Below are 43732 nucleotides of genomic sequence, written 5' to 3'. Positions count from 1 at the left end.
GCTGGGGTGATCGGGGCCATAGGCGGCCTCGGTGATGGCCAGCGCCCGCTGCTCCAGCGGCACCGCCTCACCCGGCCGACCCAGAGCATGAAAGCTGCTCGCGAGGTTACCCAGCCCGATGGCGACGGCGGGGTGGTCGGGGTCGTGGGCGGCCTCGGTGATGGCCAGCGCCCGCTCCAACAGCGGCACCGCCTCACCCGGCCGACCCAGAGCATGGAAGCTGCTCGCGAGGTTACCCAACAAGGTGGCGACGCTGGGGTGATCAGGGCCATAGGCGGCCTCGGTGATGGCCAGCGCCCGCTCCAACAGCGGCACCGCCTCACCCGGCCGACCCAGATCCCGGAAGCTGTTCGCGAGGTTACCCAACAAGGTGGCGACGGTGGGGTGATCGGGGCCGTGGGCGGCCTCGGTGATGGCCAGCGCCCGCTCAAACAGCGGCACCGCCTCACCCGGCCGCCCCAGATCCCAGAAGCTGACCGCGAGGTTACCCAACAAGGTGGCGACGATGGGGTGGTCGGGGCCGTGGGCGGCTTTGGCGATGGCCAGTGCCCGCTGGGCGAGATCATGGGCTCGTTGATGCTGACCTTGCACTCGGGTGAAGAGGGTGGCCTGGTTGAGGACGAGGCTGAGTTCGACAGGTTCGCTTCCGTGCCGGTGGCAGGAAACTAAAGCGTCGATGTGGGGCATCAGATCGCGCCAGATCGGCCAGCCACTGACGTTGGAGTCCGGATCGGTCGGTAGCGCCTGATTCACCCAGGTCAGGGCGGTGCGGCGGGCGATGTGCTGGCGAGGATCGTCGTAGTCGAGGCCGTGGTGGATCACGGATTGGAACAGCCGGTGCATGCTGATCGTTTCGGCCTCATCCACTCCGGTCCGGGTGATCATGCTGTAGGAGGCCAGCACCCCCAACGCCTCATCCCACTCTTTCTCTCCGCTTTCCATGGCCTCGTCCTGGTGATCGCCGGGCGGGAGGGCTCCGAGCAGCAGGCGGGGGATGTCGTCGGGGGCATAACAGGCCAGCACCCGCAGGAGGTGTTCGGTGGCCAGGCCGATACGTCGGTCGTGGTCTTGCAGGGCTGTCAGGTGGTGGTGCCACAGCCGGGCCATGATTCGCTCGGCCTCGCCGCCATGCGGGAACCGTGCGTGCGTCCGCGCGGGTTCCTCACGCAGCTGCCGCAGGTAGTGGGTAGGGCTGCGGCGTTGCTGGTGCATGTAGGCCGCCGCCTGCTCCAGCGCCAGCGGCAGATACCCCAGCTCGGCCGCAATGGCCTCCAGGTCAGCCACCTGATCAGGACCGAGCAGCTGGGACTGCTCGATGATCGCGCGCATCAACTCCAGTGCCGGCACGCTGTCCAGCACGGGCAACGCCAGGGGGGTCAGGCCCTGCCAGTAGATATCTCGCCGGGTGGTGATCACCAGGTGGCCGGCTGACAGGCGGTTCAGGTGCGGGCGGATGTCGTCGGGATCTTCGACGTTGTCCAGCACTACCAGCCAGCCGGGATGGGTCTGGAGCCAGTCCATCGCCCAGGTGGCGGCTTGCTCAACGTCGCCGATCAAACCGACCGGTGGGTGAAGCGCCGCGGCTAAAGCGGCCAAGCCCTGGTTCAGGTTGCGTGGGGAGTCAGCGGTGATCCACCACGCCACCGGGTAGCGATCCTGGTAGGTGTGGGCGTACTGGCGGACCAACTCGGACTTGCCTACCCCGCCCATGCCGTACAGCACCTGGCGCACCACCACCGGCGCCCCCTCACCGGTCAGCATCTCCCGCAGTTTTTCCAGCTCCTGGCTGCGGCCGACGAACTGCCAGGCGCGTGGCGCCTCCATGTGGCGTACCGGCTCGTGGGGCCGGACATGGACCTGCCGGGCGGGAAGCAAGCTGCCCGGCTCCAGACGGGGCGCATAGATCGGCGAGTGATCCCCGGTAGTGGCTTGGCCGATGTCACCTCCTGCGGCTACCGCTTTTGCACCTGATGCGGTGACCACCGCTTCCGGTGAGGTCTGCGGCATATCAGGCAGGAGTGATAGGAGACTGATCGCCTGTGGTGACCGAGCCGGTGATGTCGCGTCCGGCTGCTACCGCTCCCTTTCCCGATGCGGTGACCGTGGTGGTGACGGTGCGGCCGGTGGCCGCATCAGCCTGCTCCAGCATGGCCCGCACCTGAGCGGCCAACTCCGGATCAGCCGTCAGGAGTTTTTTGATCTGTACCCGCAAGACCGCTTGAAGATCCTCGTTGTCCGGATCGGCGGCCAGCTCCGCCACCGCCTCGGGCACCTCCGCCTCGGAGGTCACGCCGAAGATGCGTTGCAGCAGCGCACGTCCCCATCCGACCGTGGCGTCCGCAGCCTCCTCGTTGGCCCTGGCCAGCACCGCACCGCCGTAGGCGCCGACCGCCGCCGTGACGTACGGCGACACCTCCTGGGCCAGGGTCACCAGATCCCCGCTCATGCTTTCCAGTCCTCCCCATGCGTCATGACGACCCCTGACGGCATGCTCATGGCACCCCTCACACCATGAACGACTCTAATCACCAAACCCCAACCAACACTGGCAAAGCGTCAACTTCGATCCACTCTGCGTTATCCGTTGGCAAGGCTCGACGAAGGAGAGCCGCGGCAGCCGATCGCCCCAACCGGCTACGGCCAGCGCCGAAGTGAGCGATCGTCACGGCCGCCACCACGACGACATCGGCAAAGAGCTTCCTCATCTCGCAAGTTCTGGGTCACGTCCAGCGAAGTGGTGTATGAGTTGACCTTCGCGTGATCCTGTTTCCGCAGGTTAAGCGGTAAGTGTCTGCGGGATGGGATTGTGCTGCGGTGTGTCGCCCACGATGACGCGCATCCGGGTCTTGGCGAGAACGTCCAGGCCCATGTAGCGGCGGGCCTCGGTCCACTCATCGCTTTGTTCGGCCAAAACCGCACCAACGAGACGGACGATCGAGGGCCGGTCGGGGAAGATTCCGACCACGTCGGTGCGGCGGCGGATCTCCTTGTTCAACCGCTCCTGCGGATTGTTCGACCAGATCTGCCGCCAGACCTCTCGCGGGAAGGCGGCGAAGGCAAGGAGCTCGTCGCGGGCGGCGTCCAGGTGCTCGCACGCGGCCGGATACTTGGCCTCCAGCGCGTCGATCACCCAGGTGTGCTGGGTGCGCACCGCTTCGCTGGTGGGCTGGTCGAAGATGGTGCGCACCAAGGTCGCCACCCACGGTTGCGCCGACTTGGGCACCGTGGTCAGCAGGTTGCGCAGGTAGTGGGTGCGACAGCGCTGCCAGGACGCGCCCGGCAACGTCGCGCCGATCGCCGCCACCAACCCGGTGTGAGCATCGGAGATGACCAGCTGCACCCCGCTCAGGCCGCGGCTCACCAGGCCGCGCAGGAACGCCAGCCAGCCCGCGCCGTCCTCGGCCGAGGTGACCTCCAGGCCCAAGATCTCCCGGGTGCCGTTGGCGTTGACGGCGGTGGCCACCAGGACGTGCACGTTGATGATCCGCCCGCCCTCGCGGACCTTCTGCGTCAGCGCGTCCAGCCACACGAACGCATACGGACCCCCATCCAGCGCCCGGCTGCGAAAGGCCTCGACCTGAGCGTCGAGGACCTTGGCCATCTCGCTGACCTGGCTTTTGGAGATGTGCTTGATGCCCAGCTGCTCGACCAGCTTGTCCACCCTGCGCGTCGAGACCCCCAGCAGGTAGGAGGTGGCCACCACGCTGATCAGTGCCTGTTCGGCCCGCCGCCGGCGCTCCAGCAGCCACTCGGGGAAGTAGGAGCCCGAGCGCAGCTTGGGAATCGCGAGCTCGACGGTTCCGGCGCGGGTGTCCCACTCGCGGGAGCGGTATCCGTTGCGCCGGTTGGTGCGCTCCTGGCTGCGGACGCCGTACTCGGCGCCGCACACCCCGTCGGCCTCGGCCGACATCAACGTCTCGGCCATGGTCTTCACCATGGATCGCAACAGATCCGGGTCGCTCTGCTGGATCTGTTCCGCCAGCCAGGTCGCAGGGTCCACACTGTTGTTTGCGGCCATCGCTTTCTTCTCCTTCGATCTTGTAGTTCGCACTCGAAGGATCACGCGATGGCCGTCCTCATTTCACGGCGCCACGCCCACTACCTGGGGAAACTCGTACACCACCTCCGTGGACGCAACCCCGGGGAACACGGTTCCCTGCTCGTGTGCCCAGAGGGTTTGGAAGTTGGCGGCCGGGACGCTCAGGCCGTGTCGGCCGGCCGCCTGGCGCAGTCGCTCCCCTGCGGCTTCGAGGGTGAGGCCGTGTGCGTCGCGGTGTTCGCGCAGGCGGGAGGGTATCCAGCCGGGTCGCTGGGTCGTCTTCGATTGCATACTTTCGCCTTCACGCTTCGGGGACGGTGCGCGGCGTGCGGTCGTGCATGTGAAAACGCATGTGTAAATGGTCGTTGAGGAGAACTGAAGAAGCTTAACTAGATCGGCGTGATACCGGAAACCCCCAGCTCACGGTGAACTTAGGGCATCGCGAAACGCGAAACACACCGCAGAGCAAGGGAGGAACCGATGAACGCCGACCCCCAGCGGATCATCTGGGAATTGACCGCGATTCGGGCAGAGCTGGACGAGTTGGCCTGCCGGATCGGTGAGATCACTTTGGCTCTGCGAAGACTGCCGCCTCCAGAGCGGCGAGTCGATCCCCCAGCTCTCTGATGCTCTGGCGCGTCTGGGCGAGCTGCTCCAGGATCTCGGCGTTCACGTCCAGCGTCTCGGGCTTGGAGGTCTCGGCGGGGACCTGGCGGACGAACACGCCCTTGCCCTGCTGGCCGATCACCAGTCCCTCGGTGCGGAGCACGCTGATCGCGGCCTTGACCACGCTGGCGGAGACGTCGAAGCGCTCGCCGAGCTGGGCGATGGAGGGCAGGGCCATGCCGGGGGCGAGTGAGCCGGCGCGGATCTGGCCGCGCAGCTCGTCGACGATCTGCAAGTAGGCCGGCTGGCCGGTCTTCTCCGCCATCTATGTCTCGTCTCGTCGCATCTGCCGCACCCGCTGCGTCGTGATGCACCGTCCTGCACCACGACTCCAGTTCAGCACACCCCGGTAAAGAAACCAACCAAGCCGTCAAGGAACTCATTGACAACATAGAATTCCAAGTGTTCTATGTGTTCCAAGAATCCCAGCCAGCAAAGGAACGATCATGCGCGCCATCCCCATCCCCGTCGACGTCACCAAGCTCCAGATCACCTGCGTCAAGGCCGCCAAGCCCCGCCTCGTCAACAAGGACACCGGCGAGATCAAGCGCGACAAGGACGGCAACGTCATGTACGAACTCACCTTCCTGTTCGAGGACGACCTCGGCCGGATGGAGCTCGTCAAGGTCAACACCACCCCCGAACCGCAGATCACCCCCGGCGAGGAGGTCGTCCCCGTCGACCTGGTCGGCTACGTCTGGGAGCAGGGCGGGCGCTGGGGCATCTCCTACCGCGCCTCCGCCTTCCACCCCGCCGGCGCTTCCCTCACCTCCGGAGCGGGGGCGAACCTGTGATCACCCTCGACCACCCCCTGTTCAAACTACTCGCCATCCTGCTCACGCTCATCGCCTGGCGCCGCTGGGCCCCGGCCTCCTACTGGTACGCCCTCGTCTTCCCCCGTAAGGCCATCTGGCTGCGCTGGACCTGGCGGCACGTCGCCTCCGGCTGCGGGCTGACCAAGAAGCGGCACCGCTGGTGGTTCACCACCGTCCCCGGCCTGGTCGCCTCCACCGGCGTCGTACGCGTCAAGCGACGCTTCCAGCGGGTCGCCGTCGACACCAAACCCTGGATGGGCCTACCTCGGCCCGTACGGCACGGCTTCCGCATCACCTTTCACCTCCTCGACGGCCAGGTGCCCGACGACTACGCCAAGGTCTGTGAACGACTCGCGCACGCCTGGCGCATCGAGGCGGTTCGCGTCGTCGGCTCCCGCCCCGGCCGCGTCACCCTCCAAGGAATCACCCAAGACCCTCTCACTCACGTCGCCCCCGCCTGCCCGCCGGCCGAACCACGCGACGGCTGGCGGGCCGAGGACCTGCTCCGGCCCATCGTCGGAGTCCTGGAGACCGGCGCGGCCTGGCGAATGGACCTGCGGCTCATCCCGCACTGGATGAACGCTGGCGCCACCCAGTCGGGAAAGTCCAACCTGATCAACGCCCTCATCGTCGGCCTGGCCCCACAACCGGTCGCCCTGGTCGGCTTCGACCTCAAAGGCGGCGTCGAACTGTCGGCCTACGCCGCCCGGCTCACCGCGCTGGCCACCACCCGCACCGAGTGCCTCGACCTGCTCAGCGACCTGATCGCCGTCATGGGCGCCCGGATGCTGGCCTGCCGCCGCTACGGAGTACGCGACATCTGGCAACTCCCCGACGCCGCTCGCCCCATCCCCGTCGTGGTCCTGGTCGACGAACTGGCAGAGCTGTACCTGACCGCCGACAAAGCCGAAAAGGACCAGGTCACCCGTACGGCCACCGCACTGCTCCGCATCGCCCAGCTCGGCCGCGCCTTCGGCATTCACCTGATCCTGTCCGGCCAACGCATCGGCTCCGACCTCGGCCCCGGCGTGACAGCGCTGCGCGCCCAGATCGGCGGACGGGTCTGCCACCGCGTCAACGACCCCGAAACCGCCGTGATGACCCTCGGCGACCTCGACCCCGACGCCCTCGTAGCCGCACGCTCCATCGCCCCCGAACTGCCCGGAGTGGCCGTGATCACCGGCTCCGACGGCCGCTGGTACCGCGCCCGATCCGGCTACGTCTCCACCACCGCCGCCGAACAAGCCGCGGACGCCTACGCCCATATGGCTCCCTCGTGGAACCAGGTCGCCGCCTCCGGCCTCGGCCACGAGCTGCCCAGCGCCGACACCGTCGAACTCACCGCCTGACCTCTCAGACCTGGAAGGAGAACCACCGTGACCGCGACCGCGCCTCGCCTGGCCGTACGGCTGGCCGACTCCGCACCGGTACTGATCCTCGCGGCGATCGCCGGCGCGGCCAGCTTCACCCACATCCGCGACACCGCCACCGAACACGGACAGTCCGGCCCAATGGCCTGGGCCGTGGCCGTCTGCGTCGACCTCACCTGTGTCATGGCCGCCCGGGAACGGCAACGCGACAAGAAGAACGGACGGGAACGAGACGGCTGGATCTCCTGGCCGACCCTCGTCCTCATCGGCGGGATCGTCCTGTCCCTGGCCGCCAACCTCGCCCAGGCCGAACCCTCGCCCTGGGGATGGATCACCGCCGCAACCCCGGCCGGCGCCTTCCTGATCGCGGTCTCCATGCTGGAGCGCCGCGCCTCCGAACCCCGTCCCGAACCGTCCCCGGCACTCGTTCCCGTTCCGAACCCCGTACCGCAGACCCCGGCCAGACCCGCCGCACTCGTTCCCTCGCCCGCTCCCGCCGTACCGGATCAGAACGACACCGAGAACGGCCAGAACGGCACCGAACCGACGGGCGAACTCCTCGACTACGCGCGCCGCGTCGCCGACGAACACCACGCCCGACACGGCAGACCCATCACCCGCGACACCCTGCGCACCCGCCTCGGGGTGTCCAGTCAGCTCGCCTCCGACCTGCTGCGCACCCTGCGCGACAGCCCCGAACCCGCATGACAGCGAAAGGACACCCCATGAACACCACCGACCACCGCGCCGCGATCATCGCCGGACTCCGCGACCTGGCCGTCTTCCTGGAAGCCAACCCCGCCGTCCCCGTCCCGGTCTTCCCCAAGCTCCTCTACTTCGCCGCGGGAACCGACCCCGACATGTGCGCCGAGATCGACGCCATCGCCGAAGTCCTCGGAACCGGCATCGACCCCGGCGACATCGACTACGGCCACTACCGGACCGTCCGCGCCTTCGGGCCGGTGCAGTACTCGGCCGTGGGCGTCCTCGCCCTCGCCAAGGCACGCCACGACGCCAACAGCTCGTACATGGGCTGCGTCACCCCCGACCCCGTCCCCTCGTCCCGTACCGCCTGACCAGGAAAGAGCCCCCCATGCGCATCCGCCTCGACGGCACCTACGCCGAAATCGTCCACGCCGCCAACAAGATCCGCACGATCCTCCCGATCGGTTCGATCTCGCCGATCATCCCGCTCCACGAGCGGCCACACACCTGGCGCGTGTTCCTCGATACCGCGCCCAAGCGCACCGGAAGCAGGTGGATCACATGACCGACACCCCCGACTCCTCGCCCCTCGACATCACGCCCAAGCGCTGGCGGTGCTGCCACTGCGGCGGGACCGGAGTCGACAGCCACGGCCAGACCTGCGAGCACTGCGAGGGCCTCGGCTTCAGCTGAGAGTCCTCGGCGCCCCCGGCGTGACCACACATCCGCCAAGACGTCCGCCACGTCGGGGGCCATCCCACACCGAACATCCACAGCCCGGAAGGGACACCCCATCATGCCAAACCCCCACGCGGTAGCCGGGATGATCACCCGGCTCCACGACCCCCAATACGCCCGCTGGGCCTCCCAGATCCGCCGAACCGGCGGCTGCCGACAGCCCATCCACCTGCGCGGCCACGTCCACCACCTCGACCCCGCCACCGGCAAGCGCCTGCACAGCTACACCACCACGACCGAACCTGACGGCATCCTTCGCGTCCCCTGCAAGACCCGCCGCGCCTCCCGCTGCCCGGCCTGCGCCGAGACCTACCGGGCCGACACCTACCAACTCATCCGCGCCGGCCTGACCGGCGGCAAAGGCGTCCCGGCCTCGGTCACCGCGCACCCCTGCCTGTTCCTCACCCTCACCGCCCCCTCCTTCGGCGTCGTCCACACCCGGCGAGAGAAGAACGGCACCGTCCTGCCGTGCCACGCCCGCCGCGACGCGACCACCTGCCCACACGGACGCTTCATGTCCTGCACCGCCCGGCACGGCACCGACGACAGTCGCCTCGGCGAACCGCTCTGCCCCGACTGCTACGACTACACAGGCTCGGTGCTGTTCAACGCCACCTCCCCGGAGTTGTGGCGGCGCTTCACCGAAGCTCTTCGCCGACGCGCCGCCAAGAACGCAGGGCTGACGCAGCGAGAGCTACGGCAACAGGCCGTCATCTCCTTCGCCAAGGTCGCCGAGTACCAGCGGCGCGGCGTCGTCCACTTCCACGCGGTCATCCGCGTCGACGGCCCCGAAGGACCGGCCACGACTCCACCGGCCTGGGCGACGGCCGACCTGCTGACCGACGCCGTACAACACGCCGCCTCCGCCGTCGCGGTCACCGTCCCCGCGATACCCGGCGAACCCACGCGAACCTTCCAGTGGGGCACCCAACTCGACGTCCGCGAGATCACCATGACCGGCGACCTCACCGACCAGGCCGTAGCCGCCTACATCGCCAAGTACGCCACCAAAGCCGCCGAGTGTGTTGGCACTCTGGATCGGCGCATCAACCCCCTCGACGACCTGACCGCCCTGCCGATCCGCGACCACGCCCGGCGCCTCATCGCCGAGTGCCTGCGCCTGGGCGCCCTCGACGAACTGACCGAACTCCGGCTCATCAAATGGGCGAACATGCTGGGCTTCCGCGGTCACTTCTCCACCAAGAGCCGCCGCTACTCCACCACCCTCGGCGACATCCGCGCCGCCCGCACTGAGTACATGCGCGGGGAAGCCATCACCACCGGCCGCCTGCCGCTCTTCGACGAAGACACCGTGCTCGTCGTCTCGCACTGGGAGTACGCCGGACAGGGCCACTCGGCCGGTGACGCCCTTTTGGTAAGCGCTCTTACCGGAAACCGCCTCGCTGCTTTGGGAGGCGTCCGTGAGTAGTCCCGCGTTGCTCACCGTCCCGCAAGCCATGACCGCTCTCCAGGTCAGCCGGTGGACGCTCTACCAGCTCATCCGCTCCGGCGAACTCGATTCGATCGTGGTCGGCGTGCGCTGTCGCCGTATCCCGGAATCCGCCCTGAACGACTACGTGAACCGACTCTGTGGAAAGGCCGCCTGATGGGCAAGCGCTCGAACGGTGAGGGTTCGGTCTTCCCGTACAAGGATGGTTGGGCCGGCTACGTCTGGATCGTCACGCCAGAGGGCAAGAAGACTCGCAAATGGGCCTACGGAAAGACCCGCGAGGAGACCCACGAGAAGTGGCTCAAACTCCACGACCTCGCGAGCAAGGGACCGGTACCGACCAAGCACCCCACCCTCGCCGCGTACCTGACACGCTGGCTCGCCGAGGTGATCGAACCCAACCGGGAGCCGACCACCTACGCCGGTTACGAACCGCTGGTCCGGCTCTACCTAATCCCCGGTCTCGGCAAGAAGCGGCTTGACAAGCTCACGGTTCGCGAGGTTCAGACATGGCTGAACACGCTGGTCACGCTCTGCACCTGCTGCGACCAGAAGAAGGATCACCAGCGGCCGGAAGCCAAGCGTCGGTGCTGCTCCAAGGGAGAGTGCTGCAAGGGGTATCCGTCCCGGAGCACGATCGCGAGCATCCGCCGCATCCTGCGATCGGCTCTCAGCAACGCCGTCCGCGAGGAACTGATCGCCAAGAACGTCGCCGCACTGACCGTCCTGCCCAACGCGAGCAAGACCAAGAAGACCAAGAACCACGGCGTGTGGAACGTCGACGAGGCGCGGAGGTTCCTTGAACACCTGCGCTCGGTGGACGAACCGCTCTACGCCGCGTACGTGCTGATCCTGATTCTCGGCCTGCGGCGAGGCGAGGTACTCGGACTCGCCTGGGACTGCGTCGACCTCGACGGGGAACAGCTCTGGATCTCCCGCCAGCTCAACCGAGTCCGCGGTGAGCTCCTCCACCGGGAGACGACCAAGACTGAGGACTCGACGGCCTCTCTACCTCTGTTCGGGCTGTGCATAGCCGCTCTCCGGGATCGTCAGCGAATCCAAGAGCAAGCCCGCCAGGATGCCGGGGAGAGGTGGAAGGGGTCCGACCTCGTGTTCACCACGAAGAACGGAACCCCCATCGAGCCGCGCAACTTCTACCGGTCCTTTGAGCGCTACTGCGAGAGGGCCGGTGTCCCTCGTATCCGCGTCCACGACACCCGGCACACCTGCGCCTCGCTCCTGGCCGCCCTCGATGTTCACCCTCGGGTCGCGATGCGCATCCTCCGACACTCGCAGATCTCGGTGACCATGAACGTTTACACGCAGGTCCCCTCCCCAGAGACCCGCAAGGCTCTTGACCTGCTAAATCAGAGTCTTAACGGTTGATTCCGCCATAGCCCGCTACTGCTCGAAAAGCGAAGGCCCCTCATGTTGAAAGGGCCTTCGCTTTGTAGTTGCGGCAGGAAACGCTCAGCTTCTAAGGCGGTGGGATCACTGGTTCTCATAGTGGCGCCGCCGTCACGATCCATACATCTTCGACTATATGTACCTTTTGTCGGAAAACAAGGCATGGATAGCGTAGTTGGTATACCCTTCACCGCTTGACAGGGCTACAGGTAGAACCTTTCCAGGGAGCCGCCCGGCTCTAGAGATCAGGAAGGATCCAAAAAATGCCTATCGAGTGTCCGGACTGCGGCAAGAGGTTCTATGCGCCCCAAGCCCACAGGCGGAAGCGTTCCACTGACCCGAGTGCACTCGTCGCACTCCCCCCGCTCGACGAAGGAGATGACTGGCTCACGACCGAACAGGTCGCAGCGAAGCTCGGGATTAAGCCGGCCAGCTTGCCCAGCATGGTCTTCCAGGGGAGGTTCCCGAAGGCAGATTGCAAGTGGCGGGGACGTAACTACTGGAAGCTCTCCACGCTGGAGTACCCGCAGGCCGAGATGATGCCGCCCGAGGGGTGGCCTGAGATCGAGCCTTCAGACTTGCCGCCGCGGGGAGGCAAGGGACAGTTCATCAAGATCGAAAAGGTTGAGATCAACTTCCACCCCTGAGAAGGGCAAGGAACAGCCTCGGACGAACGGGCAACCTAGTGAAACGTCCGGAACATCGCAGAGCAACGCGACAGGGCAGGCACCGCAGGTCGTGAAACTGAGGCTCCTTGACCAGCTAAACCACAGTCTCGACGACGCTACCTGAGGTCGTTGCTGTATTTCGCTGCTGTACGGACACGAAAAAGGCCCTCCGGGATCTTCCGGAGGGCCTCTGACCTGGAGCCGCCTTGGGGAATCGAACCCCAGACCCCTTCATTACGAGTGAAGTGCTCTGGCCGACTGAGCTAAGGCGGCGTGCCGTGTCTTTCGACATGACCTACGGCAGTCTACAGGCTTCCAGGGGCTCTCCGCGCCCCGGAATCAACCGATCTTGGGGCAGCGGATGCCGTCCCGGGGGACGGCCAGATCGATCAGGTAGTCGTCCACGAGGCGGTCCACGCACGCCGAGCCGCTCAGGTAGGCGGTGTGCCCGTCGCCGTCGAAACCGACCAGGACGCCCGAGGAGAGCTGGGACGCCAGCGCCTCGGCCCACTCGTACGGCGTGGCCGGGTCCCGTTCGGTGCCGACGACCATGATGGGCGGGGCGCCGGGGGCGTCGATCCTCCCCCGCTCCTCCCCCTTGGCCGGCCAGTACGCGCAGGGCAGCGCGCTCCACACGACGTACGCCCCGAACAGGGGTGACCTTTTCACGGATTCACGGGCCGCGGCCGCGTAGGCGGCCGGGTCGCCGGGATAGGGGGCGTCGACACAGTTGACGGCGAGGTTCGCCTCGGTCTGGTTGGCGTACTCCCCGTCCTCCCTGCGGTCCATCAGCCAGTCGGCCAGGCGCAGCAGGGGGGTGCCGTCGCCCCGGAGCGCCCGGTCGAGCGCCTGGCGCAGGGTCGGCCAGGCCTGCCGGTCGTAGAGGGGAGCGATCATGCCGAGGACGGTCCAGGCCTGGGTCACGGTACGGCCGTCGCCGGTCGAGTTGGCCAGGGGGGCGGCGTCCGCGCGGCGGAGCAGGCCGGCGACCTCCGCGCGGGCGGAGGCGACGGACCCGGTGAAGGGACAGTCCGTGACCCGCAGGCAGTCGCTCAGGAAGGAGTCCAGGGCGACCTCGAACCCGTGCGCCTGGGAGGCGCCCACCTCCAGCGGGCCGAGCGAGACGTCCACGGCGCCGTCCAGGACGAGGGCACGGACCCTGTCGGGGAAGAGGTCGGCGTAGAACGCCCCCAGTTGCGTGCCGTACGACTTGCCCAGGTAGGTGAGGCGGGAGTCGCCGACGGCGGCGCGCAGCATGTCCATGTCGCGGGCCACGTCGGCCGTGCCGACGTGCGGCAGGAGCCTGGCCGAACGGGACCGGCATCCGGCGGCGAAACGCCGCGAGCCCTCGACGAGCGCGGTGACCTCCTGCGGCGAGTCGGGCGAGCCGTCCAGGCCGACGTAGGCGTCCAGCTCGGACGAGGGCAGGCACCGGACCGGGACGGACTCGCCGACACCGCGCGGGTCGAAGCCCACGATGTCGAAACGTTCCCGCAGGGCCTCGCTCACCACGGTGCGGGCGGCGCGCGCGTACTGCACCCCGGAACCGCCGGGTCCTCCCGGGTTGATCAGGAGCGAGCCGATCCGCCGTCCCGAGGCGGGGAGCCGGACCACGCTGAGTTCGATCCGCTCGCCGTCCGGCCTGGCGTGGTCGAGCGGCACGGCGAGCCGGGCACACTCGAAATCGTCCCCGCACCCGTCCCAGTCGAGCGTGGCACCCGGACCGGCGGTACCGCGATCACCGCCGCCCGCGGAGCCGTCGTCGCCGCCGGTGCAGGCTCCCGCGAGCAGGGTCAGCGCCACCAGCACGGCGGCCGCACGCGATCTCACGCCTTGTCGCTCCGCTCACAGGTCGTCAGGTCGCGTATCGATCCGGCGTGGGGGACCGGTCGTGCGACGTCCGAGATGGCGAGTCCGGTTCTCCGGGACGCGCGTTCACTCCCATTCTCCCCGACGGAAACGCTCGTCCTCCCCGGCGGACGGGACGACGGTCAGCTCTCCGGCCTGCTCCGGGCGGGACGACGGTCAGCCCTCCGGGCCGCCCTCGGCGACCTTCACCGCGTCCCCGTACGCCGCGTCGTGCTGCTTGCGCGGGGAGCACACCGACGCCGACGGGCACGCGCAGCGCCGGCCGCCCTCCTCCAGGCGGACCACGACGGAGTCGGAGGGCACGTTGCGGCCCACGACCGTGCCGGCACCCTCCGGGGTCTCGACCTTGAGCCCGACGCGGGGCATCCTGCTGTGCGCGTCCAGGTAGAGGGGGTGCTCGTACTTCAGGCAGCACATCAGCCGCCCGCACGCCCCGGCGATGCGCAGCGGGTTGACCGGGAGGTCCTGGTCCTTGGCCATCCGTACGGAGACCGGCTCGAAGTCCTTGAGGAAGGTGGCGCAGCACAGGTCGCGCCCGCAGGGACCGATGCCCCCCTGGAGGCGGGCCTCGTCGCGGGGGCCGATCTGGCGCAGCTCGACCCTGGCGCGCAGGTTGCGGGCCAGGTCCCGGACCAGGGCCCGGAAGTCGACCCGCTGGGGGGCCGAGAAGTAGACCGTGTAGACGTTGTCGTCGTCCACGTAGTCGACGCCGACGACCTTCATGGGCAGCGTGTGCCTCTTGATCAGGCGCTTGGAGACGCTGCGCGCCTCGGCGCGCCGCCGTTTGTTGGTCTCGTCGCGGGCCAGGTGCTCCTCACCCGCGATGCCCGCGCACACCGGCAGACCGCCGACGTCCTCGCTCGTCCACTGGGGTGCCCAGACGCACTCGGCCACCTCCGCCCCGGCGTCGGTGGGGACCAGCACCTTGTCCCCGACCTTCGGGCTGTGCTCGCCGGGATCGAGGTAGTACAGCCTGCCGTAGCGGGTGAAGCTCACCGCCATGATCATGCTCATGAGGCTCCAAAGCTGGGGGGACGGCTCCCGCTCACCCTACGCTTCACACCGGGTGAAGTGGGGGTGTCCGCCCGGCCGGGAACGGGCGCCCCCACCGCGCGGGCACGGTGACCCGCGCCTTCGGCGAAGGAGACCGCACCGTCGAGCACGCCTTCGGTGCGGCAGGCCGCCCCCGCCGAGCGCGACGGACCGTCCGCCGTCGTGCTCAGCGGCCCAGTTCGGCGAAGGACTTCTCCCAGCGGTCGGCGATCGTGGAGATGTCGTAGTTCCTGGCCGCCCGCAGGGCGTTCTCCGCCATCCGGTGGCGGCCCTCCTCGTCGTCGATCATCCGGATCAGTCCCTCCGCGAGGGCGTCCACGTCGTCGGCCGGGACCAGCAGGCCGTTGACGCCCGAGGTGATGATCTCGCGGGGACCCCGGGGACAGTCGAAGCTGATCACGGGCACCCCGGAGGCGAACGCCTCGATGATGGTCATGCCGAAGCCCTCGAAGCGGGAGCTGACCGCGTGGATGGACGCCTTGGCGAGCTCGCCCTGGATGTCGCCGGTGGAGCCCATGAACGTGACGTTGTTGTGCAGGCGGAGCTTGACCGACAGCTTCACCAGCTTGTCGCCGACCCGGCCCTCGCCGTAGATCCGCAGCTTCCAGTCGGGACGCTCCTCGGCCACCCGGACGAACGCCTTCAGCAGCCGGTCGTACCCCTTGACCGGCACCAGCCGGCCCGCCGCCAGCACGATCCGGTTCTCCTGCCGGGAAAGGGGCCGCGGCCCGCTCGGCAGCCCGTTGCCGATGGTGAACACCCGGGTGGGCGCCCCGTCGAGCATGTTCCGGTAGTCGTGCTCGTCGGCCTCGGTCAGGGTGACGACCGCGTCCAGCTTCGGGTACCACGTCCGGATCTCCTCGAAGATCCCGGGCTGGTGCGCCTCGAAGTGCAGGTGCTCCTGCGCGATGGTGACGACCCGCTTGTGCGCGAACCTCGCGGCCATCAGGTTCAGCCCGGCGCGGGTGGTGATCAGCACGTCGCTGCGGAGCCTGCGGAGTTCGCGTACCAGCACCGCGTCGCTCCAGGCGCTGAAGGAGGCGTAGGCGCGCTCCTCGGGGTGGATCAGCGCGCTCTCCTGCGCGCTCAGGCGCTCGGCCTTCCTCCTGTACGGCCAGCGGACCCTGGCCCCCTCGCGCAGATCCACCAGCGAACGCAGCCTGACCCGGGGGCCCAGCGGCAGGAAGGGCCGGTCGGCGTGCTGGAAGACGCTGACGATCTCGACCTCGTGCCGTTCCGACATCGCGGTGGCCAGGTCGAAGGTGGCGCGGATGGTGCCGCCCATGCCGTAGGCGTTCAGGATGAGAAAGGAGATCCTCACGAGGTCGCCTCCTCGACGCTGACCGCGACGGCGAGGCTGTCGGTCTCGGTGTAGTACGGCCGGACCCGGATCTGCGCCACCCGCTGGGCGGGGAAGCGGACCTTGGTCTTCTTGTCGACGATGTCGTCGAGGCGGGTCGCCAGCGGCAGCCGGGTTCCGTCGATCTCCGCGTACAGGTCCCAGAAGACCCGGTTGCGCACCTGGTTCACGGTCATCGGCTCGATCTCCAGCGCTCCCTCGAACCACCGCCCCTGGAAGCTCGCAGGACCGCTCACCGGCTCCGGCCCCCGCCGGGCCACGGCCACCAGCCGGGCCTCGCCCCGGATCGGGTCGCCGTACGCGATGGCGCCCTCGGCCTGGATCACGCCGTCGTCCGCGGTCACGCGGATCACCTCGACGTACGGCTCCACCTCGCGTACCCGCAGGCCGAGCGTGCCGGCGGGGGTGCGGAAGGCTCTGATCTCCCGGCTTCGGCGGCTCTCGGCGTAGGCCCAGAGTCCGTCGAGGGAGAAGCCCGGGTCGTCGGTGGCGACGGGCTCACCCCCGCGGAAGGCCGTCCAGTCCCCGGGGGACAGGACCGTCAGATCCGCCGCCGGGCACTCCTCGCCGCTCTCCACGTGCCTCAGGACGATCTCCGCGTCGAGCGGCTGCGGCCACTCGATCCTCAGCGTGTCGTCGTCGTCCACGCGGCTCGTCACGGCCCTTCCACCGACGGGTGGAACCACCCCGTGACGCGCCTCGATGCTCACCAAGAAGTCCCCCGGTCCTCGCTGCCCGCCCCCGCGCAGCAAGATAGTTCCAATGATTCATAACGAAAGTGCTAATTTTCGTCCGTGGATCTTAACGACTCACATCTCCACTTTGAGTGGACTTAGCAGAGAATGGTTCCATCTAATCGGAAAAAAGCGGATAGTGACCACTCGGGTGGTGGTCCGTACTCCCTCAACGGCCGATATCGCACCCGCCTGACCTGGGCATGCCGGGGAATTCCACCTCAGCTCATCCGGACTCGGACGCCACCGGACCGGAGGGGCGCCCTCGGAACGGGCCGCGACCCGGAGCGCGGGCCGAGAACGGGATCACGACGAATCAGGGACGACCCCCGGACGGGCCGCGACACGAAATCAAGATCGAAACCGGCACGGCACCCACGGCACGACACCGTCCACACGCACGGCACGCACGGCACGCACGGCACGCACGGGGCTCGCACGGGGCTCGCACGGGGCACAACCCGGCGCGCACGGCCGTACGGGCCACGGTGCCGCGAATCACGACGGGCCCGCGGCCCTCGTCGATCACGGCGCCCCGGTCCCGCAGATCGCGACATGGAACGCCCCCCGCGGATCACGACGACGGGACGCCCCACCCCCGCGAGTCACGACACGGGACGGGTCAGAGCCGGGGCCGGTGCAGCGAGATGGTCATCGACTCGACCGCCATCTGCGGGCTGACGTTCGCCGACAGCCGCCTGCGGCAGCTCATGATCGCATCGATCCTGAGCAGGGTGTCCTCCGGCGTGGAGGCGCGGGCCAGGTCCTCCAGGTCGGCGCGCCGGTCCTCGCTCGCCAGCTCCACCTCGGCGCCGAACTGCACCGCCAGCACGTCGCGGTAGAACGCCACCAGGTCGAGCAGTGCCGCGTCGATGACGTCGCGCTTGGTACGGGTCGCCCGCGACTTCTGCCGGTCCTCGAGATCCTTGAGCGCGCCGGCGCCGCCACGGATCAGGCCCCGGTTCAGCCCCTTGCCGGTGGAGCCCTCGCCGTAGACCTGGCGCAGCTCGGTGATCTCCGACTCGTTCAGCGTCGAGGTGACCGCGGCGGCCTCGTCCTCGGCGGTCTTGACCAGCCGCTCGGCGGCCGTCACGCACTCCCCGATCCCGGTCAGCGAACGGGGGATGGACAGCACCGCCTCGCGCCGGTCCCGCGCGGGCTCGTCCAGGGCGAGACGGCGAGCGCGGTCGAGGTGTCCCTGCGCGGCCCTGGCGGCGAACTCCGCCATCGCCACGGGCACGTTCTCGCGCGTGGCCAGCACGTGGGCGACCGCCGCACTGGGCGGGGTGACCAGCGTGACGAGCCGGCAGCGCGACCTGATGGTGATCATCATGTCGTCCGGGGAGGGCGCGCAGAGCAGCCACACCGTCTTCGGCGGCGGCTCCTCGATGGCCTTGAGCAGCGCGTTGGACGCCCCCTCGGTCGCCCGGTCGGCGTCCTCGAACAGCACCACGCGCCAGCGGCCCAGCGTGGGCGCCCCGGCCGCGCGCAGGATGAGCCGGCGGGTGTCCTTGATGCCGTACGAGAGGCCCTGCGGGCGGACGATCTCCAGGTCCGGATGGGAGCCGACGGCCACCTGGTGGCACATGTCGCAGTGGCCGCACCCCTGGTCGGGGCAGAACAGCGCGGCGGCGAACGCCCGCGCGGCCTCCTCCCGGCCGGACCCGGGCGGGCCGGTGAAGAGCCAGGCGTGGGTCATCCCGGCGCCGCGCCCACCGGCCAGCAGGTCGGCCGCCGCCGCCGCGGCCCGGCTCAGCGTCACCGAGGCCCGCTCCTGCCCCACAAGGTCATCGAAGACTCCCACGTCCCCCAACCTACCGCCGGTACCGGTCGGCGGACCCGGCGTCGCCACGGACGACCGGTGACGCTTCTCGACCACCGACGACCGATGCCCCCTCAGCCGATGACGCCCGCCGCCCGGTGACGACCGCCGACCGGCGACGGTCCCGGCCTGTGACGACCGGCCGACGACGGTCCAGGCCGATGGCAGTCCCGACCGGTGACGGTTCAGACCGGTGACGGTTCAGACCGGTGACGGTCCACGCCGGTGACGGTCCCGGCCGACGACGGCCGTCAGTCGCGGATCGCGGGGATGGTCCCGGTGACGTCCTCGGTCTCCCGTGGCACCGGGTCCGGCAGGATCTCACGGACCCGGTCGTGGATGATCAAGGAGACCTGGTTCTGCGGCAGGGTCCCGTCGACCACCAGGTAACGCTCGGGCTCCGCGGCGGCCAGCGACCGGAACTCGCGGCGTACGCGCTCGTGGAACTCGCGGGGCTCGGACTCGATGCGGTCGGCGGCACCGCCCAGCCGGGTCAGCCCCACCGACGGCGGGACGTCGATGAGCACGGTGAGGTCGGGGGCGAGCCCGCCGGTCGCCCAGCGGTTGATCATGACGACGTCCGCGGGCTCCAGCTCGCGGCCCGCGCCCTGGTAGGCCAGCGACGAGTCGACGTACCGGTCGCAGACCACCATCGCCCCCCGGTGCAGTGCCGGAACGATGATCTTCTCCACGTGCTCGGCCCGGTCGGCCGCGTACATCAGCGCCTCCGACCTGGCCGACAGGCCCTGGTGCACGGCGTCGAGCAGGATCGCGCGCAGCCGCATGCCCACCTTGGTCGAGCCCGGCTCGCGGGTCTGCACGACGTCGAAGCCCTGGTCCCGCAGCCAGATCGCCAGCAGCCTGGACTGGGTGGTCTTGCCCGACCCCTCACCGCCCTCGAACGCGATGAACGTGCCGCGCGCCCGCTCGGCCGCCTCGGGGGCGTACCCCCTGCCGCGCACCGCGGCGATCAGGTCCGCGACGATCGAGACGCCCCCGCGGTCGTCCATCTGCCGCAGCGCGACGATCCCGACGACCGCGGCGAGCAGGCCCCCGATCAGCAGCACCAGGTTGGAGCCGTCGAAGGTGTAGACCGGGTCGGGGCCGACGAGGATCTCGCGCCTGCCGAACAGACCCGCCAGGGTCGGCGCGACCGCGACCACCACCAGCAGGGTCACCCGCGCCAGCGACTGCAGGAAGGAGAACGTCCGGCCCCGCAGGTTGTCGTCCACCTCCAGCCCGATCATGGTGTACCCGATGATCCAGGCGATCCCCGCGCACGCGCCGAGCAGCACGGTCAGCAGGACCACGATCACCAGGTTGTGCACGAGCGCGATCGCCACGAGGAGCAGCCCGGCCACGATGATCGACAGGCCGAACATTCTCCGCCGCGACAACTCCCTCAGCAGCCTGGGCCCGAAGAACATGCCGCACGCCATGCCGACGAAGACCGACCCGAAGACCACGCCGTACGCCGCGTCGCCGCCGCCCAACTGGCCCACGTAGAGCTTGGCCACCCCGACCACGGCGCCGCCGCCGGCGAAGGCGCCCAGCATGCCGATGATCAGGCCGCGGACCAGCCGGTTGCCGCCGACGAACCGCCAGCCCTCGACGATCTGCCGCAGCACCGACGGGGTTCCGGCCGCGTCCGGCGCGACGGTCCTCGGGATGTCCTTGAGCGAGAAGATGATGACGGCCGAGATCAGGTACGCGAGCGCGTTGACGAACAGCGCGAGGTACGTCTCACGCTGGGCCAGGAAGGGCACCACCCGGCCCAGCACGTCGTCGGCGAGCGAGAGCATCGCGAACAGCAGCGCGGCGACCGGGGCCGTCCCGTAGGTGACCAGCAGGTTGAGCTGGTTGGCCTCCTCCAGCCGCTCCCTGGGCACCAGGTTCGGCACCGTGGCGTCCTTGGCCGGCACCCAGAAGAGGTTGACGCACTCGACCAGGAAGGTGGCGACGATGATCCACTGATAGCTGCCGACCAGCGGGATGGACAGCACCAGCGCGAAACGCAGCAGGTCGCAGAAGAACATCGTCAGCCGCCGGTCGAACCGGTCGGCGAACACCCCCGCGAGCGGGCCCAGCACGATGGCCGGGAGCATCTTCGCCACGAAGACGCCCCCGATGGCCATGCTCTGGAACTGGTAGCCGGAACCCGCCGTGAGATTGCCCGCCAGGGCGGTCAGCGCCAGCAGGTTGAGCCAGTCCCCCAGGCTGCACACCGACATCGCCGTCCACAGCTTGCGGAACGGGGCGTTGGCCAGCACGTGGGGGGGTTTGCGGCGCGTGGTGCTCCGGCCGGGGATGGTCATGGTGTCAGCGTATCCAGGTGCTCGCCGGGCGGGGGAGGACAGGTGTCGGGCGTGAACGCACGGTCTGCCCGTTGGATGAGGGTAGTACCTCCCCCGTGCGCGTCGCAGGCGGCGTACGCGAAAAGAAGCACCGGGTGCCGGTGTTCCTAGAGTTTCTCGTTCCGGATCTCAAGAAGGGTTATTTCGGGCGGAGCTCCCACCCGGACCGGTGGCCCCCAGAAGCCCGCGCCCCGCGTCACGTAGACCCGGGTGCCGCCCACCTCGCCGAGACCGGAGACGACCGGCTGCTGCAGCGGGATGACCAGATTGAAGGGGACCATCTGCCCGCCGTGCGTGTGGCCGGACAGCTGGAGGTCCACGCCGTACCCGGACGCCTGGACGGCCTGGACCGGCTGGTGGGCGAGCAGGACGGTGGTCCGGGACCGGTCGCGCCCGCCCAGGGCCCGCTCGAAGTCCGGGCCGTCGCCCGAGGGCGTACCGCCGATGTCGTTGACCCCTGCCAGGTCGAGGACGGCCCCCGCGTGGGCGATCTCGACGCGCTCGTTGCCCAGCGGGCGCACGCCGAGCCCGCGCAGCTCCTCGACCCATTCGGCCGGGCCGTTGGCCGTGTAGTACTCGTGGTTGCCGGTGACGAAGTAGGCGCCGTAGCGCGATTCGAGGTCGCGCAGCGGCCTGGCCAGCGGGCCGAGCTCGGCCACCGTGCCGTCGACGAGGTCGCCGACGACCGCGACCACGTCCGCCTCCAACGAGTTGATCATACGGACGATCCGCCGGGTGTGCGCGACGCCGGTGAGCGGGCCCAGGTGGATGTCGCTGACCACCGCGAACCGCAGGCCGTTCAGGCGCGGGTCCAGCCGGGGCAGCACGACTCCCACCCGCTCGATCACCGGGTCGCCGAGGGCCGTACGGACCCCGTACCCGACCGCGCCCAGTGCCCCCGCTCCGGCGGCCGCCGCGGCCGTACGGGCGATGAACAGCCTCCTGGTGATCCCGGTCCTCGTGGGGGCGTCCGCGGCGGGCGGTGTGCCCCCCGCGCCGGGAACGACGATCACACCGCCGACCTCGGTCCCGCTCCCGCCGACCTCGGTCCCGCTCCCGCCGACCTCGGTCCCGCTCCCGTCGGCTTCGGCCCCGCTCCCGCCGTCCTTCTCGTCCACGATCCTGTCCGCGGGCGTCCCCGCGCCCCCGATCCCGGCACCGACCTCGGTCCAGGTACGGGTCCGGGTCCGCCGGGTCCCGGCCTCCGTCCCGATCGCGGCTTCGGTCCCGGCACCGGTCCTGGCTCCGGCCTCGGTCCTGGCCCCGGCCTCGGTCCTGGCCCCGGCCTCGTTCTTGGCCCCGGCCTTGTTCTTGGCCCCGGCCTTCCGGGGCTCCGGCGGCGATTGCGTCCGCCGGTCGAGCGCGCGCACGGTCAGCAGGGCCACGGCCCTCGGGATCTCCAGGACCACCAGGAACACGAACAGGTAGAACATCGACGCGATCCAGAAGAACCCGGGCCACGCCAGGAAGTGCCCCCACTCGCTGCGCGAGGCGACCAGCGTCACCGGGGCGAGCACGGCCAGCCCCACGAGGATCCACGTCAGCACCCGGCGGACCCGTCCGGGCCGCGTGGTCGAGCGGATCAGGCGCCGCCACAGGTAGTAGTGGACCACCGTGATCGCGCAGATGACCAGCGACACGAAGCCCACGATCGTCACTCGCCCTCTACCCCGGAACCCGCCGGCGGTCTCCGGCGCGTTCCGAAGAACGCCCGGGACCGCGAATGCGTTCCCCGCGCCGATCCCGGCCCGGCTTCGCCCGGTCCCCCACCACCCCGGTTTCCACCACGCCCCGACCTCCGGCCTGGCCCCGAGCGCCGATCCCGGCCCGGCTTCGCCCGGTCCCCCACCACCCCGGTTCCCGCCACGTCCCGCCCCCGGCCTGGCCCCGACCCTCGGCCCAGCCCTGTCCCATCCCGGGCTCGTGCTCGGGTCCAGGCTCGGCCCCGGTTCCGGGCTCGGCCCCCCGGCTCGGCCCCGTCCGATCCCGGACATGGACCCGGTCCCCGGCTCGGCCCCGGTTCCGGGCTCCGGAACCCCGGGGCCGGAACCGGAGGCCGGTCATCCGGTGGCGTCAGGCCTTCGCCTTGGCCTTGGTGGCGCGGGGTCGCTTGGGCGCCGGGCCGCGGGCACGACGGTCGGCGAGGAGCTCGGCGGCGCGTTCGGTGGTGATCTGCTCCACCTCGTCACCCTTGCGCAGGGAGGCGTTGGTCTCCCCGTCGGTGACGTACGGCCCGAACCTCCCCTCCTTCACCACGATCGGCTTCTTGGAGACGGGGTCCTCGCCCAGCTCGCGCAGCGGAGGCGCCGCGGCGGCCTGCCTGCCCCTCGCCTTGGGCTGGGCGAACAGCTCCCCGGCCCGCTCCAGGGTGACCGTGAACATCTCCTCCTCGGAGGCCAGCGAGCGCGAGTCGGTGCCCTTCTTGACGTACGGCCCGAACCTGCCGTTCTGGGCGGTGACCTCCTGGCCGTCGATCTCCCCGAGCACCCGCGGGAGCGAGAGCAGCTTCAGGGCGTCGTCCAGGGTGACGGTGTCCAGGGACATCGACTTGAGCAGCGACCCGGTGCGCGGCTTGGGGACGTCGGCCTTCTTCGTCCGCTTCTTCGTGCCCGTGCCCGTCGTCTCGGCCGGAGGCGGCTCCTCGGGCAGGACCTCGGTCACGTACGGGCCGTAGCGGCCGTCCCTGGCCACGATCACGTGACCGGTCACCGGGTCCTTGCCCAGCTCCCGGTCGCCCGTCGGGCGGGAGAACAGCTCCTCGGCCATCTCCGCGGTCAGCTCGTCGGGGGCCAGGTCCTCGGGCACGTTCACCCGGACGCCGTCGCGGTCCAGGTACGGGCCGTAGCGGCCCACCCGGATCATGATGTCGGTGCCCCTGATCGGGAAGGAGCTGATCTCCTTGGCGTCGATCTCGCCGAGGTCGGTGACCATCTCCTTGAGACCCTCGTCGCCGTCCACGCCGAAGTAGAACCGGCGCAGCTCCGGCACCCGCTCGGCGCGGTCGTTGGCGATGTCGTCGAGGACCTTCTCCATGTCGGCGGTGAAGTCGTAGTCGACGAGGTTGCCGAAGTGCTGCTCCAGCAGGTTGACCACCGCGAACGCCAGGAAGGACGGCACCAGGGCCGTGCCCTTCTTGAACACGTACCCGCGGTCCAGGATCGTGCCGATGATCGACGCGTACGTCGACGGCCGGCCGATCTCCCGGTCCTCCAGCTCCTTGATCAGCGACGCCTCGGTGTAGCGCGCCGGGGGCTTGGTGGCGTGCGAGAGCACGTTCAGCGTGGAGGCGGTGAGCGGGTCGTTCTCCGCCAGGTTGGGCAGGCGCTTCTCGGAGTCGTCGCGGTCGGTGGAGGGGTCGTCGGCGCCCTCCACATAGGCCTTGAGGAAACCGTGGAAGGTGATGGTCCGCCCGGAGGCGCTGAACTCGACCCGCTCGCCCGTGCTGGAGGTGCCCTCGGCCTTGACGGTGACCGACTCGCCGACCGCGTCCTTCATCTGGGAGGCCACGGTCCGCTGCCAGATGAGCTCGTACAGGCGGAACATGTCGCCGCTCAGCCCGGTCTCGCCCGGCGTGCGGAACTCCTCGCCCGAGGGACGGATCGCCTCGTGCGCCTCCTGGGCGTTCTTGACCTTGCTGGTGTACACGCGCGGCTTGTCGGGCACGTAGGCCGAGCCGTAGAGCTTGATCGCCTGGCTGCGGGCGGCGGCCACGGCGGTCTCCGACAGCGTGATGCTGTCGGTTCGCATGTAGGTGATGAAGCCGTTCTCGTACAGGCGCTGGGCGACCTGCATGGTCGACTTCGCGGAGAAGCCCAGCTTGCGGCTGGCCTCCTGCTGCAGCGTGGTCGTCCTGAACGGCGCGTACGGCTTGCGGGTGTACGGCTTGCGCTCGACCGACCTGACCTTGTACGACACCCCGGCCAGCCGCCCGGCCAGCGCGGTGGCGGCCTGCTCGTCCAGGTGGAGCACCCCGGCGCTCTTGAGCGTGCCGGTGCTCGCGAAGTCACGCCCCTGGGCGACGCGCTTGCCGTCCACGCCGGTGAGCATGGCGGTGAACTCGTGCGGGACCTCGTCACGGCCGGTGTCGAGGAGCGCCTGGAGGTCCCAGTAGCTCGCGCTGGTGAACGCCAGGCGTTCGCGCTCGCGCTCCACCACCAGCCGGGTCGCCACCGACTGCACGCGCCCGGCAGACAGCTTGGGCTTGACCTTCTTCCACAGGACCGGGCTGACCTCGTAGCCGTAGAGGCGGTCGAGGATGCGCCGGGTCTCCTGGGCGTCGACCAGCCGCAGGTTCAGGGTGCGGGGGTTGGCCACCGCCTCCTGGATCGCCCGCTGCGTGATCTCGTGGAACACCATGCGGTGAACCGGGACCTTGGGGTTGAGCACCTCGCGAAGGTGCCAGGCGATCGCCTCGCCCTCGCGGTCCTCGTCGGTGGCGAGATAGAGCTCGTCGGCGTCCTTGAGCAGCTGCTTGAGCTTGCTCACCTGGGCCTTCTTGTCGTGGTTGACGACGTAGAGCGGCTCGAACTCGTGATCCACGTTCACGCCGAGGCGTGCCCACGACTCACCCTTGTACTTCTCCGGGATGTCGTCGGCCTTCTCGGGGAGGTCGCGAATATGCCCGATGCTGGACTCCACGACGTAGCCGCGGCCGAGGTACCCGGCGATGGTCTTCGCCTTGGAAGGCGACTCGACGATCACCAGGCGGGTTCCGCCGGCGTTGCCGTTCTTGGCTGGCACGCTGCTTCCTACCTCGCTGTTCGCATTCGTTCCCCGTTTTCTTCCCCTCGGGTTACCCGATCTCGCTCGGGGGCACTCCCAAGGGAAGCCGTAAGGACGCAGAATAAAGCCCTATGAGTGTCGACGTCCCTCGGCCCACCCTCGGAGACTAATCGCTGTGCTCGACTACTCCTACTTGGTTCTCCACCTTCCGCGTGGCACCAGCCGGGACGCGGCCCGGCGCATCCTCACCGAACACGCAGAATACGGTGACTGGGAACTCGACCGCCTGCGACTGTATCCCGACGGCCGCCGGGACGTCCGGTTGCGCCGGAAGATCATACGGGTGAGCAGGACGATGTGACCGCTGACATGGCTTTGCCCGCCCCGGGCCGCGCCCCCGGAGCGGGCAAAGCTTCACTGCCTCGACGGCGAGGGGACACCGCGCCGTAAGGCGCCGATCATCCCCTCTGGCCGCCGTCGAGGCGCCTGTGCGTCGTCCTCAGTGGCTCCAAGGAAAACAGTCCATGAGGTGACTAATCCCTTACTTCTGGCCGAAACGGATGCGGCGGGTGGTGCCGAAGACCGCCGCGGCACCGGCGGCCAGCGCGCCGATCAGCAGGGTGACGAGGGAACCGAGGTTCATGCCGGTCACGCCGACCGGCTGGGCGGCGCTCATCAGGCCCAGGTCACGGACCGGCAGGGCGTCACCGGCCGGGGACGAGGAGACCAGCCCCTGGACGGGGGCGGCCGCGTCCAGCGGCGAACCGCTCCCGGCCTCCTGGGACCTCTCGACGCTCTCGACGCTCTCGGCACCCTCGGTGCTCTCGGCCATGGCGGGGGTGGCGGGGGTGGCGGGCATCAGAGGGAGTCCGGCGGGGACGGCACCGGCCATCGGGGCCTGGGACCGGTCCGCCGCGTTCCGGGCACCGGCCGCGCCGGTCGCGCCGTCCAGGGCGGGGACGGCGGGGAGGGCGGGGAGCAGGCCGCTGGTCCTGTGCTTGGCGGGCTTGGCGTCCCAGCCGCCGTTACCGCCCGGGTGACCGGGGTTGCCGGGGTGACCCGGGTGTCCCGGGTTGCCGGGGTAACCCGGGTAGCCGGGGTAGCCCGGGGTGCCGGGGTAGCCCGGGGTGCCGGACGGGCCGCCCACGCGGGAGCCGCCCAGGCATCCCGCAGCGGCGTCGCCGAGCACGGCCACGGCGTTGCCGCAGACGTTGACGGGAGCGGTGATCGGCGCGACCACCTGGTTACCGCCGAGGATGCTGCCCCGGCCGGAGGTGGTGTTCCCCCCGGCTCCGGCGCCCGCGTCCCCGGAGACCGAGGCACCACCCCTGCACCCGGCCGCCGCCCTGCCGAGCACGCCCACGGCGTTGCCGCAGGCGTTGATCGGGGCGGTGATCGGTGCGACCACCTGGTTGCCGCCCAGGACGCTGCCCCGGCCCGACGTGACGTTCCCTCCGGCACCGCCGGAGCCGCCCGCGCCCGGACCGCCGCTCCCGACGGACGCGCCGCCCTGGCAGCCCGCGAAGGCACCGCCGAGCACCGCCACCGCGTTGCCGCAGACGTTGATCGGGGCGGTGATCGGCGCCACCACCTGGTTGCCGCCCAGGACGCTGCCCCGGCCCGACGTGACGTTCCCGCCCGCGCCACCGGCGCCGGAGCCGCGGCCCTCGACGTGCAGGCCGCCCGGGCACCCCGCCCGGCCGTTGCCGACGGTGTTGCCGCAGGCCTCAACGGGAGCGGTGATCGGGGCGACCACCTGGTTGCCGCTGCCCGCCCCGAAGCGCCCGTCGGTGTCGTTGCCGGGACGGCCGGGCCCCTGGCCGGGACCGCCCGGCCAGCCGGGACCGCCGGGGCGGGGGCCCTGCCCCCAGCCGCCGGGGCCACCCGATCCCGGGCCGTCCCAGCCCGACCCGTTCCAGCCGGGACCGCCCGGACGCGGGCCGCGCTTGCCGTGGTCGTCGTGACCGTCCCGGTCCCAGCGGCCGCCGTGGTCGCCGTGGTCCCTGTGGTCGCCACGACCGCCCGGGCCTCCGTGGTTGCCCTGGCCGCCCTGGTTCCCGTGACCGCCGTAGCCCGGCTTGCCGGGCCGGCCCGGCTCGCCCGGGCCACCGGGACGTCCCGGGCCGCCGGGCTCACCCGGACCCCCGGGGCCGCCCGGCCTGCCGGGACCGCCGGGCTCCCCGGGACGCCCCGGGCCACCGGGACGTCCCGGTCCACCCGGGCCGCCCGGCCGCTCGCCCACGACCTCGGCGCCGCCCCGGCAGCCGGAGAACGCCCCGCCGACGACGGCGACCGAGTTCCCGCAGATGTTGATCGGGGCGGTGATCGGAGCCACCACCTGGTTGCCGCCCAGGACACTGCCCCGGCCGGAGGTCCGGTTGCCACCGGCCCCACCGCCGCCCTGGCCGCTGACCGAGGCGCCTCCCCGGCACCCGGCGGTGGCACCGCCGAAGATCGCGAAGGAGTTCCCGCAGGCGTTGATCGGGGCGGTGATCGGAGCCACCACCTGGTTGCCACCGGCGATGCTGTGGGCGCCGTCCGTGCGGTTGCCGCCCGCGCCGCCCCCGCCACCGGGACGGCCGGGACCGTCACCCCGACCACGCACCGCGGCGCCGCCGCGGCAGCCCGCCTCGGAGCGGCCGAACACCGACACGGCGTTGCCGCAGGCGTTGACCGGGGCCGTGACGGGAGCGGTGATCTGGTTGCCGCCCAGGATGCTGCCCCGGCCGGAGGTCTCGCCGGCGAGCTCGTCGCCGCCGGGGCTCTCGGCGGAGGAGCCGCCCTGCGAGGAGGCGGCCGACTCGCCGAGCACGCCGACGGCGTTGCCGCTGATGTCGATCGGCAGGGTGATCGGTGCCTTGATCTGGTTGCCGCCGCCGATCGAATGGTCGCCGTCGGTGTCGGCGAAGGCCGTACCGCCGCCCATGGCCATGACGCCCAGTGCGAGCAGTGCCGCGGGAGCCGTACCTGTGACCCACGTACGCATGATTGAGACTCCTAGCATTTCGGGGGGAACTGAACCTCGTGAGGGCGTGCGAGGCCATGCGAGGGCCGGACAGGTCCGCACAGCGGAAGCCTTGACGGCCGTCACGAGGAAGGGGATCGCTGTCACGTCGGCCTGCCCGTCGCTCACCGATGGAGCGGCTCTCCCGGGGACGGGGAGGATGGAGGCAGGCTTCGCGACCGGCGGGTCATCCCCGAGGGGAGGACGGGCCGGTCCGCGCGACGATGTCAGTCAGGAGAGAAAGAAGGGTCGTCCGCCGCTGTGCGGACGACAGGGGGGAGCACGAACGCACGCGGGACACGCTGCGTCGTCAGTCGCGGGTCGTAGGCGAACCACGCGACATCCCCCGGACCCGGCCCGAAGAAGCCGGATCCACCACCGCTCTGGGGCACGAATCCGTTGGCGCCAGAGCCATGGTCGACGGTGGCGGGTGCCGGGGATTCCGGGGTGGACTGGCTGGTCAGCCCGTCCACACCTCGCCCCGCCATGGCCTCGGCGTTGTCCGTCGCCGACGGCCCGCCGCTGCCCGTGGGGAAGTCATCGGCCGTCGTGGCCGATCCGGAAGCGGCCGTGTGAGGGGTCTGGGAGTGGGCGTCTTCCGCCGCCGCGGTGGAGTCCGCGACCGCGGGAGTGGCGCCGAGGAGGCCGAAGACGACGGCGAGCAGCCATGCGGCGGTCAGGAGACCGCCGATGGCGAGGGCCCGCGTGACGCCCCGCCGAGTGCCGGCCGCGAACCGCGCCATCCGGTCAGCCCGGCCGGGGATCGTGTCGTCGACGGAAAGGATCACGAGCGCGCGTCGAGCAGCGGGCGAGAACGCCCTCCACTGCACGTGCGGCGCGCGTGCCACATGACCTCCCCAGAACTCCTGGACGGGCCCGCTTCGACACGAGCCATCCCTCGACGGAGAGTCACGCTAGCACCACGCGGCGTCAACGCAACGGTTTTCCCCGGAACACCTCAGCAACCGTCCAGGAAGCGGTCAAGAACCCGCACCCCGAACTGGAGCGAATCCACCGGAACCCTCTCGTCCACCCCATGGAACATCCCGGAGAAGTCCAGGTCCGCGGGGAGCCTCAGCGGCGCGAACCCGAATCCCCGCATGCCCAGACGGCTGAACGCCTTCAGGTCCGTGCCCCCGGAGAGCGTGTACGGAACCGCCAGCGCGCCCGGGTCCTCGGCGACGAGGGCATCGGCCATCGCGCGCACCAGCGGCCCGTCGAACCCGGTCTCGACCGCGATGTCGTGGTAGACGAACTCCCTGGTCACGTTGGGGCCGAGCAGTTCGTCGAGCGTCGCGAAGAACTCCTCCTCGTACCCCGGCAGGAAGCGGCCGTCCACGTGCGCGGTCGCGGTCTGCGGGATCACGTTCGCCTTGTAGCCGGCGTCCAGCATCGTGGGGTTGGCGGTGTTGCGCAGGGTGGCACCGATCATCCGTGCCAGCGGCCCCAGCTTGGCGACGGTCTTCTCGGGGTCGTCCAGGTCGAGATCCAGCTTCAGCGCCCCGGCGGTCTCGCGCAGGAACACCTCGACCGTCCGCGTCATCCGCAGCGGCCACTCGTAGCGGCCGATGCGCCCCACGGCCTCGGCCAGCTCGGTGACCGCGTTCTCGGCGTTGAGCATCGACCCGTGCCCGGCCCGGCCGGTAGCGGTCAGGCGCATCCAGGCGATGCCCTTCTCCGCGGCCTCGATCAGGTAGAGCCTGCGCGCCTCGTCGACGGTGACGCTGAACCCGCCGACCTCGCCGATCGCCTCCGAGCACCCGTCGAACAGGTCCTTGTGCTCGTCGACCAGCCACTGCGCGCCGTAGTTGCCGCCGGCCTCCTCGTCGGCGGTGAACGCCAGCACCACGTCCCGCGGCGGGCGGCGTCCCTCGCTGAGCCGCTGCCGTACGACCGCGAGGATCATCGCGTCCATGTTCTTCATGTCGACGGCGCCGCGTCCCCAGACGCAGCCGTCGGCGATCTCCCCGCTGAGCGGGTGCCGGGTCCAGTCGTCGGCGTCGAACGGGACGACGTCCAGGTGGCCGTGGAGCAGCAGCGCGTCCCGCGAGGGGTCCTCTCCCGCGACGCGGGCGATCACGTTGGCCCGGCGGTCGTCCGACTCCAGGATCCGCGGCTCCAGCCCCACCTCGGCGAGTTTCCCGGCCACGTACTCGGCGGCGGCCCGCTCGCCGGGGCCCGTGTTGTCCCCCGCGTTGGTCGAGTCGATCCTGATCAGGTCACGGCACAGCCCGGCGACCTCGTCCTCGGCGTTGATCGCGGTCATGTGGGGCTCCTCGGGGTTGGGTGGGCGTCACCTCCCATCCTGCCGTCGCGGCCCTTGTCGCGGCACCCCGGGCCGGACCTGGACTCTTACCGATATGACGCACGCCCAAGAGTTTGCTAACCTAAGTCCGCCGACGCGGGATGACGATCTCTCGTGCAGGCGCCACGTCCGGGTGGCGGAATAGGCAGACGCGCTAGCTTGAGGTGCTAGTGCCCTTTACGGGGCATGGGGGTTCAAGTCCCCCCTCGGACACAAACCGGTCGCCTATGGGGTCCTGGTCATGTGCAGACGTGACCAGGACTTTCTGTTTTGACGGATGGTAGATTAACCGCAGTCCGATGTTCGTGTAGATCTTGGCCTTCCGGATCGGGTCGGCATTCGAGAGAACTCGCACCATGTCTCCAAGCCTGTGCGTGATCTCCGCCAGCTCATCACGCCCCATCCGCCTCTGAGGCAGTACGTGCGCGCGGCCGAGGCGTTGCTCGGCCGCGGTCTTGCGGACAAGCTCTTCCTGGATCCATCCGGCGACGAGCGCCGGGTCTGCGCCCGCCTCAAGGGCAGCCCGATGCTGGGCGAGCTTGCGGTCGCACTCGGTGATCTGGCGGCGTGCCACAGCGAGTGCTTGGGCCTCGGGCGGTGTCACGTCCTGTGCGGCCGCCAAAACGTCGAGAGTGTGATCGACGTTGTGGGGCGCGAACAGCCGGCCGAGCCAGCGGTCCAGTCGCGGGACGACGCGGTCCTCTCGTAGGTAGACGTTGCGGGGATGCATGAGGTGGTTGGCCAGGGCGTACTCCTCGGGGAAGCGGCAGCGGTAGTAGGCCGCGTCGTTGACCCATTGGCCCTGCATTCTGCGGTCGCAGACACCGCAGTACAGCAGCCCCCGGAGCTGGTACGGCTTGGGGGTGCGCTTGCGGGTCTTGTCGGTGTGGCGATCACCTCGCCCCGTCAGTGTCATCTGCACGGCGTCGAAGTCCTCCGTGGACACGATCGGCGGGTGAACGACTGCCTTCGACCAGACCCAGTCCTGCTTGGAGTTCCACCTGAGCTTCGTGGTGTGGCCCAGGCCGACGTCGTCCACATCGATGAGGACCTCGTCCTTGCGCTGGCGGTTCCACACCTGGTGGCCGGTGTAGCGGGGGTTGGTCAAGATGGCGCGCACCGCGCTCTTGGACCAGGCGATGCCGGAGCGGTGACGGTTCCGATCCGGATCGTGAGCTGATGGGCTGGGAATCTCGTTGCGGGTCAGTCTCTCGGCAATGGCGAACAGGCCGTAGCCGTCGAGGAAGACCGCGAAGATCTCTTCCACCACGGGCGCGGCGACGGGATCAAGCTCCAGCCGGTGAGCACGCTTGCCGTCGGCCGCCTTGGCCGGATTGGGGTGTGGGCCCGCATCGGCCAGCCGGTAGCCATAAGGCGGCCGACCTCCCAGAAAGCGGCCTTCCATCTGGGCTTGGGCTGACATGGCACTGCGCACGCGGATCTTGATGCGGTTGCGCTCACCTTTGCTCATACCGCCGAACACACTCATGACCAGGTCATGGGCCTCGTTGTTCGGGTCGATGGGGCCGCCCACCTCGGGCACCCAGAGCGGAACCCTGAAGTGCTCGAAGACGGGAAAGGTCAGGCCGTACTGGTTGCCGTAGAAGGCTCGTTGCGGCTCGCCGATCACCACCGCGTCGAAGCCGCGGTCGGGGTTGCGTAGTTCGGCGAGCAGCGCCGCCGCGTGCGGGCGGCGCTGCCAGGGGATCGAGCGGGACTTGTCGACGTCGAAGAACTCGGTGACGATCACGCCCCCGCGCGACTCGATGAGCGCGCGGGAGCGGGTGATCTGCCAGCCTCGCGAGGACTGGGGATCTTGCTTGTCCTCGGTGGAGACTCGGCCGTAGAAGGCGAAGCGGATGGTGTTCATGGGTCCTATGCGACGTTGGGGCGGTTGACGATCATGGTTTGGTGAGCCTCCAGCAGGATGGCGAGCAGTTCCGTGGCGGCGCTGGGCGTCAGGCGGGGCGGTCCACCGGGTAAGACGATGTGCGGAGTCCGCTGTTTACGGGTGGTGGATGCGGTCATGATGAGAGGCGCTCCTATGCGTTCGTTGCTGGCGGGTAGGGGTACGGCCCCGGCGACGTGCTTGGCGGTACTGGAGTCGGGGCCGCTTTGCCGCCGTACCTTGGCGTAGATCCGCACGTTGCGGCTGGCACCTCGGCAGGGCAGCGGGCCGGATGTTTCCGTGACGTCGAAAGCACGGGCTGCCTGCGGTGCTTTCTCAAGCAGGACAGTGCTTTGCGTCTGGTCATGACGCAGGTCTCTTAGCCACGAGTGGGTGGCACGCCGGGCAGCGCGCCACAGTGTTGTCGCTAAGTTCCTTCTGCCGGGTGCGCTCGTCACAGTGACCGCACCAGTCTGGGGCGATTCTCAGCGACGGACTGGGCTCGACGCCCTCGACCACAGGCAAGAACTTGTCGGGGTCTTGCTCGATTGCCTTGGCCACGTAGCGACTTCGATGCTTGACGGACCGGCCGTCGAGGATCGTGTGGCGAATCGCGGCCGCGTCGAGGAGGCGGATCTCGCGGCCGGTCAACTCAGCCAGGAGCTGGACGATACCGCGATCGACGGAGTCGTCGTCGTTCGCCCAGGCACGCGCGTTACGACGAGAAGATGACTGATTTTCTTCATCTTCTTCCGTCCTAGTCCCCTTCGGGGACTGGACGGAACTGCGTGGCGTTAGTAACGCGTTACGTTTGGCGTTACCAACGCCACCGTCGACGGCGTGTGGCTCGGTCCGGTCGCGTCGCCTGTCTCGCCACCTTTTCTGCCGCTCGGCGTTGGCTTTCCGCTCTTTCTCCACCCGCTCCTTAGCGGGCACGAATGCGAAGAAGTCATGGATCACCCACCCCTTCGCCACAGGCGCCGGGCAAAGATCGGAGGGACACTCTTCGCCAGGCGGATGCCAGGTACCCCGGGACACGAGTTCGGCGATGAAGCGCAGCGGCTTCCGCACTCGCGGACACACGTCGATCAGGTCTTCCTGGAGTACCGCACCGTCGGTCAGGTTGTGGGCACACCAGAAGATCGCTGTGAAATGTATACGAAACGCGGCGTCCGACAGGCCTGCTACCTGCCTCCGAGTCGGGAATCGGTCGTCGAAGTACAGCCCTTCCCGCTTCATCTAGTGCCTGCCTCTGTCTGTCAGATGCAGAGCGGCCGTGGTGTTGAAGGCACGGTCGATTCGGAGCGCGAGGTCACGTGCTGTCTTCCGGGCCGCCGTAAGTTCTGACAGAGCCTTGTCAAGACGCTCGTCGGGGTCGCCATGGTCGTCACCCAGTTGTCCGGATTCCTTCATGCGCCGCAACGCCTCGCCGAGTTGCCCCAGCAGTTGGTCAAGCCCGGCTGTCGAAATGCCGATACGGCCGAGGACGTCGTACACGGTGGACGGATAGGTGACGCCGACATGGGAGAGCGTGGCGTGGTTGAGGACCCGGACGGCTTCGGACACGGCTGCGGCGACCTCGCTGGTGTAGTCGTCACCATGGGGGCCATCTGACGACAGCCAAACGGTGTCAGCCATCGGCGTTGACTCCGATCGCCGAGATCTTGTCAAGATGCCTGCGTCCCGTCAGAGTGGTGACAAGAGTCAGCAGTCGACGCATGAGCCATTGAGGCACCCCTAGGGTGTCCGTGCTCGCGATCGATGGGATGCTGAACATGACCTACTCCCTTCGAGTGGGTCTGACGGAAGGCCCGGCGCCGGCGAGCGTCCAAGCAGTGCAGGCGCCGGGTCCTCCTGTAGTGAACTTGCAGAGGGCCAACTTCATGATTTGGCGGGAGCTGTTCAGCTACGCCGACATGCGCAGCTGTCCGCTTCCCAACTGCTGGTGATACCCCAGACGCCTCCCCCCCTTGTGTTCCAGGAATCACGTACGTAGCGGACGTATCTTCCATGATGACACAAATCACTTTGCCGGTCTTGACTCAAGAGAGTCAGAAGATTCGCCTCGCGCTTGAGCGCCTCGCGATCCCCCTGCCCTCATCACCTTCACGCCGCGCCGCTGGTTTGCCATGCGCGCACATCCATCCGGCTAGCGATCTAGGGCGCGGCCGACATCACACCTGGCCGGAGCCATCAGCCCGTGGCGATTGCTCACCTTTCCTGCTTGCCTGGCGACCAGTTTGGTCTAGATAGACATTACTGTACTAGTTCAACCTAGGTATAGCTCAACTGTGCTTTCCTAGTACAGCTGAAGGGCTTAGCCTTGGTGTTGTGTCCGTGCCTGATTTCAGCGATCCTCAGCCTGCCTACCTGCAGATTGCAGACGACCTGCGTCAAGAGGTGGCGGCAGGTCGACTCAAGCTCGGCGAGCGGCTTCCGGCGCGGCGGCAGTTGGCCCAGCGCTACGGCGTGGCCGTCGAGACGGTCCGTCGAGCCTTGGACGAACTCGCGCACGATGGCCTGATCAGCACGCAATCGACGCGCGGCACATACGTGGTCAAGACTCCCGACCAGGATGAGCCGTCCTCCGAACTTCAGCAGGCGATGACCGAGGTGCGCCGGCTGGCCGAACGCGTAGAAGGTCTGGAGTCTCGCGTGAAAGACCTCGAAGGCCGCTGACCCCCTCCACGCGCCCCTTCGAGCTCCATCCTTCAGAACGTCGCGCGTGCAATGCCACGCACCTTCGAGATTTCTCCCTCTTGGAGCTCCGGGTTCTTCCTGGCAGCAGCCGAATCGGCCTGCGAGGAAGACTCGGGCGGCCGCGATTCTCGCCCGCCGTTGAAGAAGATCGTTTTTAACGGTTCCGGCTGGGTTGCGTCTTCTCCCAGAGCTCGCGAAAGGCAGTGAGGGGCAGACCAAGTAAGCCGGAAAGGGGCAACGGCGGCGGGCGCATAGGACAGAACATGGATTCTGTTCCGGGACCATCCCCGCCGCGATGCCGGCACCAGGCGCCTCCCTGGCGAGCTACAGCTACTGATCGAAGGACTGGCGCTGCAGCGTCCAGCGCTGAGCGTCGCCACCATCCACCGCCAGGTCGCCACGGTCGCCGCCAAACAGAACTGGCCAGTGCCCAGCTACGCCACCGTGTATGCCATCGTCCGCGGCCTGGACCCGGCCCTGACCGTGCTGGTCCAACAGGGAACGCGCCGCTACCAGGAGCTGTATGAGCTGGTGTACCGGCGCGAGGCCGAACGGCTCAACCAGATCTGGCTGGCCGACCACACCCAGCTCGATCTGTGGGTGATCGCCCCGTCCGGCAACCCGGCCCGGCCCTGGCGCACCGTCGTCGAAGACGACCACTCCCGGGCCATCGCCGGCTACGCGGTCAACCTCACCGCGCCCTCGGCGCTGACCACCGCGCTTGCCTTCCGGCACGCGATCTGGCGCAAGAGCGAGCTGGACTGGCACCTGTGCGGCATCCTGGACGCCTTCCACGTCGACCACGGCTCCGACTTCACCTCGGCCCACCTGGAACAGGTAATGGCCGACCTGCGCATCCGCGCCTACTTCTCCCTACCCGGCCAGCCGCGCGGCCGCGGCAAAAGTGGAGCGGATCTTCTCCACCTTCAACCAGATGTGCCTGCCAGCCCTGCCCGGCCACGCACCCCGCGGCACCCCCGACCGCGCCGGCCAGGCCCGCCTCAGCCTGGCCGACCTGGACCGCGCAATCAGCACCTTCATCCGCGATGTCTACAACGTCACCCCGCACAGCGAGACCGGCACGCCACCGCAGCAGCGCTGGGAGGAGAGCGCGTTCATCCCCCGCATGCCCGACTCTCTCGACCAACTGAACCTGCTCCTGCTCACCGTGGCCAAACCCCGCAAGGTCCACCCCGACGGCATCCACTTCCAGGCCCTGCGCTACTTCGACCCCGTACTGGCCGCCTACGTCGGCGAGGACGTCGTCATCCGCTACGACCCCCGCGACATGGCCGAGATCCGCGTCTTCCACCACGACCACTTCCTGTGCCGGGCCATCTGCCCGGAACTGGCCGACCGCACTATCGGCCTCAAAGAGATCACCGCCGCCCGTACCGCGCGCCGCCGCGATCTGCGCTCCCAGATCACCGACCGGACCAGCATCGTCGACCGGCTGATCGAAGCCCACCAATCAGCCGCCGCTCCCGGCCTCCCCGCCACCGCCCAGGCGCCGACCCCGGAGGCTCCGGCTCGGCCGCGACTCAAGCGGTACCGAGAGGACTGACCGTGACCTGGGACGACACCGAATCTGAGCGCTTCCAGGAACTGGCGGCCCTGGTCGAAAGGACCCTGCCAAGCCCGCAGCTGTCCGGCCCCGACGTCCCCATCGATGAGATCGACTTCATCGCCACCAAGGAACATCGCCGCTTCACCGAGTTCGCCGACGCCGTCCGCCGCGCTCAATACATTGGCCTGTGCTACGGCCCGCCAGGAGTGGGCAAGGCCCTGTCGGCCCGCCGGTACGCCCACTGGCGCGAAGTCGAGCCCTTCCTGCGGGGATCTCGCGCCCGCGACGGGGAAGGCCAAGACCGCCACGGCTGGCACACCCTGCTCTACACCCCGCCCGTCAGCGCCACTCCACGCTTGATCGACAAAGAGCTCACCAGCATGAGCACCACCTTCGGCACACTCCGCGCTCCCGACCCCTACGACCGACGCACCTTCACCAGCCCGCACGCGCTGACCCCCTTCGCCGAACTGCTCATCGTCGACGAAGCCGACCGACTCAAGACCGCCGGCCTGGAACAACTGCGCGACCACTACGACCGCAGCCGCCTCGGCATGATCCTCATCGGCATGCCGGGCATAGAAAAGCGTCTCGCCCGCTACCTCCAGCTCTACAGCCGCATCGGATTCGTCCATGAATACCGGCCGCTGTCCGCCGACGAGCTCACCTTCGTCCTGCAGCGGCACTGGGCCGCCCTCGGGCTACCCTTGTCGGCCGACGACTTCACCGACATCGAAGCCATCGCCGCCGTACACCGCATCACCACCGGCAACTTCCGGCTTCTTCAACGCCTCTTCGCCCAAATCGGCCGCATCCTGGAGATCAACGACCTGCACACCATCACCAAGGAAGTCGTCGAGACCGTTCGCGAATCCCTCGTCATCGGCTCCCTGTAGATGGCGTCTTCGCGGTACAAATCGGTTTGGTTTCCAACGTTCGAGCTGACCGTTCACAAACAGGAGGCAAGTGGGAGCAACGGCTCACTCCTTGAGCCAGGCTGGGAGAGCCAACCCCGTAAGGGATTCGAACGCGTCAGCCACCTCTTGCGGGCTGGCACGGTATACATCTCGAAGAAGGCCCACAGCAGCCCCGACGACGTCGGGTTCGTATGCTGGCAGTTCTTGGCCGATGGCCAAAGTCTCGACCAGTGGCGTAACGGCATCACCATGTCGTCCCACGCGCCACAGGGTCAGCCCTTGAACAGTACAACTACGAACGTAGCCCAGCAGGTAGACAGCACGGTTTAGCTCCACCAGCTCCCTGTTGAGCTTTACGCCCTGCTGGCTGACCTCCAGCGCCTCGGCGCACTGTCCCACCTCCACTAGAAGAGTGGCGAGATTGGTCAGCGAGCTGGCGAGGTTGGGCAGGTAGGCGTCGCGGTTCAGCTCCACCAACTCCTCCCAGAACTCCCTGGCCTGCTGACTGGCCTCGAGTGCCTCGGCTAGCCGCCCTACCCTCGCCGACTGTTTGGTGTAGGTGGTCAGCGAGCTGGCGAGGTCGGGCAGGTAGGCGTCGCGGTTCAGCTCCACTAACTCCTCGCAGAGCTTCACGGCCTGCCGGCTGATCTCGACCGCCTCGGCATGCTGTCCCGTCTCCGCCAACAGACTGGCGTGGTTATTCAACGATTTAGCTAGGCGGGGCAGGTAAGCAGCGCGGTTGAGCCTCACCAGTTCCTCGCAGAGATCCTTGGCCTGCCAGCTGATCTCCAGCGCCTCGGCGCGCCGTCCCACCTCCACCAACCGAATGGCGTGGTTGTTCAGCGAGCTGGCGAGGTCGGGCAGGTAGGCGTCGCGGTTCAGCTCCACCAACTCGCGACGAAACTCGACGGCCTGCTCCGAGATGGGTACGGCCTCACTACGCCGTCCCACCTCCGCCAATAATTTGGCGTGGTTGTTCAGCGAGCTGGCGAGGTCGGGCAGGTAGGCGTCGCGGTTCAGCTCCACCAACTCGCGACGAAACTCGACGGCCTGCTCCGAGATGGGTACGGCCTCACTACGCCGTCCCACCTCCACTAGAAGAACAGCGTGGTTGCTCAACGACATGGACAGGTGGGGCGAGTAGAGATCGCGGTTCAGCTCCCCCAGTTCCTCGTAGAGCTCCATGGCCTGCTGGCTGACCTCGACCGCCTCGGCGCGCTGCCCCACCTCCACCATCCGATTGGCATGGTTTGCCAGTGAGCCGGCGAAGTAGGGCAGGAAGGCGTCGCGGTTCAGCTCAGCCAATTCGCCGTACATACGGACGGCCTGCTGGCTGACCTCGGTCGCCTCGGCGCGCCGCCCCACCTCCGCCAACCGATTAGCGTGGTTGGTCAGCGACATCGCCAGGTCGGGCAGGTAGGTGCTGCGGTTCAGCTCCACCAGTTCCTTGTAGAGCTTCGTGGCCTGCTGGCTGACTTCGATCGCCTCGGCGCGCCGCCCCACCTCCACCAGCCGATTAGCGTGATTGTTCAACGAGGTGGCCAGGTCGGGCAGGTAGGTGCTGCGGTTCAGCTCCACCAGTTCCTTGTAAAGCTTCGTGGCCTGCTGGCTGACTTCGATCGCCTCGGCGCGCCGCCCCACCTCCGCCAAGAGGGTGGCGTGGTTATTCAATGAGACGGCGAGGTGGGGCAGGTAATCGGCGGGGTTCAGCTTCACCAACTCGCGACGAAACTCGACGGCCTGCTGGCTGACCTTCATCGCCTCCGCACGTTGTCCTACCTCCGCCAGCAGGTTGGCGTGGTTGTTCAGTGCAGTGGCCAGGTGGGGTAGGTAAGCGTCGCGGTTCAGCTCAGCCAGTTCGCTGTACAGGGCGACGGCCTGCTCGTTGGTTTCCATCGCGGCCTGGTGCTGGCCGGCGTTGCCCAAGCGGCTGGCGTGATCGACCAGGATGGCGGCCCGTTGCGCCGGGTCGATGGTGGCGGCCAGGCGGTGTGTGGTTAGCCGGGTAGACAGCGCGGCCATGCCTATGTCCAGATCGACGTGCCGACCGGTTGGCAGGTAGGCCTCAATGGCTTGAAGCAGGCCGGGATCGATGTGGGGCAGGGTGGTCAGGCGGGTTAGGGCGGCGCTGCCAACGTGCAGCATCAACTCGGGCCAGGCAGTGAGCAGGGGGTACAGCTGGGTGGTGGCGACGTGTGACCAGCGGTGGGCGGTCTCGATCAGCATGGTCAACGCTGTGCGGGTCCACGGCAGCACCTGCGCATCGCCGGCTTGCCCCATAGGAGCGGCAAGCAGGCCGGGCAAGGCATGGCCGGCCCAGTCGTCGCTGGGGATGTCGGTGAGGGGGTGGCCGGGGATGGTCAGGGCAGCGAAGTCTTCGGCCAGCCGGTCGGGGTACAGCGGTTCCAGCACGGTGCCGGCGCGCGCGGGCGGATAGCAGTACTTGTGGTCATCCAGCAGAATGTTGGCCTGCTCGGTGCTGTCGGCCAGCCCGGCCTGCCGCAACGCTTGCCACGCATCCGGGCGGGCCAGCGGCCGGGTGAAGGCGGCGGTGAAAACCGCGCGGCCCATAGTGATTGGGTCGCTGGCCAGCGGCTCCGGTAGGCGGCGGTGCAGCTCGGCCCAATGCTCCCGCTCGCGCCGCAGCAGATAGGCCGTGGCGCGCGTCGGATCGGCAGGTTCCTTCTCACCGTGATGGTGCGCATCGACCGCAGCCAGCGCCGCGATATGCACGGTCAGAACCTGGGCGTACTCATCATCGTCGGCCAGGTCGGCGGGAGGGGCGATCGGGACTGCCTGTTCGGACGGCAGGTGAAGATGACGGGCGAAGTGATCGCGCGCTTCGGCGAACAATCGCTTCCGCATCGCCGGTTCGGCGACCAGCGACGGCAGTACCTGGGCGTCGGCGTCGACGTCCAGCACCCGCTCGATCCAGGCCGCGATGCTGTCCCACCACACCCCGGCCGGGCGGGCCAGCAGCAAAACCCGCACCCGGCCCGCCTGCAGCACCGGCTCCTGCAGCAACTCATACAAGGCCGGTACCGGCCACCGCTCGGCGTAATCCACCACCAGCAGCCTCGGCCCGGGCTCACCCGCCTCGACGGTGACGGCGACACCGACCGGCGCGTTAGCGGTGGCCTGCCACACCCGCCACCCGGCCTGGCGCGACAGCTCGGCGAAATGCGTGGCGAGCCGGGTTTTGCCCTGCCCACTGGGCCCGTGCAGCAGCCGGACCCCCAAGCCGGGCATGTCCTCATCGTCGCGCCATCCGGTCAGTCTTCGCAGTTCGTCCTGCCGACCGGTGAAGGGCACCACCCGAGATCCAGCCCGCAACAATAGCGATGGCTGCGCCCGTGCCCGAGCCGGCCGCACCGGCCGCGGCTCGCCCGGAAAGTCCTCCAGGTGGTAGGCGGGCTTCCCTTGGAAGACATTCAGCACTCCGCCCTGCACCGCGTTGACCACTCCACCCGCACCCGGCGCATTCACCTGCACCAGGCTGGCGGCCTGCGGCCCGCTAGCGTCACCTCCGGCGGCCGAAGGCGCGGCGGGCCGGGGCGAGTCGGTCATGTGGGCGAGCCTTCGCCACCACCAGGCGGTTGGGTAGGGGTGATGGGGTGGTGGATGTTCATGGTGCCACCCTGGACCGCATTCACGATCCCGCCCGCCGACGGCATGTTCAACTGCGTCTGCCTGCCCGGTGCCGACGGGAGCTGGACCGGCGGCGCGGCGGATGACGGTTGGTCAGCCGCGGGTGAAGGCGGAGGGTGCTCAGCCTGCGCGGTGTCCGTTGTGGCTGTACGCGTCAACGCGTAGGTGACCAGCGCGCTGGCCGCGGTCAGCGCCACCGCGATGACGATCCACCACCAGTTCCACACCCCATTGTTGAGGATCTGATTGCTGGCCACCGCCACCGCGACCGGCAACACCACCGAGGCCGCCAACAGCAGCCATCTACGCCCAGACGTTCCTGTCCCCACCATGTCCGTCATCATCAACCCAAACCTGGACGCTGCGCACCTCGAATGCAGCAAGGAACAGCGTGAGGCTGGCTCATTGGCCGACAGGTCGCGATAAACGCGCAACATGCCGTCAAGCAGTGATCAGCAACTGGGGTGGACGCGGCACGTACGCCCGAAGCTATGACGCCATCAAGGGATCAAAGTCACACCTGCGCCCGGTGGTTATCCGGGGAGATCCTATCGGGACTCCCCGGATAATGTTACTCATCCAGGGAGGTGGGAAGCGGCGAGTCGCCTCCACACCTATCCGTATCCGAACACGGCCACTGGCAGAGGGATCGCCAACGTAGGAGCTCCAAGTGGTCGTGGTGAGTGTCAGCGGCCGAGCAAGAGCTTGAGTAGCCGCCAGGCGCGGGTGCGGCGGCCGGGGTTGGCCGAGCATAAGTAGACGGCTGCGAGCGCGATGATCAGGACTACGGCGATCAAGGCGATCAGAGCCAGGTGGGGCATCATCGGTGTGGGTGTCCCTTCACATATGGGGAGCGCCTGGGGGCCGCGCCGGTGAACTGTGACAAGTTCGGCGCGGGCGTCAGCCATAGCGCGGCCACCGTCGGAAGCGGATGGCGTGCCTTCAGCCTGGACTCGACGAAAGCCCCCTGACGATCTCCACCAAGCTCTTACACAGGTCGGACGAATCAATACAGCATCTGACGGACGCCACCGAGATGAGTCAATTTGGAGTAATTGACGAAAAAACACTTTACGTTTCTTTACAGCCTGGAATGCTCATGAGCACCATGACCGATCCGTCCGCGACGCACTCAGCCGCGTCCCTCCTTGACACACTAAGAGCCCGGTTGCAGCGACTGCACCGCCACAGCGGAAAACCCAGCACCCGAGAGATCGCTCGGCGCGCCCAGGGGATCAGCCACACCACCGTGCACGGCGTACTGCGCTGCGCCAAGAACCCGCGATGGGGCCAGTTAGAGCTCGTCGTAGAGGCATTGGGTGGCGAGGTCCAGGAGTTCAAGGCCCTGTGGGTCGCTGTTCTCGATGCCGAAGATCATCAGGCGACCGCCCTTATTCCGGTCGATGATCCGCCCGCCCCAGCTGGCCACCACGCCGTCGCTCTTGTGCGCCCCGACGACTGCGGCGAGATGAGCTTTACCACTGCCGAATCCCTCACTGGCCACACCAAGGCCGTCTTGGCAGTAGCTTTTCGCCCTGACGGCCATCTCCTCGCCACCGGCAGCGACGACCACACAGTGCGACTATGGGACCCCACCACCGGCCAGGCTGTCGGAGAGCCCCTCACCAGCCACGCCGGGGCTATGTACGCGCTGGCCTTCCACCCCGACGGCCAACTGCTCGCTATCGGCAGCGACGACCACACAGTGCGGTTGTGGGACCCGAGCACCGGCCAGGCTGTCGGCACCCCACTGGTTGGTCACGCCGGAGCCGTGTACGCGCTGGCCTTCCACCCCGACGGCCACCTCCTCGCCACCGGCAGCGACGACCACACAGTGCGGTTGTGGGACCCCACCACCGGCCAGGCTGTCGGCACCCCACTGGTTGGTCACGCCGGAGCCGTGTACGCGCTGGCCTTCCACCCCGACGGCC

The 43732-nt window shown here is 68.8% G+C and carries 36 protein-coding genes, 2 tRNA genes and 2 pseudogenes; 17 read left to right on the top strand and 23 right to left on the bottom strand.

Going from position 1 to position 43732, the window contains the following annotated elements; all coding sequences use genetic code 11:
- The 4 genes from fxsT to ACLQ2R_RS05330 all read right to left on the bottom strand — a co-directional run.
- Positions 1-2007: FxSxx-COOH system tetratricopeptide repeat protein (gene fxsT, locus ACLQ2R_RS05345; protein WP_425958144.1), on the bottom strand; the 2007-nt coding region annotated here is incomplete at its 3' end.
- Position 2008: 1 nt separating this feature from the next.
- A complete protein-coding gene (locus ACLQ2R_RS05340; protein ID WP_425958143.1) occupies positions 2009-2446 on the bottom strand; it encodes a hypothetical protein in 438 nt (145 codons plus the stop codon).
- A 330-nt stretch (positions 2447-2776) separates the two neighbouring features.
- Positions 2777-4018, bottom strand: a complete 1242-nt coding sequence (locus ACLQ2R_RS05335; protein WP_425958142.1) for an IS256 family transposase — start codon at positions 4016-4018, stop codon at positions 2777-2779.
- A 586-nt stretch (positions 4019-4604) separates the two neighbouring features.
- Complete coding sequence (locus tag ACLQ2R_RS05330) at positions 4605-4970, bottom strand: winged helix-turn-helix domain-containing protein (RefSeq protein ID WP_425958141.1); 366 nt, start codon at positions 4968-4970, stop codon at positions 4605-4607.
- A 181-nt stretch (positions 4971-5151) separates the two neighbouring features.
- On the opposite strand from ACLQ2R_RS05330, the gene ACLQ2R_RS05325 reads away from it, so the two are divergent.
- The 10 genes from ACLQ2R_RS05325 to ACLQ2R_RS05280 all read left to right on the top strand — a co-directional run bounded on the left by ACLQ2R_RS05325 (position 5152) and on the right by ACLQ2R_RS05280 (position 11837).
- Positions 5152-5499 (top strand): hypothetical protein, encoded by a 348-nt coding sequence (locus ACLQ2R_RS05325; protein WP_362851177.1) that lies wholly within the window; start codon positions 5152-5154, stop codon positions 5497-5499.
- Positions 5496-6869 (top strand): FtsK/SpoIIIE domain-containing protein, encoded by a 1374-nt coding sequence (locus ACLQ2R_RS05320; protein ID WP_425958140.1) that lies wholly within the window; start codon positions 5496-5498, stop codon positions 6867-6869. Before ACLQ2R_RS05325 ends, ACLQ2R_RS05320 begins: the two co-directional genes overlap by 4 nt.
- A 27-nt stretch (positions 6870-6896) precedes the next feature.
- Complete coding sequence (locus ACLQ2R_RS05315) at positions 6897-7598, top strand: DUF2637 domain-containing protein (protein WP_425958139.1); 702 nt, start codon at positions 6897-6899, stop codon at positions 7596-7598.
- A 17-nt stretch (positions 7599-7615) separates the two neighbouring features.
- The gene (locus tag ACLQ2R_RS05310; RefSeq protein WP_425958137.1) at positions 7616-7966 is read left to right on the top strand and encodes a hypothetical protein; all 351 of its coding nucleotides are present in this window, start codon (positions 7616-7618) and stop codon (positions 7964-7966) included.
- Positions 7967-7983: 17 nt separating this feature from the next.
- Complete coding sequence (locus ACLQ2R_RS05305) at positions 7984-8160, top strand: hypothetical protein (protein ID WP_344899363.1); 177 nt, start codon at positions 7984-7986, stop codon at positions 8158-8160.
- On the top strand, positions 8157-8288 hold the full coding sequence (locus ACLQ2R_RS05300; protein WP_425958136.1) for a hypothetical protein: 132 nt from the start codon (positions 8157-8159) through the stop codon (positions 8286-8288). The genes ACLQ2R_RS05305 and ACLQ2R_RS05300 overlap by 4 nt, the downstream gene beginning before the upstream one ends.
- A 103-nt stretch (positions 8289-8391) precedes the next feature.
- Entirely contained in the window at positions 8392-9762 is a 1371-nt protein-coding gene (locus ACLQ2R_RS05295) for a replication initiator (protein ID WP_425958135.1), read from the top strand.
- Positions 9755-9940 carry a helix-turn-helix domain-containing protein gene (locus tag ACLQ2R_RS05290; protein ID WP_425958134.1) on the top strand — a complete coding sequence of 62 codons (186 nt, stop codon included), beginning with the start codon at positions 9755-9757 and terminating at the stop codon, positions 9938-9940. Before ACLQ2R_RS05295 ends, ACLQ2R_RS05290 begins: the two co-directional genes overlap by 8 nt.
- Entirely contained in the window at positions 9940-11169 is a 1230-nt protein-coding gene (locus ACLQ2R_RS05285; RefSeq protein ID WP_425958133.1) for a site-specific integrase, read from the top strand. Before ACLQ2R_RS05290 ends, ACLQ2R_RS05285 begins: the two co-directional genes overlap by 1 nt.
- 284 nt (positions 11170-11453) lie before the next feature.
- Positions 11454-11837 carry a hypothetical protein gene (locus ACLQ2R_RS05280; RefSeq protein ID WP_425958132.1) on the top strand — a complete coding sequence of 128 codons (384 nt, stop codon included), beginning with the start codon at positions 11454-11456 and terminating at the stop codon, positions 11835-11837.
- A gap of 217 nt (positions 11838-12054) precedes the next feature.
- On the opposite strand, the gene ACLQ2R_RS05275 is transcribed toward ACLQ2R_RS05280, so the two are convergent.
- From ACLQ2R_RS05275 to topA, 9 genes are all read right to left on the bottom strand, one after another.
- Positions 12055-12131 (bottom strand) — tRNA-Thr (locus ACLQ2R_RS05275).
- A gap of 66 nt (positions 12132-12197) precedes the next feature.
- On the bottom strand, positions 12198-13688 hold the full coding sequence (locus tag ACLQ2R_RS05270) for an alpha/beta hydrolase (protein ID WP_425958131.1): 1491 nt from the start codon (positions 13686-13688) through the stop codon (positions 12198-12200).
- A gap of 195 nt (positions 13689-13883) precedes the next feature.
- On the bottom strand, positions 13884-14741 hold the full coding sequence (locus ACLQ2R_RS05265) for a PSP1 domain-containing protein (protein WP_425958130.1): 858 nt from the start codon (positions 14739-14741) through the stop codon (positions 13884-13886).
- Between the two features lie 205 nt (positions 14742-14946).
- Positions 14947-16101, bottom strand: coding sequence for a glycosyltransferase family 4 protein (locus ACLQ2R_RS05260; RefSeq protein ID WP_425958129.1), 1155 nt, complete (start codon positions 16099-16101; stop codon positions 14947-14949).
- Complete coding sequence (locus tag ACLQ2R_RS05255) at positions 16098-16799, bottom strand: hypothetical protein (RefSeq protein WP_425958128.1); 702 nt, start codon at positions 16797-16799, stop codon at positions 16098-16100. The genes ACLQ2R_RS05260 and ACLQ2R_RS05255 overlap by 4 nt, the downstream gene beginning before the upstream one ends.
- A gap of 697 nt (positions 16800-17496) precedes the next feature.
- Complete coding sequence (locus ACLQ2R_RS05250; protein ID WP_425958127.1) at positions 17497-18678, bottom strand: DNA polymerase III subunit delta'; 1182 nt, start codon at positions 18676-18678, stop codon at positions 17497-17499.
- Positions 18679-18947: 269 nt separating this feature from the next.
- The gene (gene tmk / locus ACLQ2R_RS05245; RefSeq protein WP_425958126.1) at positions 18948-21011 is read right to left on the bottom strand and encodes a dTMP kinase; all 2064 of its coding nucleotides are present in this window, start codon (positions 21009-21011) and stop codon (positions 18948-18950) included.
- A 146-nt stretch (positions 21012-21157) separates the two neighbouring features.
- Entirely contained in the window at positions 21158-22708 is a 1551-nt protein-coding gene (locus ACLQ2R_RS05240) for a metallophosphoesterase (protein ID WP_425958125.1), read from the bottom strand.
- 415 nt (positions 22709-23123) lie between these two features.
- Positions 23124-25790 carry a type I DNA topoisomerase gene (gene topA / locus ACLQ2R_RS05235; RefSeq protein ID WP_425958124.1) on the bottom strand — a complete coding sequence of 889 codons (2667 nt, stop codon included), beginning with the start codon at positions 25788-25790 and terminating at the stop codon, positions 23124-23126.
- A 157-nt stretch (positions 25791-25947) separates the two neighbouring features.
- Between topA and ACLQ2R_RS05230 the strand changes: the two genes are divergently transcribed.
- Positions 25948-26133 carry a DUF5703 family protein gene (locus ACLQ2R_RS05230; protein ID WP_386239439.1) on the top strand — a complete coding sequence of 62 codons (186 nt, stop codon included), beginning with the start codon at positions 25948-25950 and terminating at the stop codon, positions 26131-26133.
- Positions 26134-26313: 180 nt separating this feature from the next.
- On the opposite strand, the gene ACLQ2R_RS05225 is transcribed toward ACLQ2R_RS05230, so the two are convergent.
- The 3 genes from ACLQ2R_RS05225 to ACLQ2R_RS05215 form a co-directional block, all read right to left on the bottom strand.
- Complete coding sequence (locus tag ACLQ2R_RS05225) at positions 26314-28758, bottom strand: chaplin family protein (protein ID WP_425958123.1); 2445 nt, start codon at positions 28756-28758, stop codon at positions 26314-26316.
- A 245-nt stretch (positions 28759-29003) separates the two neighbouring features.
- Positions 29004-29624, bottom strand: coding sequence for a hypothetical protein (locus tag ACLQ2R_RS05220; protein ID WP_425958122.1), 621 nt, complete (start codon positions 29622-29624; stop codon positions 29004-29006).
- A gap of 110 nt (positions 29625-29734) precedes the next feature.
- Positions 29735-31042, bottom strand: coding sequence for a M20/M25/M40 family metallo-hydrolase (locus ACLQ2R_RS05215; protein WP_425958121.1), 1308 nt, complete (start codon positions 31040-31042; stop codon positions 29735-29737).
- 166 nt (positions 31043-31208) lie between these two features.
- Here ACLQ2R_RS05215 and ACLQ2R_RS05210 point away from each other — a divergent pair.
- Positions 31209-31294, top strand: a tRNA-Leu gene (locus ACLQ2R_RS05210).
- Between the two features lie 157 nt (positions 31295-31451).
- Positions 31452-31790 (top strand): hypothetical protein, encoded by a 339-nt coding sequence (locus ACLQ2R_RS05205; protein WP_425958120.1) that lies wholly within the window; start codon positions 31452-31454, stop codon positions 31788-31790.
- Between the two features lie 48 nt (positions 31791-31838).
- Here the strand turns inward: ACLQ2R_RS05205 and ACLQ2R_RS05200 are convergent.
- The 4 genes and pseudogenes from ACLQ2R_RS05200 to ACLQ2R_RS05185 form a co-directional block, all read right to left on the bottom strand.
- A pseudogene (locus tag ACLQ2R_RS05200) lies at positions 31839-32951 on the bottom strand (recombinase family protein); the annotation flags it as partial.
- 5 nt (positions 32952-32956) lie between these two features.
- Positions 32957-33109, bottom strand: coding sequence for a hypothetical protein (locus ACLQ2R_RS05195; RefSeq protein WP_425958119.1), 153 nt, complete (start codon positions 33107-33109; stop codon positions 32957-32959).
- A gap of 223 nt (positions 33110-33332) precedes the next feature.
- Positions 33333-34208: a hypothetical protein gene (locus ACLQ2R_RS05190; protein ID WP_425958118.1), complete on the bottom strand. Its 876-nt coding sequence runs from the start codon at positions 34206-34208 to the stop codon at positions 33333-33335.
- Positions 34209-34607, bottom strand: coding sequence for a hypothetical protein (locus tag ACLQ2R_RS05185; RefSeq protein ID WP_425958117.1), 399 nt, complete (start codon positions 34605-34607; stop codon positions 34209-34211).
- A 699-nt stretch (positions 34608-35306) separates the two neighbouring features.
- Between ACLQ2R_RS05185 and ACLQ2R_RS05180 the strand changes: the two genes are divergently transcribed.
- Positions 35307-35648, top strand: coding sequence for a GntR family transcriptional regulator (locus ACLQ2R_RS05180; RefSeq protein ID WP_425958116.1), 342 nt, complete (start codon positions 35307-35309; stop codon positions 35646-35648).
- Between the two features lie 351 nt (positions 35649-35999).
- On the opposite strand, the gene ACLQ2R_RS05175 is transcribed toward ACLQ2R_RS05180, so the two are convergent.
- On the bottom strand, positions 36000-36473 hold the full coding sequence (locus ACLQ2R_RS05175) for a hypothetical protein (RefSeq protein ID WP_425958115.1): 474 nt from the start codon (positions 36471-36473) through the stop codon (positions 36000-36002).
- Between the two features lie 130 nt (positions 36474-36603).
- On the opposite strand from ACLQ2R_RS05175, the gene ACLQ2R_RS05170 reads away from it, so the two are divergent.
- The gene (locus ACLQ2R_RS05170; protein WP_425958114.1) at positions 36604-37233 is read left to right on the top strand and encodes a Mu transposase C-terminal domain-containing protein; all 630 of its coding nucleotides are present in this window, start codon (positions 36604-36606) and stop codon (positions 37231-37233) included.
- 2 nt (positions 37234-37235) lie between these two features.
- Entirely contained in the window at positions 37236-38132 is an 897-nt protein-coding gene (locus ACLQ2R_RS05165; RefSeq protein WP_425958113.1) for an AAA family ATPase, read from the top strand.
- 84 nt (positions 38133-38216) lie between these two features.
- Here the strand turns inward: ACLQ2R_RS05165 and ACLQ2R_RS05160 are convergent, their stop codons facing one another.
- Positions 38217-41720 carry a tetratricopeptide repeat protein gene (locus ACLQ2R_RS05160; protein WP_425958112.1) on the bottom strand — a complete coding sequence of 1168 codons (3504 nt, stop codon included), beginning with the start codon at positions 41718-41720 and terminating at the stop codon, positions 38217-38219.
- Positions 41717-42145 carry a hypothetical protein gene (locus tag ACLQ2R_RS05155; RefSeq protein WP_425958111.1) on the bottom strand — a complete coding sequence of 143 codons (429 nt, stop codon included), beginning with the start codon at positions 42143-42145 and terminating at the stop codon, positions 41717-41719. The genes ACLQ2R_RS05160 and ACLQ2R_RS05155 overlap by 4 nt, the downstream gene beginning before the upstream one ends.
- Before the next feature lie 755 nt (positions 42146-42900).
- On the opposite strand from ACLQ2R_RS05155, the pseudogene ACLQ2R_RS05150 reads away from it, so the two are divergent.
- Positions 42901-43732, top strand: a pseudogene (locus tag ACLQ2R_RS05150) (hypothetical protein); the annotation flags it as partial.

Source organism: Streptosporangium sp. DT93 (assembly GCF_049844535.1).
Classification (GTDB): domain Bacteria; phylum Actinomycetota; class Actinomycetes; order Streptosporangiales; family Streptosporangiaceae; genus Streptosporangium.
This window is presented reverse-complemented; position numbering and strand designations above follow the sequence as displayed.

What these genes read in the sequence shown, in the direction of transcription:
- ACLQ2R_RS05330 (WP_425958141.1), bottom strand. Translation starts at nt 4,970, where the DNA reads ATGGCGGAGAAGACCGGCCAGCCGGCCTACTTGCAGATCGTCGACGAG.
- ACLQ2R_RS05155 (WP_425958111.1), bottom strand. Translation starts at nt 42,145, where the DNA reads ATGATGACGGACATGGTGGGGACAGGAACGTCTGGGCGTAGATGGCTG.
- ACLQ2R_RS05285 (WP_425958133.1), top strand. Translation starts at nt 9,940, where the DNA reads ATGGGCAAGCGCTCGAACGGTGAGGGTTCGGTCTTCCCGTACAAGGAT.
- ACLQ2R_RS05295 (WP_425958135.1), top strand. Translation starts at nt 8,392, where the DNA reads ATGCCAAACCCCCACGCGGTAGCCGGGATGATCACCCGGCTCCACGAC.
- ACLQ2R_RS05325 (WP_362851177.1), top strand. Translation starts at nt 5,152, where the DNA reads ATGCGCGCCATCCCCATCCCCGTCGACGTCACCAAGCTCCAGATCACC.
- ACLQ2R_RS05160 (WP_425958112.1), bottom strand. Translation starts at nt 41,720, where the DNA reads ATGACCGACTCGCCCCGGCCCGCCGCGCCTTCGGCCGCCGGAGGTGAC.
- ACLQ2R_RS05335 (WP_425958142.1), bottom strand. Translation starts at nt 4,018, where the DNA reads ATGGCCGCAAACAACAGTGTGGACCCTGCGACCTGGCTGGCGGAACAG.
- ACLQ2R_RS05305 (WP_344899363.1), top strand. Translation starts at nt 7,984, where the DNA reads ATGCGCATCCGCCTCGACGGCACCTACGCCGAAATCGTCCACGCCGCC.
- ACLQ2R_RS05170 (WP_425958114.1), top strand. Translation starts at nt 36,604, where the DNA reads ATGTGCCTGCCAGCCCTGCCCGGCCACGCACCCCGCGGCACCCCCGAC.
- ACLQ2R_RS05265 (WP_425958130.1), bottom strand. Translation starts at nt 14,741, where the DNA reads ATGAGCATGATCATGGCGGTGAGCTTCACCCGCTACGGCAGGCTGTAC.
- ACLQ2R_RS05215 (WP_425958121.1), bottom strand. Translation starts at nt 31,042, where the DNA reads ATGACCGCGATCAACGCCGAGGACGAGGTCGCCGGGCTGTGCCGTGAC.
- ACLQ2R_RS05225 (WP_425958123.1), bottom strand. Translation starts at nt 28,758, where the DNA reads ATGCGTACGTGGGTCACAGGTACGGCTCCCGCGGCACTGCTCGCACTG.
- tmk (WP_425958126.1), bottom strand. Translation starts at nt 21,011, where the DNA reads ATGACCATCCCCGGCCGGAGCACCACGCGCCGCAAACCCCCCCACGTG.
- ACLQ2R_RS05300 (WP_425958136.1), top strand. Translation starts at nt 8,157, where the DNA reads ATGACCGACACCCCCGACTCCTCGCCCCTCGACATCACGCCCAAGCGC.
- ACLQ2R_RS05280 (WP_425958132.1), top strand. Translation starts at nt 11,454, where the DNA reads ATGCCTATCGAGTGTCCGGACTGCGGCAAGAGGTTCTATGCGCCCCAA.
- ACLQ2R_RS05310 (WP_425958137.1), top strand. Translation starts at nt 7,616, where the DNA reads ATGAACACCACCGACCACCGCGCCGCGATCATCGCCGGACTCCGCGAC.
- ACLQ2R_RS05340 (WP_425958143.1), bottom strand. Translation starts at nt 2,446, where the DNA reads ATGAGCGGGGATCTGGTGACCCTGGCCCAGGAGGTGTCGCCGTACGTC.
- ACLQ2R_RS05195 (WP_425958119.1), bottom strand. Translation starts at nt 33,109, where the DNA reads ATGACCGCATCCACCACCCGTAAACAGCGGACTCCGCACATCGTCTTA.
- ACLQ2R_RS05185 (WP_425958117.1), bottom strand. Translation starts at nt 34,607, where the DNA reads ATGGCTGACACCGTTTGGCTGTCGTCAGATGGCCCCCATGGTGACGAC.
- ACLQ2R_RS05190 (WP_425958118.1), bottom strand. Translation starts at nt 34,208, where the DNA reads ATGAAGCGGGAAGGGCTGTACTTCGACGACCGATTCCCGACTCGGAGG.